General features: G+C 38.6%; 71 protein-coding genes, 1 rRNA gene, 1 pseudogene and 2 other annotated features (1 of these 75 running past the window's edge). Of the genes and pseudogenes, 1 reads left to right on the top strand and 72 read right to left on the bottom strand.

The window, feature by feature from the left end:
* Positions 1–66, bottom strand: partial view of a hypothetical protein gene (locus MLD65_RS13625; protein ID WP_243292419.1) — the beginning only. 468 nt of this gene lie to the left of the window's left edge; the window shows 66 of its 534 coding nt (coding positions 1–66); it begins with the start codon at positions 64–66; its stop codon lies beyond the left edge, outside the window.
* A gap of 18 nt (positions 67–84) precedes the next feature.
* Positions 85–768: a hypothetical protein gene (locus MLD65_RS13620; RefSeq protein ID WP_243292418.1), complete on the bottom strand. Its 684-nt coding sequence runs from the start codon at positions 766–768 to the stop codon at positions 85–87.
* Between the two features lie 554 nt (positions 769–1,322).
* Here MLD65_RS13620 and MLD65_RS18455 point away from each other — a divergent pair.
* Positions 1,323–1,500: pseudogene (locus MLD65_RS18455) on the top strand (tyrosine-type recombinase/integrase); the annotation flags it as partial.
* Positions 1,501–1,607: 107 nt separating this feature from the next.
* On the opposite strand, the gene rpsI reads toward MLD65_RS18455, so the two are convergent.
* From rpsI to rrf, 70 genes are all read right to left on the bottom strand, one after another.
* Positions 1,608–2,000, bottom strand: a complete 393-nt coding sequence (gene rpsI, locus MLD65_RS13610) for a 30S ribosomal protein S9 (RefSeq protein ID WP_243292417.1) — start codon at positions 1,998–2,000, stop codon at positions 1,608–1,610.
* Between the two features lie 21 nt (positions 2,001–2,021).
* Positions 2,022–2,459, bottom strand: coding sequence for a 50S ribosomal protein L13 (gene rplM / locus MLD65_RS13605; protein ID WP_243292416.1), 438 nt, complete (start codon positions 2,457–2,459; stop codon positions 2,022–2,024).
* Between the two features lie 151 nt (positions 2,460–2,610).
* Positions 2,611–3,351 (bottom strand): tRNA pseudouridine(38-40) synthase TruA, encoded by a 741-nt coding sequence (gene truA, locus MLD65_RS13600; protein WP_243292415.1) that lies wholly within the window; start codon positions 3,349–3,351, stop codon positions 2,611–2,613.
* Positions 3,352–3,362: 11 nt separating this feature from the next.
* A complete protein-coding gene (locus MLD65_RS13595) occupies positions 3,363–4,160 on the bottom strand; it encodes an energy-coupling factor transporter transmembrane component T family protein (RefSeq protein ID WP_243292414.1) in 798 nt (265 codons plus the stop codon).
* Entirely contained in the window at positions 4,157–5,026 is an 870-nt protein-coding gene (locus MLD65_RS13590; protein ID WP_243292413.1) for an energy-coupling factor ABC transporter ATP-binding protein, read from the bottom strand. Before MLD65_RS13590 ends, MLD65_RS13595 begins: the two co-directional genes overlap by 4 nt.
* A complete protein-coding gene (locus MLD65_RS13585) occupies positions 5,002–5,847 on the bottom strand; it encodes an energy-coupling factor ABC transporter ATP-binding protein (RefSeq protein WP_243292412.1) in 846 nt (281 codons plus the stop codon). The genes MLD65_RS13590 and MLD65_RS13585 overlap by 25 nt, the downstream gene beginning before the upstream one ends.
* Positions 5,848–5,943: 96 nt before the next feature.
* A complete protein-coding gene (gene rplQ / locus MLD65_RS13580) occupies positions 5,944–6,300 on the bottom strand; it encodes a 50S ribosomal protein L17 (RefSeq protein WP_243292411.1) in 357 nt (118 codons plus the stop codon).
* 70 nt (positions 6,301–6,370) lie between these two features.
* On the bottom strand, positions 6,371–7,315 hold the full coding sequence (locus tag MLD65_RS13575) for a DNA-directed RNA polymerase subunit alpha (RefSeq protein ID WP_243292410.1): 945 nt from the start codon (positions 7,313–7,315) through the stop codon (positions 6,371–6,373).
* Between the two features lie 186 nt (positions 7,316–7,501).
* Positions 7,502–7,891: a 30S ribosomal protein S11 gene (rpsK, locus tag MLD65_RS13570; protein WP_243292409.1), complete on the bottom strand. Its 390-nt coding sequence runs from the start codon at positions 7,889–7,891 to the stop codon at positions 7,502–7,504.
* Between the two features lie 21 nt (positions 7,892–7,912).
* On the bottom strand, positions 7,913–8,278 hold the full coding sequence (gene rpsM / locus MLD65_RS13565; RefSeq protein WP_243292408.1) for a 30S ribosomal protein S13: 366 nt from the start codon (positions 8,276–8,278) through the stop codon (positions 7,913–7,915).
* 24 nt (positions 8,279–8,302) lie between these two features.
* Entirely contained in the window at positions 8,303–8,416 is a 114-nt protein-coding gene (rpmJ, locus tag MLD65_RS13560; protein ID WP_003156543.1) for a 50S ribosomal protein L36, read from the bottom strand.
* A gap of 35 nt (positions 8,417–8,451) precedes the next feature.
* On the bottom strand, positions 8,452–8,670 hold the full coding sequence (gene infA, locus MLD65_RS13555) for a translation initiation factor IF-1 (protein WP_243292407.1): 219 nt from the start codon (positions 8,668–8,670) through the stop codon (positions 8,452–8,454).
* Entirely contained in the window at positions 8,648–8,983 is a 336-nt protein-coding gene (locus MLD65_RS13550) for a KOW domain-containing RNA-binding protein (RefSeq protein ID WP_243292406.1), read from the bottom strand. Before MLD65_RS13550 ends, infA begins: the two co-directional genes overlap by 23 nt.
* A gap of 16 nt (positions 8,984–8,999) precedes the next feature.
* Positions 9,000–9,746, bottom strand: a complete 747-nt coding sequence (gene map, locus MLD65_RS13545) for a type I methionyl aminopeptidase (protein WP_243292405.1) — start codon at positions 9,744–9,746, stop codon at positions 9,000–9,002.
* The gene (locus tag MLD65_RS13540) at positions 9,743–10,396 is read right to left on the bottom strand and encodes an adenylate kinase (RefSeq protein ID WP_243292404.1); all 654 of its coding nucleotides are present in this window, start codon (positions 10,394–10,396) and stop codon (positions 9,743–9,745) included. Before MLD65_RS13540 ends, map begins: the two co-directional genes overlap by 4 nt.
* A 62-nt stretch (positions 10,397–10,458) precedes the next feature.
* Complete coding sequence (gene secY, locus MLD65_RS13535; RefSeq protein ID WP_243292403.1) at positions 10,459–11,751, bottom strand: preprotein translocase subunit SecY; 1,293 nt, start codon at positions 11,749–11,751, stop codon at positions 10,459–10,461.
* Positions 11,751–12,191, bottom strand: coding sequence for a 50S ribosomal protein L15 (rplO, locus tag MLD65_RS13530; protein ID WP_243292402.1), 441 nt, complete (start codon positions 12,189–12,191; stop codon positions 11,751–11,753). Before rplO ends, secY begins: the two co-directional genes overlap by 1 nt.
* A 33-nt stretch (positions 12,192–12,224) precedes the next feature.
* On the bottom strand, positions 12,225–12,407 hold the full coding sequence (gene rpmD, locus MLD65_RS13525; RefSeq protein ID WP_243292401.1) for a 50S ribosomal protein L30: 183 nt from the start codon (positions 12,405–12,407) through the stop codon (positions 12,225–12,227).
* Positions 12,408–12,420: 13 nt separating this feature from the next.
* The gene (gene rpsE, locus MLD65_RS13520; RefSeq protein ID WP_243292400.1) at positions 12,421–12,921 is read right to left on the bottom strand and encodes a 30S ribosomal protein S5; all 501 of its coding nucleotides are present in this window, start codon (positions 12,919–12,921) and stop codon (positions 12,421–12,423) included.
* Between the two features lie 22 nt (positions 12,922–12,943).
* A complete protein-coding gene (rplR, locus tag MLD65_RS13515; RefSeq protein WP_243292399.1) occupies positions 12,944–13,306 on the bottom strand; it encodes a 50S ribosomal protein L18 in 363 nt (120 codons plus the stop codon).
* A gap of 33 nt (positions 13,307–13,339) precedes the next feature.
* Entirely contained in the window at positions 13,340–13,876 is a 537-nt protein-coding gene (rplF, locus tag MLD65_RS13510; RefSeq protein WP_243292398.1) for a 50S ribosomal protein L6, read from the bottom strand.
* Positions 13,877–13,905: 29 nt separating this feature from the next.
* Complete coding sequence (rpsH, locus tag MLD65_RS13505) at positions 13,906–14,304, bottom strand: 30S ribosomal protein S8 (RefSeq protein ID WP_243292397.1); 399 nt, start codon at positions 14,302–14,304, stop codon at positions 13,906–13,908.
* Between the two features lie 29 nt (positions 14,305–14,333).
* Positions 14,334–14,519, bottom strand: a complete 186-nt coding sequence (locus MLD65_RS13500) for a type Z 30S ribosomal protein S14 (protein ID WP_243292396.1) — start codon at positions 14,517–14,519, stop codon at positions 14,334–14,336.
* Between the two features lie 26 nt (positions 14,520–14,545).
* On the bottom strand, positions 14,546–15,085 hold the full coding sequence (gene rplE / locus MLD65_RS13495; RefSeq protein ID WP_243292395.1) for a 50S ribosomal protein L5: 540 nt from the start codon (positions 15,083–15,085) through the stop codon (positions 14,546–14,548).
* Positions 15,086–15,108: 23 nt separating this feature from the next.
* Entirely contained in the window at positions 15,109–15,420 is a 312-nt protein-coding gene (gene rplX, locus MLD65_RS13490; protein ID WP_243292394.1) for a 50S ribosomal protein L24, read from the bottom strand.
* Between the two features lie 35 nt (positions 15,421–15,455).
* Positions 15,456–15,824 (bottom strand): 50S ribosomal protein L14, encoded by a 369-nt coding sequence (gene rplN / locus MLD65_RS13485; protein WP_243292393.1) that lies wholly within the window; start codon positions 15,822–15,824, stop codon positions 15,456–15,458.
* Positions 15,825–15,865: 41 nt separating this feature from the next.
* Positions 15,866–16,129: a 30S ribosomal protein S17 gene (gene rpsQ, locus MLD65_RS13480; RefSeq protein WP_243292392.1), complete on the bottom strand. Its 264-nt coding sequence runs from the start codon at positions 16,127–16,129 to the stop codon at positions 15,866–15,868.
* A 22-nt stretch (positions 16,130–16,151) separates the two neighbouring features.
* Positions 16,152–16,352 (bottom strand): 50S ribosomal protein L29, encoded by a 201-nt coding sequence (rpmC, locus tag MLD65_RS13475; protein ID WP_243292391.1) that lies wholly within the window; start codon positions 16,350–16,352, stop codon positions 16,152–16,154.
* Positions 16,342–16,776, bottom strand: coding sequence for a 50S ribosomal protein L16 (gene rplP / locus MLD65_RS13470; RefSeq protein ID WP_243292390.1), 435 nt, complete (start codon positions 16,774–16,776; stop codon positions 16,342–16,344). Before rplP ends, rpmC begins: the two co-directional genes overlap by 11 nt.
* 2 nt (positions 16,777–16,778) lie before the next feature.
* Entirely contained in the window at positions 16,779–17,435 is a 657-nt protein-coding gene (gene rpsC / locus MLD65_RS13465) for a 30S ribosomal protein S3 (protein WP_243292389.1), read from the bottom strand.
* A 3-nt stretch (positions 17,436–17,438) separates the two neighbouring features.
* Positions 17,439–17,780: a 50S ribosomal protein L22 gene (gene rplV / locus MLD65_RS13460; RefSeq protein WP_243292388.1), complete on the bottom strand. Its 342-nt coding sequence runs from the start codon at positions 17,778–17,780 to the stop codon at positions 17,439–17,441.
* A gap of 17 nt (positions 17,781–17,797) precedes the next feature.
* The gene (gene rpsS, locus MLD65_RS13455; protein ID WP_243292387.1) at positions 17,798–18,076 is read right to left on the bottom strand and encodes a 30S ribosomal protein S19; all 279 of its coding nucleotides are present in this window, start codon (positions 18,074–18,076) and stop codon (positions 17,798–17,800) included.
* A gap of 57 nt (positions 18,077–18,133) precedes the next feature.
* Entirely contained in the window at positions 18,134–18,964 is an 831-nt protein-coding gene (rplB, locus tag MLD65_RS13450; RefSeq protein ID WP_243292386.1) for a 50S ribosomal protein L2, read from the bottom strand.
* Between the two features lie 28 nt (positions 18,965–18,992).
* Entirely contained in the window at positions 18,993–19,280 is a 288-nt protein-coding gene (gene rplW / locus MLD65_RS13445; protein WP_243292385.1) for a 50S ribosomal protein L23, read from the bottom strand.
* A complete protein-coding gene (rplD, locus tag MLD65_RS13440) occupies positions 19,280–19,903 on the bottom strand; it encodes a 50S ribosomal protein L4 (protein ID WP_243292384.1) in 624 nt (207 codons plus the stop codon). Before rplD ends, rplW begins: the two co-directional genes overlap by 1 nt.
* Positions 19,904–19,929: 26 nt before the next feature.
* Complete coding sequence (rplC, locus tag MLD65_RS13435; protein WP_243292383.1) at positions 19,930–20,559, bottom strand: 50S ribosomal protein L3; 630 nt, start codon at positions 20,557–20,559, stop codon at positions 19,930–19,932.
* A 38-nt stretch (positions 20,560–20,597) separates the two neighbouring features.
* The gene (rpsJ, locus tag MLD65_RS13430) at positions 20,598–20,906 is read right to left on the bottom strand and encodes a 30S ribosomal protein S10 (protein ID WP_053605171.1); all 309 of its coding nucleotides are present in this window, start codon (positions 20,904–20,906) and stop codon (positions 20,598–20,600) included.
* A gap of 446 nt (positions 20,907–21,352) precedes the next feature.
* Complete coding sequence (tuf, locus tag MLD65_RS13425) at positions 21,353–22,540, bottom strand: elongation factor Tu (protein ID WP_243292382.1); 1,188 nt, start codon at positions 22,538–22,540, stop codon at positions 21,353–21,355.
* Between the two features lie 115 nt (positions 22,541–22,655).
* Positions 22,656–24,734 (bottom strand): elongation factor G, encoded by a 2,079-nt coding sequence (fusA, locus tag MLD65_RS13420; RefSeq protein ID WP_243292381.1) that lies wholly within the window; start codon positions 24,732–24,734, stop codon positions 22,656–22,658.
* Positions 24,735–24,785: 51 nt separating this feature from the next.
* Entirely contained in the window at positions 24,786–25,256 is a 471-nt protein-coding gene (gene rpsG, locus MLD65_RS13415) for a 30S ribosomal protein S7 (RefSeq protein ID WP_243292380.1), read from the bottom strand.
* Between the two features lie 48 nt (positions 25,257–25,304).
* Positions 25,305–25,718, bottom strand: a complete 414-nt coding sequence (gene rpsL, locus MLD65_RS13410; RefSeq protein WP_243292379.1) for a 30S ribosomal protein S12 — start codon at positions 25,716–25,718, stop codon at positions 25,305–25,307.
* A 103-nt stretch (positions 25,719–25,821) separates the two neighbouring features.
* Positions 25,822–26,070, bottom strand: a complete 249-nt coding sequence (locus MLD65_RS13405; RefSeq protein WP_243292378.1) for a 50S ribosomal protein L7ae-like protein — start codon at positions 26,068–26,070, stop codon at positions 25,822–25,824.
* Positions 26,071–26,226: 156 nt separating this feature from the next.
* The gene (gene rpoC / locus MLD65_RS13400; protein WP_243292377.1) at positions 26,227–29,826 is read right to left on the bottom strand and encodes a DNA-directed RNA polymerase subunit beta'; all 3,600 of its coding nucleotides are present in this window, start codon (positions 29,824–29,826) and stop codon (positions 26,227–26,229) included.
* Positions 29,827–29,882: 56 nt separating this feature from the next.
* Positions 29,883–33,449, bottom strand: coding sequence for a DNA-directed RNA polymerase subunit beta (rpoB, locus tag MLD65_RS13395; protein WP_243292376.1), 3,567 nt, complete (start codon positions 33,447–33,449; stop codon positions 29,883–29,885).
* A gap of 318 nt (positions 33,450–33,767) precedes the next feature.
* On the bottom strand, positions 33,768–34,370 hold the full coding sequence (locus MLD65_RS13390) for a class I SAM-dependent methyltransferase (protein ID WP_243292375.1): 603 nt from the start codon (positions 34,368–34,370) through the stop codon (positions 33,768–33,770).
* 124 nt (positions 34,371–34,494) lie between these two features.
* The gene (gene rplL, locus MLD65_RS13385) at positions 34,495–34,860 is read right to left on the bottom strand and encodes a 50S ribosomal protein L7/L12 (RefSeq protein WP_243292374.1); all 366 of its coding nucleotides are present in this window, start codon (positions 34,858–34,860) and stop codon (positions 34,495–34,497) included.
* Positions 34,861–34,926: 66 nt separating this feature from the next.
* Positions 34,927–35,427, bottom strand: coding sequence for a 50S ribosomal protein L10 (gene rplJ / locus MLD65_RS13380; RefSeq protein ID WP_243292373.1), 501 nt, complete (start codon positions 35,425–35,427; stop codon positions 34,927–34,929).
* Positions 35,428–35,472: 45 nt separating this feature from the next.
* Positions 35,473–35,613, bottom strand: a sequence feature (ribosomal protein L10 leader region).
* A gap of 50 nt (positions 35,614–35,663) precedes the next feature.
* The gene (rplA, locus tag MLD65_RS13375) at positions 35,664–36,365 is read right to left on the bottom strand and encodes a 50S ribosomal protein L1 (RefSeq protein ID WP_243292372.1); all 702 of its coding nucleotides are present in this window, start codon (positions 36,363–36,365) and stop codon (positions 35,664–35,666) included.
* A 112-nt stretch (positions 36,366–36,477) separates the two neighbouring features.
* The gene (gene rplK, locus MLD65_RS13370) at positions 36,478–36,903 is read right to left on the bottom strand and encodes a 50S ribosomal protein L11 (protein WP_243292371.1); all 426 of its coding nucleotides are present in this window, start codon (positions 36,901–36,903) and stop codon (positions 36,478–36,480) included.
* 188 nt (positions 36,904–37,091) lie between these two features.
* Positions 37,092–37,625, bottom strand: a complete 534-nt coding sequence (gene nusG, locus MLD65_RS13365; RefSeq protein ID WP_243292370.1) for a transcription termination/antitermination protein NusG — start codon at positions 37,623–37,625, stop codon at positions 37,092–37,094.
* A 362-nt stretch (positions 37,626–37,987) separates the two neighbouring features.
* Positions 37,988–38,170, bottom strand: coding sequence for a preprotein translocase subunit SecE (secE, locus tag MLD65_RS13360; protein ID WP_243292369.1), 183 nt, complete (start codon positions 38,168–38,170; stop codon positions 37,988–37,990).
* 15 nt (positions 38,171–38,185) lie between these two features.
* Entirely contained in the window at positions 38,186–38,335 is a 150-nt protein-coding gene (gene rpmG / locus MLD65_RS13355) for a 50S ribosomal protein L33 (RefSeq protein ID WP_243292368.1), read from the bottom strand.
* A 65-nt stretch (positions 38,336–38,400) separates the two neighbouring features.
* Entirely contained in the window at positions 38,401–39,030 is a 630-nt protein-coding gene (sigH, locus tag MLD65_RS13350; RefSeq protein ID WP_243292367.1) for an RNA polymerase sporulation sigma factor SigH, read from the bottom strand.
* A gap of 274 nt (positions 39,031–39,304) precedes the next feature.
* The gene (locus MLD65_RS13345) at positions 39,305–39,814 is read right to left on the bottom strand and encodes an NYN domain-containing protein (RefSeq protein WP_243292366.1); all 510 of its coding nucleotides are present in this window, start codon (positions 39,812–39,814) and stop codon (positions 39,305–39,307) included.
* 5 nt (positions 39,815–39,819) lie between these two features.
* Positions 39,820–40,563: a 23S rRNA (guanosine(2251)-2'-O)-methyltransferase RlmB gene (rlmB, locus tag MLD65_RS13340; protein ID WP_243292365.1), complete on the bottom strand. Its 744-nt coding sequence runs from the start codon at positions 40,561–40,563 to the stop codon at positions 39,820–39,822.
* Positions 40,560–40,979 (bottom strand): Mini-ribonuclease 3, encoded by a 420-nt coding sequence (locus MLD65_RS13335; protein ID WP_243292364.1) that lies wholly within the window; start codon positions 40,977–40,979, stop codon positions 40,560–40,562. The genes rlmB and MLD65_RS13335 overlap by 4 nt, the downstream gene beginning before the upstream one ends.
* A 2-nt stretch (positions 40,980–40,981) precedes the next feature.
* Positions 40,982–42,379, bottom strand: coding sequence for a cysteine--tRNA ligase (cysS, locus tag MLD65_RS13330; protein WP_243292363.1), 1,398 nt, complete (start codon positions 42,377–42,379; stop codon positions 40,982–40,984).
* A complete protein-coding gene (gene cysE / locus MLD65_RS13325) occupies positions 42,376–43,026 on the bottom strand; it encodes a serine O-acetyltransferase (protein WP_243292362.1) in 651 nt (216 codons plus the stop codon). The genes cysS and cysE overlap by 4 nt, the downstream gene beginning before the upstream one ends.
* 160 nt (positions 43,027–43,186) lie before the next feature.
* Positions 43,187–43,422, bottom strand: a binding site (T-box leader).
* 44 nt (positions 43,423–43,466) lie between these two features.
* Entirely contained in the window at positions 43,467–44,927 is a 1,461-nt protein-coding gene (gltX, locus tag MLD65_RS13320; protein ID WP_243292429.1) for a glutamate--tRNA ligase, read from the bottom strand.
* A gap of 420 nt (positions 44,928–45,347) precedes the next feature.
* Positions 45,348–45,830 (bottom strand): 2-C-methyl-D-erythritol 2,4-cyclodiphosphate synthase, encoded by a 483-nt coding sequence (gene ispF / locus MLD65_RS13315; protein WP_243292361.1) that lies wholly within the window; start codon positions 45,828–45,830, stop codon positions 45,348–45,350.
* Positions 45,830–46,519, bottom strand: coding sequence for a 2-C-methyl-D-erythritol 4-phosphate cytidylyltransferase (ispD, locus tag MLD65_RS13310; RefSeq protein WP_243292360.1), 690 nt, complete (start codon positions 46,517–46,519; stop codon positions 45,830–45,832). Before ispD ends, ispF begins: the two co-directional genes overlap by 1 nt.
* A gap of 11 nt (positions 46,520–46,530) precedes the next feature.
* A complete protein-coding gene (locus MLD65_RS13305; protein WP_243292359.1) occupies positions 46,531–47,622 on the bottom strand; it encodes a PIN/TRAM domain-containing protein in 1,092 nt (363 codons plus the stop codon).
* Between the two features lie 216 nt (positions 47,623–47,838).
* Positions 47,839–48,921: a DNA integrity scanning diadenylate cyclase DisA gene (gene disA / locus MLD65_RS13300; protein WP_243292358.1), complete on the bottom strand. Its 1,083-nt coding sequence runs from the start codon at positions 48,919–48,921 to the stop codon at positions 47,839–47,841.
* A gap of 3 nt (positions 48,922–48,924) precedes the next feature.
* Entirely contained in the window at positions 48,925–50,301 is a 1,377-nt protein-coding gene (gene radA, locus MLD65_RS13295; RefSeq protein ID WP_243292357.1) for a DNA repair protein RadA, read from the bottom strand.
* A gap of 130 nt (positions 50,302–50,431) precedes the next feature.
* Complete coding sequence (gene clpC, locus MLD65_RS13290; protein ID WP_243292356.1) at positions 50,432–52,867, bottom strand: ATP-dependent protease ATP-binding subunit ClpC; 2,436 nt, start codon at positions 52,865–52,867, stop codon at positions 50,432–50,434.
* Positions 52,864–53,955 carry a protein-arginine kinase McsB gene (gene mcsB, locus MLD65_RS13285; RefSeq protein WP_243292355.1) on the bottom strand — a complete coding sequence of 364 codons (1,092 nt, stop codon included), beginning with the start codon at positions 53,953–53,955 and terminating at the stop codon, positions 52,864–52,866. The genes clpC and mcsB overlap by 4 nt, the downstream gene beginning before the upstream one ends.
* Positions 53,956–53,957: 2 nt before the next feature.
* Complete coding sequence (gene mcsA, locus MLD65_RS13280) at positions 53,958–54,500, bottom strand: protein-arginine kinase activator protein McsA (protein ID WP_243292428.1); 543 nt, start codon at positions 54,498–54,500, stop codon at positions 53,958–53,960.
* Between the two features lie 12 nt (positions 54,501–54,512).
* Positions 54,513–54,974 carry a CtsR family transcriptional regulator gene (locus MLD65_RS13275; protein WP_347709303.1) on the bottom strand — a complete coding sequence of 154 codons (462 nt, stop codon included), beginning with the start codon at positions 54,972–54,974 and terminating at the stop codon, positions 54,513–54,515.
* Between the two features lie 171 nt (positions 54,975–55,145).
* Positions 55,146–55,826 (bottom strand): MgtC/SapB family protein, encoded by a 681-nt coding sequence (locus MLD65_RS13270; protein WP_243292354.1) that lies wholly within the window; start codon positions 55,824–55,826, stop codon positions 55,146–55,148.
* A 946-nt stretch (positions 55,827–56,772) separates the two neighbouring features.
* Positions 56,773–56,887, bottom strand: a 5S ribosomal RNA gene (gene rrf / locus MLD65_RS13265).
* Positions 56,888–57,095 lie beyond the last annotated feature (208 nt).

The following is a 57,095-nucleotide window of genomic DNA, read 5'->3' as shown; positions in this document are numbered from 1 at the left end:
AGAATTTTGAATTAGATCATTTAAATCATATACTTTTTTTTTAAGGTAGAAATTTTTTATTTCCACTAAAAATCACCCCACTTTTTACTTGGGATAAAGTTGTTTTATGTGTCCTTTACTTATCCCTAACACATATTTAACCCCTTTTACTGTTCCTTGTACTTGAAAAGTTGAATTCGTACCTTTTGATTTTAAATTGTTTCTATTTTGTTTCGCAAAACTTAAAGCAATATTTTTCACATCATTTACAGATAAATTTGGATTATAAAAAGTTTGCTTCTTCTTAACTGTACCGTTCCAATATTTTGGATGATGTCTTTCTAGCATGTGTTTCATATCAGTTTTAGTTATCTTGAAAGTATGCCCATCAACCTTATATGTTGCAGTTTTGAATGATTTCAAGGCATTAGTAACTTTTGATTTCGGTGCCTTTTTAAAAATTTTAGAACCCCATTTTATTACGTGTTTACCTCCACTGATAACAACTCTTGCTACAAGACCCCAGGCAAATGGTCGAATAATTATGGACTCGGATTCAATCGAAGAATCATCACCAACATATTCATTATCATCTACAACGTTCTCCCATTCAACTTCCTGAAGGTTCTTAAATAATTCAGGATTTTCATCATATGTAATCGAATTATCTTCTTCAACCACATCTGCCCAGTTCTGTATTCCTTCTTTAGCTGATGAAATAGACGGAGATAAGAATGAGAGTAGTAAAACAAACGCTATAAAACCACTTAAAAAAGCAAATTTTTTCATAAAAGTCTTTCCCCCCAATAGTATAATTTATGAATTTGAAATATTCAAAAATTTAATTTTAGCCTGTATTTCGCAAACTGTAAATATATGCAAAGGGTAATTTATTACAGTAGATGTGATTTCGCACCCTAAGGTGGTATGAAAACATTATTTTTAGTTTAGGGGGAAGATTTTAATTAATTTTTGAACTTCAAATAGTCGCCGAAGAACCATTTTTTAACACCCTTACTCTTTCCTTCTTATTTTACAGATAAATGGATTCGTCCAATCCTAAGTATTTTAATACCTTTTGTTGTTCGGTGGTCAGAGGTCTCCCAAACTGACGTTGTTGTTCCCCGTTTGGAAGCTTCAATACAATGACTTGTATACATTTAAACATTTGACCTGTCGGTTTGATTAGTTTCCTTTTCGCAGCTGCTATTAAAGGATTCTGCTCTGTGAAAGGACAATGATCTTGTTTTCACAAGGGATGATGGTTTACCGCTTCGTCTAGCATATCCAAACTATAAACTAAAGTCATTTATCGAAAAATATTCTACACAAAATAACAAATACACGGATTACGTCATACACATGATTCATTACTTTTTGAGGCGAGTGCAAGTATAAAAGAAGTTCAGGAACAATTAGGACATTCCGGAATCTCATATTAAAATGACCATGAACATCTACACTCATGTTACCAACCATATAAAAGAGCAAACAGCACAAAAGTTCCAAAGGCAACTTTGAACTATGAGTTGTGGTTAGAAGTAGTCAAAAATTTTCTCGTGGCCACAGGCTCTTTTAAGGTATAAAAAAGACCCTTCCCACAAAAGTGAAAAGAGTCTTGAGATTGATTAACGTTTTGAGAACTGAGGTGCACGACGAGCGCCTTTAAGTCCGTACTTCTTACGCTCTTTCATACGAGCATCACGAGTTAATAGACCTGCGCGCTTTAATGTCGCACGGTATTCTGGATCAGCTTCAAGTAACGCACGAGCGATACCATGACGGATTGCACCAGCTTGACCAGTAAATCCACCGCCAGAAACGTTTACTAATACATCGTAGTTACCTGCAGTTTCCGTTAAAGTTAACGGTTGTTTAATATCATTAATTAATGCTTGAGTCGGGATATATTCTTGAATGTCGCGTTTGTTAATCACGATACGGCCTTCTCCAGGAACTAGACGAACACGTGCAACAGAACTTTTACGACGACCTGTACCGTAGTATTGAACCTGTGCCAAAGTCATAACCTCCTTAATATATTATCCGCGAAGTTCGTAAACTTCTGGTTTTTGTGCTTCATGTGGATGTTCGCTACCGCGATATACATGTAACTTTTTGAACATTTGACGTCCAAGTTTACCTTTTGGAAGCATGCCGCGAATAGCAAGCTCTAACATTTTTTCAGAGTAGTTTGTGCGCATTTCTAAAGCTGTTCTAGATTTTAAACCACCTGGATGTTGGCTGTGACGGTAGTAAATTTTATCAGCTAATTTGTTACCACTTAACTCAATTTTTTCAGCGTTGATAATGATAACATGATCACCAGTATCAACATGTGGTGTATAAATTGGTTTATGTTTACCACGTAAGATAGATGCAACTTCACTTGCTAAACGACCTAACGTCTTACCAGCAGCATCTACAACGTACCATTTACGTTCTACTTCGTTTGCTTTCGCCATAAACGTTGTACGCATTGTTTTCCCTCCTAAATAATAAAAGTCCAAAATCTTCATTAGTCTATTTCAAAACACGATTAATTCCGGGGCTAATCGTGGGGATGAAATACATACCATATGATATGATATAACGTTGAGAAGTCAATGTCAAGAAAATGTTACACCTGGTTTAGTTGTCATAATAAACACGCCACAGAAATAATCCTTTTCCAGGTGCGGTTTTCCCAGCTGCATTTCGACTTTTGGCTGCTATAATATTTTTTATGTCCATCGGTGAACGTTTACCTGAACCAACTTCTAATAGCGTTCCTACTAAAATTCGCACCATGTTATAAAGAAATCCACTACCGATAAATCGAAACACTATATCGTCATGTTCCTTAAAAATTTCGATATGATAAATGGTACGAACTTTATCTTCTACTTCCGTTTTTGTTGAGCAAAAGCTCGTAAAGTCATGTGTTCCAATCAAATATTTAGCCGCTTCCCTCATATCCTCAATACAGAGCTTATGGGCAACATGATACCGATAGTTTCGATTAAATACATTTGGATACGGGGCTGAATGAACGAAGTAACGGTATTCCTTCCTTGTAGCACTAAAACGAGCGTGAAAGGTATCCTCTACCTTCTCTGCATCACAGACAACAACATCATCTGGTAAAAGGCTGTTTAAAGCAATCGGCCATTTATCAATCGGAATATTCAATCCCGTATCAAAATGAATGACTTGGCCAACAGCATGCACAAAAGTATCTGTTCTTCCAGAGGCAAAAACTTTTACTTCCTTTTTTTTATGAAGCTTTTGTAGTGCCGTTTGTAGCTCCCCTTGTACCGTTCTTTCGTTCGGCTGCACTTGATAACCGTTGAACGATGATCCGTCATAAGAAACCGTACATTTAATTCTCATGTAAAAAACTCCTAAGAGCGTAGTAATAGTAATATGACAACGATAATGAGGAAAGTGAGCAGAATGAATGTATCTTTCAAATTCCACTGAAGCTGACGCAATTTTGTTCTTCCTTCACTACCTTTATACCCTCTTGCTTCCATTGCTGTCGCCAATTCTTCTGCTCGTTTAAAGGCGCTAATAAATAACGGGACTAAAAGTGGGATAATGGCTTCTATACGCTTTTTAATCGTCCCTGTTGAAAAGTCTGTTCCTCTTGCCATTTGAGCTTTCATAATTTTCTCCGTCTCTTCCATTAATGTTGGGATAAACCGTAATGAAATCGACATCATCAGTGCTAATTCGTGGACAGGCAGCTTCAACTTTTTAAATGGTGCAAGCAACGTTTCTAGTCCATCGGTTATTTCGATAGGTGTCGTCGTTAATGTGAGAATCGTTGTGACGAGTATTAAATAAATAAACCGTAATGTAATATAAACACCTTGTTGAATCCCTTCATCGTATACGCGAAAGAAGCCGATGCTGAATATAACGTTACCTTCTTTTGTAAACAATATGTGCAAAATAAAGGTAAACAAAATAATCCATAAAATCGGTTTTAACCCATTCAATAAAAAACGAACGGGAAGTCTCGTAAGCAAGACTACTAATAATGTGTAGGCTCCTAAAATAGAATAGGTCACTGCATTGTTCGCTATAAATACAACAATTACAAACGAAAATACGAATATTAATTTTGCTCTTGGATCCATCTTATGAATAACGGATACTCCAGGTACATACTTTCCAATAATCATACTGTTCATCATTGTTCGTCTTGACCTCGTAAAATGGAATAGAGTATTTGAGCTGTCTCATCAACTGTCATAGGCTTTCTGTCTATTTTACATCCAAGCTTTTCTTCCAGCTTCATTATAAATTTGACGGTCTCAGGCAAGTCGAGTTCATAAGAAGCTAGCAGCTCAGGTGATTGAAATAGTTCTTGTGGTGTACCTGTCACTGCCAATGTACCGTTATGCATAACCGCAATTTTATCGGCATATTTTGCAGCATCTTCCATACTGTGTGTCACTAATATGGTTGTTAATTGTTTTTCTTGATGGAGGCGATAAAACATCTCCATCATATCCTGTCTTCCTTTCGGATCTAATCCAGCTGTTGGCTCATCTAAAACTAATACTTCCGGCTCCATTGCTAGTACACCTGCAATGGCTACCCTTCTCATTTGTCCTCCACTTAACTCAAATGGAGAGCGTGTTAATACTTCTTGAGGAAGACCCACGAGTTGAATAGCGTCTTGAGCCTTTTTTTTTGCCTCTTCTAAAGATGCTCCAAAATTTAATGGTCCAAACGCAATATCTTTTTCTACCGTTTCTTCGAATAATTGATGCTCAGGAAACTGAAAGACAATCCCGACTTTTTTTCGAACAGATTTTAAATTTTTCTCTTTTTTTCCTGCCTCAATTTTTTTATCCCCTAGTTGAATGGAGCCTTTCGTCGGTAACAATAGTGCATTTAAATGCTGTAAAATTGTAGACTTTCCAGAACCAGTATGCCCAATAATCGCTAAATACGTACCTTCCTCTATTGTCATAGATATGTCGTACAAAGCTAACCGTTCAAAAGGTGTATTCGCTTGATAACGATGTTCTAAGTTTTGAATGTTAATGTGCATAGTTCATCCACCAAGCTTTCTTCTGTTAAATGATGTTGTTGTAAAGAAATTCCTAGTTGTTTCAATTTCTTACTAAGCTTGAAGGAAAACGGAAGGTCAAGTCCAATTTCATTGAGCTTTTCATCTAACTGGAATATCTCATGGGGCGTCCCTTCAGCATATTTGAAACCGTCATTCATAACAATAATCCGATCGGCCAGAGCCGCCTCCTCTAGATCATGCGTAATGGAAATAACAGTTATTTGCCCTTGTTTTTTTAACTCTCTTACTGTTTTCAATACATCATTTCGACCGATTGGGTCTAACATAGACGTTGCCTCATCTAAAATAATGATTTTGGGTTGAACAGCTAACACACTTGCAATCGCAACTCGTTGCTTTTGTCCACCGGATAGATGATGTGGTTCATAGTCTAAAAAGTTTGACATATTCACTTTCTCAATAGCCCATTTAATTCGTTTAAGCATCTCTTCCCGTGGCACCCCTAAGTTTTCCAATCCAAAAGCGACATCATCTCTCACCGTCGTCCCAACAAATTGATTATCTGGGTTTTGAAACACCATGCCAACGTGCTTTCTAATTTCCCAAACCGTATGTTCATTCAGAGGTGTCCCGAGTACATGAATGGTTCCCTCTTCAGGTAGTAATAGACCATTTAATAATCGTGCAAGTGTCGATTTTCCTGAGCCGTTGTGACCAACGATAGCGAGCCATTCACCCTTATGGGCACACATAGAAACTTGTTGAAGTGCAGCACGTTCTTTTTGATCACTCCGATATCGGAATGTTACATCTTTTACTTGAATAACTGGTTGCCCCATTGCCAACCTCCTCTCGACTCTGCTCATCTTGTCAAATAAAAAAGGGCAGTATCCAGTTACAATAACTGTCCCGCCCTTAGAAGTGAATATGTGAAATTAAACTAGTTCAATAATAACCATTGGCGCTCCATCGCCACGGCGAGGACCAAGCTTCATAATGCGTGTATAACCGCCTTGGCGTTCTTGGTAGCGAGGTGCGATATCAGCAAAAAGCTTTTGAACAGCATCTTGCCCTTCACTTGCTTCCTCGTTTCGAATGTATGCAGATGCTTGACGACGAGCATGCAAATCGCCACGTTTACCAAGTGTGATCATTTTTTCAACAACAGAACGCAATTCTTTCGCACGGCTTTCAGTTGTTTCAATGCGTTCGTTGATAATTAAATCAGTTGCTAAATCACGAAGTAATGCTTTGCGTTGAGCACTTGTACGTCCTAATTTTCTGTATGACATGTGATGTCCCCTCCTTTGTTGAATGATAATCTATCGAATAAACATACGAAAATACTAGTTAATCTCTTAACTAGTCATCTTTTCGCAACCCTAAACCTAAATCTTCAAGCTTAGCCTTAACTTCTTCTAAAGATTTACGGCCTAAATTACGAACCTTCATCATATCTTCCTCAGTCTTATTCGCTAACTCTTGAACTGTGTTAATACCAGCACGTTTCAAGCAATTATAAGAACGAACAGACAAGTCTAGCTCCTCAATCGTCATTTCAAGCACTTTCTCTTTTTGGTCTTCTTCTTTTTCAACCATAATTTCGACATTTTGTGCTTCATCTGTTAAGCTGACGAAAATATTAAGATGTTCAGTTAAAATTTTAGAGCCTAATGCAATTGCTTCTTTTGGACCGATACTGCCATCAGTCCAAACGTCAAACGTTAGCTTGTCAAAGTTAGTCACTTGACCTACACGCGTATTTTCAACTTGATAAAGAACGCGTGAAACCGGAGTGAAAATTGAATCGATTGGGATAACACCAATTGGTTGATCGTCACGTTTGTTCCCATCAGCTGGTGTATACCCACGTCCACGTTTCGCAGTCAATCTCATCCGAAGATGTGCATCTTTTGCAAGTGTTGCTATATGAAGGTCAGGATTTAGAATTTCGACATCACTATCGTGAGTAATATCAGCAGCGGTTACAGCTCCTTCACCCTGTACATCAATTTCTAGCGTCTTCTCTTCTTCAGAATAGATTTTCAGAGCAAGCTTTTTTAGGTTTAAAATAATCGTTGTAACATCTTCAACAACACCATCGATAGTTGAAAATTCATGTAAAACACCATCAATTTGAATAGATGTTACAGCGGCACCAGGGAGTGAGGATAGTAGGATACGACGTAAGGAGTTACCCAAAGTTGTACCATATCCACGCTCAAGTGGCTCGACGACGAATTTTCCATACTTAGCGTCATCGCTGATTTCAACCGTTTCGATTTTTGGTTTTTCAATTTCGATCATTCTCTATAAAACCCTCCTTCAAAACGTCGAAACCCCGGCTAGACTATAGCGAAAAAACGCGTCTAACCGAAATTCCCCAATCATAAGTTCCCGAATGTGCACAACAACAAATGATCATTCTGCCAGAATCTAGAAACCGTATCATAACCCAGTATTGACAAGGTTACAAAATATATACAGGTAAAATTATACGCGGCGACGTTTTGGCGGACGGCAACCGTTATGTGGTACTGGCGTTACGTCTTTAATAGCCGTAACTTCAAGACCTGCAGCTTGTAGCGCACGAATAGCAGCTTCACGACCTGCGCCAGGACCTTTAACAGTAACCTCTAAAGATTTTAACCCATGCTCCATAGATGCTTTCGCTGCAGTTTCAGCAGCCATTTGTGCTGCGAAAGGAGTAGATTTACGAGAACCTTTAAATCCTAACGCACCTGCACTTGACCAAGAAATTGCGTTGCCATGAACGTCAGTGATTGTAACGATAGTATTGTTAAATGTTGAGCGAATATGAGCGATACCAGACTCAATATTCTTTTTTACGCGACGTTTACGAGTGTTTGTTTTACGAGCCATTCGTTTGAAACCTCCCTTACATTATTTTTTCTTATTCGCAACAGTTTTACGAGGGCCTTTACGTGTACGTGCGTTGTTTTTCGTGTTTTGACCACGAACTGGTAAGCCGCGACGATGACGTAAGCCACGATAGCATCCAATTTCGATAAGACGTTTAATGTTAAGAGAAACTTCACGACGAAGATCTCCTTCAACTTTATACGTATCAACGATATCACGGATTTTCCCTAATTCTTCTTCAGTTAAATCACGTACGCGTGTATCTTCAGAAACTCCAGCCTCCGCTAAGATTTTTTCAGCAGTTGGACGTCCAATTCCAAAAATATATGTTAAAGATACGACAACACGTTTATCACGTGGAATATCTACACCAGCAATACGAGCCATGTTAAAAAAGCACCTCCTTCAAGATTAACCTTGTTTTTGCTTATGTTTTGGATTTTCACAAATAACCATTACTTTTCCTTTTCTGCGAATCACTTTACATTTTTCACAGATTGGTTTAACCGATGGTCTAACTTTCATATTTTTTCAACCTCCTTAAGTCAACGGAGTGCTAGTTATTTATACCGATACGTGATTCTACCTCTAGTTAAATCATATGGTGATAGTTCAACTGTAACTTTGTCACCAGGCAAAATGCGGATGAAATGCATGCGAATTTTACCAGAAACATGCGCAAGTACAGTATGACCGTTTTCTAATTCAACTTTAAACATTGCATTAGGCAACGTTTCAATTACCGTACCTTCAACTTCAATTACATCGTCTTTCGCCATCTACTTGTTCTCCCTTCTTCAAATCAGTAACTTGCTCATTGACAAACTTGGAGACAGCATAACGAAGCTTACCATTTGTCACACGACCAGTTTCCAATATACTGTTCTGAACTTCCGGAGATACGCAATCTAAAAATTCAAGATGATGCATATTTTTCTTTTTAGGAGAATGAAACTTTCGTTTATCCCCATCTGCTATTAACACGAATTTCTCATCGAGAATTTTAATAATAATCGCATATTGTCCTGCTTCTCTCCCTTGCTTGATCAGGACAAATTGACCTATTCGTGGACTCGATTCAGAATCGACCAACTATTATCACCTTCACTTAGGCTTTAGTTAAAATTTCATACCCAGCTTCAGTTATAGCAATCGTGTGCTCAAAGTGTGCACACATCTTGCCATCAACTGTTACAACAGTCCAGTTATCAGGCAATGTTTTGACATAACGGCTACCGGCATTGACCATTGGTTCAATTGCCAACACCATACCTGGTTTTAGTCTAGGACCCTTATTAGGTGGTCCATAATGTGGTATTTGCGGGTCTTCATGTAATTCTTGCCCTACACCATGACCTACATACTCACGAACAATCGAAAAATGGTGAGATTCAACATATGTTTGAATCGCATGGGAAATGTTCGAAAGTCTTTCACCTGGCTTAGCCTCATCAAGTCCTCTATATAACGACTCCTCTGTTACATCCAGCAGTTTTTGATTTTCTTCAGATATCGTTCCTACAGGATAAGTCCAAGCGGAGTCCCCGTGATATCCATTATATTTTGCACCAATGTCAATGCTGATGATATCCCCTTCCTTTAATACACGATCTCCGGGAATACCATGAACAAGTTCTTCATTGACTGAGGCACAAATACTCCCGCGAAAACCATTATACCCTTTAAATGAAGGAATTGCATCATTCTTTCGGATAAACTTTTCAGCAATTGCATCCAATTCTCTAGTTGTAATTCCTGGCTGAATGTACTTCTGAAGCTCCAGGTGTGTTAATGCTACAATGCGTCCAGCTTCACGCATGATCTCAATCTCACGTGGAGTTTTGCAAATGATCATTCACCTAAGCCTCCAAGCAATTCAGAAATGCAAACGAAAACTTTATCAATTGGTTGTTGTCCATCAATATTACGTAAGTAGCCTTTACTTTCATAGAAGTCTAATAAAGGTTTTGTTTGCTTTACATTTACTTCTAAGCGGTTAGCAACTGTTTCTTCATTATCATCTGCACGTTGGTATAACTCCCCGCCACATTTGTCACAAGTATCACTTTGACTCGGTGGATTAAATACAAGATGATATGTTGCGCCGCAGTTTTTACAAATGCGTCGTCCTGTAAGACGTTCCATTAAAATTTCTTGATTAACGTCAATATTAATTACGAAATCAATTTGTTTGTTAAGTTCTGTTAAAATTTCTTCTAATGCTTCTGCTTGAGCAACCGTTCGTGGAAAACCATCCAACAAAAAGCCTTTTTCACAATCATTCTTGCCTAAACGCTCACGAACAATACCGATTGTCACTTCATCTGGAACAAGTTCTCCTTGATCAATGAACGATTTAGCTTTTAAACCTAACTCGGTTCCTTCCTTCATAGCTGCTCGAAACATATCTCCTGTTGAGATATGAGGGATGTTATATTGTTCAACAATCTTTTCGGCTTGCGTACCTTTACCTGCACCAGGTAAACCCATTAACACTAAATTCATGTATTCTCCCCCTCAAACTCTTTTAGAGGGAATGGGACTTTACCGTTTGTCCCACATCCTCATTAGTTCATAAATCCTTTATAATGACGTTTCACAAGCTGACTTTCAAGCTGTTTCATTGTTTCAAGAGCGACACCAACAACAATTAACAAACTCGTTCCGCCTATTTGTACCGATTGCGGGAGGTCAGCAAACTTGATAAAGAACACAGGAAGTATTGAGACAACTGCTAGGAAAATGGAACCTACAAATGTCAATCGATACATTATTTTTGTAACGTACTCTTGCGTATTCTTTCCTGGTCTGATACCCGGTATATAGCCACCTTGCTTCTTCAAGTTTTCCGCCATTTGTTCAGGATTTACTTGAACAAATGTATAGAAATAAGTGAAGGCGATAATTAACGCTACATAGATGATCATACCGATAGGTTTCGTATAATCAAATGTGTTTTGTATCCAATTCGTCACATCATTTGGACCAAAGAACGATGCAATCGTAGTCGGGGTAATAATAAACGAAACCGCAAAAATAACAGGAATGACCCCTGCAGAGTTAACTTTAAGCGGTAAATGTGTTGAATGTCCTCCAACAGGATTGCGTCCCGCTAAACGCTTAGCGTATTGGATAGGGATTTTACGCAATGCTTGTTGAATAAAGATTACACCAACAACAATAGCAAGCACAACTAAAAGCAAAATCAGTACGGTAACAATTCGAATGAATAGCTGATCACCGACATCCGAGAATTGTTGTGCATAAACTTGATTAACGGTTGATGGGATTGCCGAAACAATACCTGCAAAAATCAAAATAGAAATCCCATTACCGACACCTTTAGTTGTTATTTGTTCTCCTAACCACATTAAAAAAGCTGTACCTGCTGTTAGTACTAAGGCAATTAATAAATATGTTCCTATACTTGGGTTTACAATTAACAAGCCACCGGAAAGATTATTAAAACCATATGACATTCCTAAAGCTTGAATAAAACCTAAAACAATTGTGGAATAACGTGTAAATTGTGCTAGTTTTCTACGGCCAACTTCTCCTTGCTTAGACCATTCAGTAAATTTAGGCACAACATCCATCTGCAACAATTGGATGATAATCGATGCAGTAATATACGGCATGATTCCCATTGCGAAAATAGAAAAGTTTTGTAGCGCACCGCCGCCGAAAACATTTAACACACCAAACACGTTAAGTTCATCCTGTGCCATTAACACATCTGTATTTACACTTGGCACAGGGATGAACGTTCCAATTCGGAACACAATCAACATTAAAAGGGTGAATATGATTTTATTTCTTATATCACCCACGCGCATAAAATTGGAGATTGTCTTAAACATTAAATCACCTCAGCAGTACCGCCAGCAGCTTCAATTGCTTCTTTAGCAGAAGTAGAGAATTTATTAGCTTTTACAGTTAATTTCTTCTCTAACTTACCGTCACCTAGAATTTTAATTCCAGCGTTTAGCTTACTAACAACGCCTGTTTCTAATAGAAGCTCTGGAGTTACCTCTGTTCCATCTTCAAAACGGTTAAGTTTTGCTAAATTCACTACTGAGTACTCTTTACGATTAATGTTCGTGAATCCACGTTTTGGTAAACGACGGAATAAAGGCGTTTGACCACCTTCAAAGCCTGGGCGCACTCCGCCACCAGAACGAGCGTTTTGACCTTTATGGCCTTTACCAGCTGTTTTACCGTTACCAGAACCAATTCCACGTCCAACTCGATTACGTTTTTTACGTGAGCCTTCTGCTGGTTGTAATTCATGAAGTTTCATACTCGGGACACCTCCTTAACCTTTAAATTACGATTATTGTTCTTCTACTTTCACTAAGTGAGCAACTTTATTGATCATACCGCGAATCGCAGAATTATCGTCATGAACAACAGTTTGATTTAATTTGCGTAAACCAAGAGTCTTAACTGTTACACGTTGGTCTTCAGGGCGACCAATTACGCTGCGAGTGAGGGTAATTGCTAATTTTTTCGCCATACTATTTCCCTCCTTATCCTAACAGTTCCTCTACTGTTTTTCCACGAAGCTTTGCAACATCTTCAGCTGTTTTAAGCTGCTTTAAGCCATCAATCGTAGCACGGATCATGTTAATAGGAGTGTTAGAACCTAATGATTTAGATAAAATATCTTGAACTCCTGCTAATTCTAATACCGCACGAACAGGACCTCCAGCAATAACTCCTGTACCTTCAGATGCAGGTTTAATTAAAATTTCTCCTGCACCGAAGCGACCGATCACTTCGTGTGGAAGTGTCGTACCAACCATTGGTACTTCGATTAAGTTTTTCTTAGCATCTTCAATCGCTTTGCGAATTGCATCAGGTACCTCTTGAGCTTTACCAGTACCAAAACCTACATGACCGTTTTTATCACCTACAACTACAAGAGCAGCAAAACGGAAACGACGACCACCTTTTACTACTTTTGCAACGCGGTTAACGGTAACAACACGTTCTTCAAGTTCAAGTTTGCTTGGATCAATGCGACGCATATTCTCTGTCCCTCCTTTATAATTAAAATTCAAGTCCAGCTTCACGAGCAGCGTCTGCTAGTGCTTTTACACGACCATGATATAAGTAACCACCGCGGTCAAATACAACGTTATTAACGCCTTTTTCTAACGCACGTTTTGCAACAAGCTCACCAACTTTTTGAGCTGCCTCTACATTTCCAGTAGATTCTAATCCGATTTCTTTATCTACTGTTGATGCACTCGCAATCGTTGCATGATTTACATCATCGATAAGCTGAGCATAGATGTGCTTATTAGAACGGTAAACATTTAAACGCGGACGAGTAGCAGTTCCAAAAACTTTTGAACGTACACGCGCATGACGTTTTTTACGAACCGCATTTTTGCTTGGTTTTGTAATCATCTACGTCACTCCTTTCTAAACGTCTAAGCGACATTACTTAGCAGTTTTACCTTCTTTACGACGTACATATTCTCCCTCATAACGAATACCTTTACCTTTATATGGCTCAGGTGGACGTACTGCGCGGATGTTAGCAGCAACTGCACCAACGCGCTCCTTGTTCGTACCTTTAACGACAATTTTTGTTTGAGAAGGAACTTCAATTTCAATACCTTCTTCTGGTTCAATTTCCACTGGGTGAGAGTAACCTACGCTCAATACAACCTTTTTACCAGATTTAGAAGCACGGTAACCGACACCGATAAGTTCTAATCCTCTTTCAAATCCTTTAGATACACCTTCAACCATGTTTCCTAAAAGACTGCGAGTTGTACCATGAAGAGCACGGTGCTCCTTATTATCAGTTGGACGATTAACTGTTAATACGTTTTCTTCAACTTTGATTTCCATATCAGGATGGAATGTACGAGTTAATTCACCTTTTGGTCCTTTAACAGTTACTGTATTTCCGTCGATTGTAACTGTTACACCAGCAGGAATTTCAAGTGGTTTCTTACCTACGCGAGACATAATCTACACCTCCATTCATTATCAATCTCTTACCAAACGTATGCTAATACTTCTCCACCAGTTTGTTTTGCACGAGCTTCTTTATCAGTAAGAACGCCTTGAGAAGTAGAAACGATCGCAATACCTAATCCGTTAAGTACACGAGGAACTTCGTCAGCTTTCGCGTAAACACGAAGACCAGGTTTACTAATACGTTTAAGACCAGTAATTACACGTTCATTGTTTGCACCGTATTTTAAGAAAATACGAAGGATACCTTGTTTATTGTCTTCAATAAATTCTACGTCACGAATAAAACCTTCACGCTTTAAAATTTCAGCAACTTCACGCTTGATTTTGGAAGCAGGAACTTCCAACTTTTCATGACGCACCATGTTCGCATTACGAATACGAGTAAGCATGTCTGCAATTGGATCTGTCATAACCATTAAAATAACCTCCTTCCCTAACTTGGGTTTTACCAACTAGCTTTTTTAACGCCTGGGATTTGTCCTTTATATGCAAGTTCACGGAAACAAATTCGGCAAAGTTTAAATTTGCGAATTACAGAATGTGGACGACCACAACGTTCACAACGAGTATACTCACGTACTTTATACTTTTGCTCACGCTTTTGTTTCACAACCATTGATTTTTTAGCCACGTTTTCGCCTCCCTCTTTAATAGCGATTATTTTTGGAATGGCATACCGAACTGAGTTAATAACTCACGTGCTTCTTCATCAGTGTTAGCAGTAGTTACAATAACAATGTCCATACCACGAACTTTGTTTACTTTATCATAATCAATTTCCGGGAAAATTAACTGCTCCTTAACGCCTAACGTATAGTTTCCACGTCCATCAAAAGATTTTTTAGAGATACCGCGGAAGTCACGTACACGTGGTAAAGAAACAGAAACTAACTTGTCAAGAAACTCATACATGCGTTCGCCGCGAAGAGTTACTTTACAGCCGATTGGCATACCTTCACGAAGGCGGAAGCCAGCGATAGACTTTTTCGCGCGAGTGACAACTGGTTTTTGACCCGAGATAAGTGTTAATTCCTCAACAGCGTTATCTAGAGCTTTAGAGTTTTGAACAGCGTCACCAACACCCATGTTAATGACAATTTTCTCGATTTTAGGAACTTGCATCACTGATTTATAGTTAAACTTACTCATAAGAGCAGGTGTAATTTCTTTATTGAACTTTTCTTTTAGGCGGTTCATATGGTAGACCTCCTTCCTAACTACTATTTATCTAAAGTTTCACCAGATTTTTTTGCAACACGTACCTTTTTGCCGTCTACTACTTTATAACCAACACGTGTAGGTTCACCTGTCTTTGGATCTAACGGCATAACATTAGATACATGGATAGGCGCCTCTTGGGTGATAATTCCCCCTTGAGGGTTTGCTTGAGAAGGTTTAGAGTGTTTTTTCACAAAATTTACACCTTCAACAAGTACACGGTCTTTTTTCGGATAAGCTTCAAGGATCACACCTTGTTTACCTTTATCCTTACCTGAGATAACCATTACCTTGTCACCTTTTTTTACATGCATGCTAATCGCACCTCCTTAGCAAGGCTTTTCAAATATTAAAGTACTTCTGGAGCTAGAGAAACAATTTTCATAAAGTTGTTATCACGTAATTCACGAGCTACCGGTCCAAAGATACGAGTACCGCGCGGGCTCTTATCTTCACGAATAATTACACAAGCATTTTCATCAAAGCGGATGTAAGAACCATCTGTACGGCGAACACCACGTTTAGTACGAACGATAACGGCTTTAACAACGTCACCTTTTTTAACAACGCCTCCTGGTGTTGCTTGTTTAACCGTACCTACAATGACATCACCAATATTAGCCGTTTTACGACCAGATCCGCCAAGAACTTTAATTGTTAATAGTTCACGAGCACCAGAGTTATCTGCAACTTTTAAACGAGATTCTTGTTGAATCATTCCTTAAGTACCTCCCTTCGGAATTGTTTATCCGAACTTTATTAAATAATGATAGCTTCTTCTACAATTTCCACTAAACGAAAACGTTTTGTAGCAGAAAGTGGACGAGTTTCCATGATACGTACGATATCGCCAACTTTTGCTTGGTTCATTTCGTCATGCGCTTTAAATTTCTTAGAGTACTTTACGCGCTTACCGTATAATGGATGCTTTTTATAGGTTTCAACAAGAACAGTGATCGTTTTATCCATTTTGTCAGAAACAACACGACCTGTGTAAACTTTACGGTTGTTACGTTCACTCATTCTGTAACCTCCTCTCTAATCATTAGTTTTGAGCAGCGATCTCTCTTTCACGAATAACAGTCTTCATGCGAGCAATAGCCTTACGCACTTCACGAATACGTGCAGTATTTTCTAGTTGACCTGTCGCTAATTGAAAGCGTAAGTTGAATAACTCTTCTTTTAAAGACTTAACTTTTTGTTCAATTTCGGCAGTGGTTAGATCACGGATTTCATTAGCTTTCATTTGATTCACCACCAATTTCTTCACGTTTTACAAACTTTGTTTTAATCGGTAATTTATGTGATGCAAGACGTAAAGCTTCACGTGCGATTTCTTCAGATACGCCTGCGATTTCAAACATAACCTTACCTGGTTTTACGTTTGCAACCCATCCTTCTGGAGCACCTTTACCGGAACCCATGCGCACTTCTAATGGTTTTGCAGTATATGGTTTGTCAGGGAAAATTTTGATCCATACTTTACCGCCACGTTTCATATAACGAGTCATTGCAATACGAGCAGACTCGATTTGACGGTTTGTAATCCTTGCAGGCTCAAGAGCCTGGATACCGTATTCACCAAAATGTACTTCAGTACCGCCTTTAGCACGCCCTTTAAGGCTCTCGCGATGTTGACGACGGTACTTAACGCGTTTCGGCATTAACATAATTATTTTCCTCCTTCCTCATTTTTCTTCTTTGTAGGAAGAACTTCACCACGATAGATCCATACTTTGATTCCTAATTTTCCGTAAGTAGTATCTGCTTCCGCAGTACCATAGTCGATATCTGCACGTAACGTGTGAAGAGGTACTGTACCTTCACTGTAATGTTCAGCACGAGCAATATCAGCTCCACCTAAACGCCCAGAAACCATTGTTTTAATACCTTTCGCACCTGCGCGCATAGCACGTTGAATCGCTTGCTTTTGTACACGACGGAAAGAAGCACGGTTTTCTAATTGACGAGCAATGTTTTCAGCAACTAATGTTGCATCTAAATCAGCTTTTTTAATTTCTAAAATATTAATGTGTACACGTTTGCCAGTTAATTGGTTTAATGACTTACGAAGTGCTTCAACTTCTGTACCACCTTTACCAATAACCATACCTGGCTTTGCAGTGTGGACCGTAATGTTAACACGATTAGCAGCACGCTCAATCTCCACTTTCGAAACAGATGCGTCGCTTAAACGTTTGCTAATATATTCACGAATTTTAAGGTCTTCATGAAGAAGATCGGCATAGTCTTTGTCAGCATACCATTTAGATTCCCAATCACGAATAACCCCGATTCGAAGACCGACTGGATTTACCTTTTGACCCACTGATTATCCCTCCTTTTTTTCTGATACAACGATTGTGATGTGGCTCGTACGTTTGTTGATTTGGCTGGCACGACCCATTGCACGTGGACGGAAACGTTTTAACGTTGGTCCTTCGTTTACATATGCTTCAGTAACAACTAAGTTGTTAGCGTCCATTTCATAGTTATGCTCTGCATTCGCTACAGCAGATTTTAATACTTTCTCAATAATTGGAGAAGCAGCTTTTGGAGTGTGACGAAGTACTGCTACCGCTTCACCTACTTGCTTTCCTCGAATCAAGTCAATGACTAAACGAGCTTTACGAGGAGCAATTCGTACTGTTCTAGCAACAGCTTTTGCTTGCATTTAAGTGCCTCCTCTCATTAACGTCTTGTTTTTTTGTCATCACTTGCGTGACCTTTGTAAGTACGTGTTGGTGCAAATTCACCTAATTTGTGACCAACCATATCTTCTGTGACATAAACAGGAACGTGTTTACGTCCATCATATACCGCAATTGTGTGACCAATAAAAGATGGGAAAATAGTTGAACGACGAGACCAAGTTTTTACAACTTGCTTGCTATCCGTTTCGTTTAGCTTCTCAATCTTTTTCATTAAATGCTCATCGCAGAATGGTCCTTTTTTTAAGCTGCGAGCCATAATGTTACCTCCCTTCGTGATTGCGCTACGGTTCTAATGAACCGTAGGACAACCCCGTTATTTTTTACGACGACGAACGATAAATTTATCGGATTTGTTTTTCTTCTTGCGAGTTTTGTAACCAAGAGTTGGTTTGCCCCATGGTGTCATTGGTGACTTACGTCCGATTGGCGCACGTCCTTCACCACCACCGTGTGGATGGTCGTTAGGGTTCATAACAGATCCACGAACTGTTGGGCGTTTACCTAACCAGCGAGAACGACCTGCTTTACCAATATTAATAAGCTCGTGTTGTTCGTTTCCAACTTGACCTACAGTTGCACGGCAAGATGCTAAGATCATACGAACTTCACCTGAAGTTAAACGTACTAATACGTATTTACCTTCTTTACCAAGAACTTGAGCAGATGTACCAGCAGAGCGGACCAATTGTCCCCCTTTACCAGGTTTAAGCTCAATGTTATGGATTACCGTACCTACCGGAATGTTTGCAAGTGGAAGAGCGTTCCCTACTTTAATGTCTGCTTCAGGACCAGACATAACTTCCATACCTACTTGTAAACCTTTAGGTGCGATGATGTAACGTTTTTCACCATCAACATAATTGATTAATGCAATGTTTGCAGAACGATTTGGATCGTACTCGATTGTAGCAACGCGTCCTGGTATACCGTCTTTATCGCGCTTAAAGTCAATAATGCGGTATTGACGCTTATGACCGCCGCCTTGGTGACGAACAGTTAATTTACCTTGGTTGTTGCGACCAGCTTTTTTGTTTAACGGCGCAAGCAATGACTTTTCTGGTTTGTCAGTAGTGATTTCTGCGAAATCAGATACTGTCATACCACGACGACCGTTAGAAGTTGGTTTGTACTTTTTAATCGCCATCTGAGTTTCCCTCCTTCTCTTTTAAAAATTAAGCTTCAAATAATTCAATTTCTTTACTATCAGCAGTTAACTTAACAACTGCTTTTTTACGACGATTTGTTAAACCGCTGAAGCGACCTACACGTTTAAATTTACCTTTGTAGTTCATAATGTTAACTTTTTCAACTTTAACACCGAAGATTTGCTCTACAGCATCTTTCACTTCAGTTTTGTTCGCTTTAACATCTACTTCAAACGTGTATTTTTTTTCAGCTACGATATCCATAGAACGTTCAGTGATTACGGGGCGCTTAATGATATCACGAGCATCTTTCATTATGCAAGCACCTCCTCTACTTTTTCCGTAGCAGCTTTTGTCATGATAAGCTTATCATGGTTAAGTACATCAAGTACATTGATTCCAGTTGCTGTTACAACTTCAACACCAGGGATGTTACGAGCAGATAAAGCAACTGTTTCATTATGATCAGCTGTTACAATAAGAGCTTTCTTTTCTACAGAAAGGCCCTTTAAAATGCTAACCATTTCTTTTGTTTTTGGAGCTTCTAAAGTTAAGTCCTCTAAAACGACAATGTTGTTTTCAAGTACTTTTGTAGATAAAGCAGATTTCACTGCTAAGCGGCGTACTTTTTTAGGTAATTTATAAGCGTAGCTGCGAGGTGTTGGACCAAATACTGTTCCGCCTCCACGCCATTGCGGTGAACGGATAGATCCTTGACGAGCACGGCCAGTACCTTTTTGACGCCAAGGTTTGCGACCTCCGCCACTTACTTCAGAACGATTTTTAACTTTGTGAGTTCCTTGACGTAAGGAAGCTCTTTGCATAACAACAGCTTCAAATAATACGTGCTTATTAGGTTCAATACCAAAAACAGAATCGTTTAATTCGATTTCTCCAACTGCAGATCCGTTTTGGTTATATAATGCAACTTTTGGCATTATGATTTCCTCCTTTCTTGCAAAAATTAGTTAGCTTTTACAGCTGCTTTCACTTCGATTAACGCTTTTTTAGGTCCAGGCACGTTACCTTTCACTAATAAAAGGTTGCGTTCTGCATCCACTTTAACAATTTCAAGGTTTTGAACTGTAATACGTTCTCCACCCATACGACCAGGTAATAGTTTACCTTTAAATACGCGGTTCGGATCTACAGGACCCATTGAACCTGGGCGACGATGATAACGAGAACCGTGAGACATCGGTCCACGAGATTGTCCGTGACGCTTAATAGCACCTTGGAAACCTTTACCTTTCGATACTCCCGTTACATCTACAATATCTCCAGTTGAGAAAATATCAACTTTGACTTCCTGACCAACTTCGTACTCTCCAACGTTCGCATCGCGAATTTCACGAATGAAGCGCTTAGGCGCAGTATTTGCTTTTGTTACATGACCTTTTTCCGGCTTGTTTGCTAATTTTTCACGCTTGTCTTCAAAACCAAGTTGAATAGCTTCATAACCGTCAGTTTCAGTTGTTTTAACTTGAAGAACAACGTTTGGAGTTGCTTCGATAACTGTTACAGGAATTAAATCACCGTTCTCAGCAAATACTTGCGTCATACCAATTTTTCTTCCTAAGATTCCTTTGGCCATGAGTCACACCTCCTAATAAATTAATCTTCTATTATAAATTAAAGTTTGATTTCGATATCTACACCAGACGGCAAGTCTAAACGCATTAACGCATCAACTGTTTGTGGAGTTGGGTTAACAATATCGATTAGACGTTTATGTGTGCGCATTTCGAATTGCTCACGAGAATCTTTGTATTTGTGCACCGCACGAAGAATTGTGTAAACAGACTTTTCTGTTGGTAATGGGATTGGACCAGATACATTAGCACCAGAACGTTTAGCTGTTTCTACAATTTTCTCAGCAGACTGATCAAGAATTCTGTGATCATAAGCCTTTAAACGAATACGAATTTTTTGTTTTGCCATTATTTTCCCTCCTTTTCGCCTACTTAATATAGACAGTTCTCCGTGAGAATTTCCCACACACTCGCCATGGCAAAGCGGCCGGGTGTGTCGGCAACCTCCCACTTCATCGCAGTCAAAGACCAACATTAAATATTATAGTAGATATTATCGCCTAATGCAAGAAAAATTTATTTTTTTCTTGTTCGGCACACTTTTTTTATTATACAACGCCTTCTTTTCCTTTTCAACCTATCTTCAAAAGCACTCATTTTTCTGAAAAGTTGTTTTAATTCCTTATATAGGATTAATAACCACGCCTTCTAATTAAAAACCTTTTTTCATTTTCCCAACCATTAAAAAAGCCGAATGGTAACCACCATTTTGTTGTGGCGAACAGATTGTTTTAGTATTCAATTTTTAAACATAAAAAAGGTGGATCTACTAGACCCACCTTTTTTTATTTAAAATTACTCAGTGATTGTAGATACAACACCGGCACCTACAGTACGTCCACCCTCACGGATAGAGAACTTCGTACCTTCTTCAATAGCGATTGGAGAAATAAGTTCTACAGTCATTTCAACGTTGTCTCCAGGCATAACCATTTCTACACCTTCTGGTAGTTGGATAATACCAGTTACGTCAGTTGTACGGAAGTAGAACTGTGGACGATAGTTAGAGAAGAATGGAGTATGACGTCCACCTTCATCTTTAGATAAAACGTAAACTTCCGCTTTAAAAGATTTGTGTGGTGTAATAGAACCTGGTTTAGCTAATACTTGTCCACGTTGGATTTCGTCACGAGCTACACCGCGAAGTAATGCACCGATGTTGTCTCCTGCTTCAGCGTAGTCAAGAAGCTTACGGAACATTTCAACACCCGTTACAGTTGTTTTCTTAGACTCTTCAGCAAGACCGATGATCTCTACTTCGTCACCAACTTTAACTTGTCCGCGCTCAACACGACCAGTAGCAACTGTACCACGACCAGTGATTGAGAAAACGTCCTCAACTGGCATCATGAATGGCTTATCAGTGTCACGCTCTGGAGTTGGGATGTACTCATCAACAGCGCTCATAAGTTCAAGAATTTTTTCTTCCCACTCAGCATCTCCTTCAAGAGCTTTAAGAGCAGAACCTTTAATTACTGGTACATCGTCACCAGGGAAGTCGTATTCAGAAAGTAAGTCACGTACTTCCATTTCTACTAATTCTAATAACTCTTCGTCATCTACCATGTCACATTTGTTTAAGAATACAACAAGGTAAGGTACACCTACCTGACGAGATAAAAGGATATGCTCACGAGTTTGTGGCATTGGACCGTCAGCAGCAGATACTACTAAGATACCGCCGTCCATTTGCGCAGCACCAGTGATCATGTTTTTAACGTAGTCAGCATGTCCTGGGCAGTCAACGTGTGCATAGTGACGATTTTCAGTTTCATACTCTACGTGTGCAGTTGAGATTGTGATACCACGCTCACGCTCTTCTGGAGCACCGTCGATTTGATCGTATGCACGAGCTTCAGCCTTACCAGATTTAGCAAGAACTGTTGTAATCGCAGCTGTTAAAGTTGTTTTACCATGGTCAACGTGACCGATTGTTCCAATATTCGCATGTGGTTTAGAACGGTCGAATTTTTCTTTAGCCATTCTGAAATCCTCCTTAAGAGTTTTTATTTAAGTATAGGTTATAGAAAGCGGAAGCTTTTGCTCCACTTTCTATGCTCACATAAGTAGTTATACTTGATTAAAGGTGTAAAATCAATTATTCACCTTTATTTTTTTTGATAATTTCATCAGCAATGTTTTTCGGTACTTCTTCATAGTGATCGAAATGCATTGTAAATGTTCCGCGTCCTTGAGTGTTTGAACGTAACGCAGTTGCGTAACCAAACATTTCAGAAAGTGGAACCATCGCTTTAACAACTTGTGCATTACCACGAGCTTCCATACCTTCTACACGGCCACGACGAGAAGTTACGTCACCCATAATGTCACCCATATACTCTTCAGGGATTACAACTTCAACCTTCATGATTGGCTCTAGTAATACAGGGTTACATTTCTTCACAGCATTTTTAAGTGCAAGAGATGCTGCAACTTTGAACGCCATTTCACTTGAGTCTACATCGTGGTAAGATCCGTCGAATAACTTCGCTTTCACGTCGATTAATGGGTATCCAGCAAGAACACCATTTTGCATAGCGTCTTCTAGACCAGATTGAACTGCTGGAATGTACTCACGTGGTACAACACCACCGACAATCGCGTTTTCGAATTCGAAACCTTTACCTTCTTCGTTTGGTGAGAACTCAATCCAAACATGTCCGAACTGACCGCGACCACCAGATTGACGTACGAATTTACCTTCAACCTGTGCAGATTGACGGAATGTTTCACGGTACGCAACCTGAGGAGCACCTACGTTAGCTTCTACTTTGAACTCACGCTTCATACGGTCAACGATGATATCTAAGTGTAACTCACCCATACCCGCGATGATTGTTTGTCCAGTTTCAGCATCCGTATGCGCACGGAAAGTTGGATCCTCTTCAGAAAGTTTTTGTAAAGCTGTAGACATTTTGTCTTGGTCAGCTTTTGACTTAGGCTCGATAGCAACCGAGATAACTGGCTCTGGGAACTCCATAGACTCTAAGATAACTTGGTTCTTTTCATCACATAGAGTATCACCAGTTGTTGTATCTTTTAAACCTACTGCAGCCGCAATATCACCAGAGTAAACTACTGGAATTTCCTCACGGTGGTTTGCGTGCATTTGTAAAATACGACCTACACGTTCGCGTTTACCTTTTGTAGAGTTCACAACATATGAACCAGAGTTTAATGTACCAGAGTAAACACGGAAGAATGTTAACTTACCAACATAAGGATCTGTCATAACTTTAAAAGCTAATGCAGAGAATGGCTCGTCATCGCTAGATTTACGAACGACTTCCTCGTCTGTATCAGGAATCGTACCTTTAATAGCTGGTACGTCGATAGGTGCTGGTAAGTAGTCTAGTACAGCATCAAGCATTAACTGAACACCTTTGTTCTTGAAGGCAGAACCACAAAGAACAGGGTAGAATTCAACGTTACAAGTACCTTTACGGATTGCAGCTTTAATTTCTTCTACAGTAAGCTCTTCACCTTCTAGGTACTTCATCATTAATTCTTCGTCAAGTTCAGCTACCGCTTCAATTAACGTAGAACGTAACTCTTCAGCTTGCTCTTTATATTCCTCTGGAACTTCACGAGCATCTGCACGAGTTCCTAGATCATCTTCGTAGAAATAAGCTTTCATTTCTACTAAATCGATAATTCCTTCGAATTGATCTTCAGCACCAATTGGTAACTGAATAGCATGAGCATTAGCCTGTAAACGCTCGTGAAGAGTTTTTACAGAGTATAAGAAGTCTGCCCCGATCTTATCCATTTTGTTAACGAATACTACACGAGGAACTCCATAAGTTGTAGCCTGGCGCCAAACTGTTTCAGTTTGAGGTTCTACACCAGACTGTGCGTCTAATACAGCTACTGCACCGTCTAAGACGCGAAGAGAGCGCTCAACCTCTACTGTGAAGTCTACGTGTCCAGGAGTATCAATAATGTTGATACGATAGCCCTTCCACTGAGCAGTTGTAGCAGCAGATGTAATTGTAATACCGCGCTCTTGTTCCTGCTCCATCCAGTCCATTTGGGATGCTCCTTCGTGAGTTTCCCCAATTTTATGAATGCGTCCTGTATAGAACAAGATACGCTCAGTTGTCGTAGTTTTACCAGCATCAATGTGAGCCATGATACCGATATTGCGAGTTTTTTCTAAGGAGAACTCTCTTGCCATTGGGTATTTCTCCTTCCTTATATGAATATTGGTTTATTTAAATCTAAGATATTACCAACGATAGTGAGCAAATGCTTTGTTCGCTTCAGCCATCTTGTGAGTGTCTTCACGCTTCTTAACAGATGCACCAGTATTGTTAGCTGCATCAATAATTTCGTTAGCTAAACGCTCTTCCATCGTTTTCTCTCCACGAAGACGAGCGTAGTTTACTAACCAGCGAAGACCTAGAGTTGTACGGCGTTCTGGACGCACTTCTACAGGTACTTGGTAGTTAGCACCACCAACACGGCGTGCACGCACCTCAAGAACTGGCATGATATTTTTAAGAGCTTGTTCAAACACTTCCATTGGATCATTACCAGTGCGATCCTTCACGATATCAAAAGCGTTATAAAGGATTTTTTGAGAAGTTTGTCTTTTACCGTCGATCATCATTTTATTGATTAAACGAGTAACTAATTTAGAGTTGTAAATCGGATCTGGTAATACATCACGTTTAGCAACAGAACCTTTACGTGGCATAGTATGTTCCTCCTTTCATACTGTAATTCTTCTATGCTGTAAATTAAATTATTTTTTCGGACGTTTTGTACCGTATTTAGAACGACCTTGTTTACGATTTTCAACACCAGCCGTATCTAAAGCTCCACGAACGATGTGGTAACGTACCCCTGGTAAGTCTTTTACACGTCCGCCACGAATTAACACAACACTATGCTCTTGTAAGTTGTGTCCGATACCTGGAATATAAGCAGTAACCTCAATTCCGTTTGTTAAACGAACACGAGCATATTTACGAAGCGCTGAGTTCGGCTTCTTTGGTGTCATTGTACCAACACGAGTACATACTCCACGCTTTTGTGGTGATGATGTGTTAGTGTGCTCTTTTTTGAAGCTATTGTATCCTTTGTTTAATGCTGGAGACTTAGATTTTTCGATTTTACTTACGCGTCCCTTGCGCACTAATTGATTAATTGTAGGCATGTTTATTTCCTCCCTTCGTGATGTTTTCAATACCACACATCCAGGTGGTTCATCTTTTGGCAAAAAACAAAGTTTTTGTAGAATGGTCTACAAAAACCATTGTTTACTTTATTATGGCTACAACTGCAGCTCCAACTTCAATTCCACAAGCTTTCCCAAGCTTTTTCATTGAATCAACTTTTGATAAAGGAACTTGCTTTTGTTCTGCTAACTGAATAACTTTCGTTGTGACAAATGAATCAGCATCTTCAGCAATCACAACTTCCTTTACCTGATCAGTTTTTAGAGCCTTTGCTGTTTGCTTTGTACCAACAATAATTCTTTCAGCCTGTGATACTTTTTCATAAGACATTTTATCATATCCTCCAAAGTAACAGGTGTAATCTTGAGCACCTTGATTATATTAACATTATATTAGGATGGATGTCAACTAAATGTTGAAATTTAATTTGAAACATATAGCAACATCCACCCTTTTATTAAATGTTTTTTCGAAATAAACTGTCCATTAATCGATTGTTACTGTTTCTTCGGAAATTTGAACCTTTGATACAGGGCTTGCTTTGCGGTACCGTTGCATACCTGTACCAGCTGGAACAAGTTTTCCAATGATGACATTCTCCTTTAAGCCGAGTAATTCATCACGCTTTCCTTTGATTGCAGCATCTGTAAGAACACGTGTTGTTTCTTGGAAGGATGCTGCTGATAAGAAGGACTCTGTTTCGAGTGATGCTTTTGTAATACCGAGAAGAACAGGTCTTCCTGTAGCAGGACGTTTTCCTTCAAGAAGTACTGATTTGTTCGCATCCGTAAATTGGTGGATGTCAAGAAGTGTCCCTGGTAAAACATCTGTATCACCCGGATCGATAACACGTACCTTCCGTAACATTTGACGAACCATTACTTCGATGTGCTTATCGCCAATTTCTACCCCTTGCATACGATATACTTTTTGAACTTCACGTAATAAATACTCTTGTACGGCAAGGATATCTTTTACTTTTAGAAGCTCTTTCGGATCAATTGAACCTTCTGTTATTTCCTGACCGCGCTCTACTTTATCACCTTTTGATACTTTTAAACGAGCGTTGTACGGTGCAGTGTAAGATCTTGTTTCAACTTCTCCTTGTACAACAATTTCTTGCTGTTTATCACGAACTTCATTAATTTCAGTAACATATCCATCTATTTCAGAGATTATGGCTTGACCTTTTGGATTACGCGCTTCAAATATCTCTTGTACACGCGGTAAACCTTGTGTAATATCATCGCCGGCAACTCCACCTGTATGGAATGTACGCATCGTTAACTGCGTTCCAGGTTCACCAATCGATTGGGCAGCAATAATTCCTACTGCTTCACCAACCTCCACTTCAGAGCCTGTAGCTAAATTGCGGCCGTAGCATTTTTTACAGACGCCGTGGCGCGTGTTACATGCAAACGCAGAGCGAATCCATACTTCTTCAATACCAGCTTCGATAATAGCAGTTGTAATGTCTTCTGTAATCAGTTCATTTTCATTCACTAATACTTCGCCAGTTTCAGGATGCTTTACAGTTCGACGAGCATAACGACCAATAATACGTTCATCAAGCTTCTCGATGATCTCTGTTCCTTCTTTAATCGCCTTTGCTAAAATACCGCGATCTGTTCCACAGTCTTCCTCACGAATAATGACATCTTGCGCTACGTCCACAAGTCGGCGCGTTAAGTAACCAGAATCAGCTGTCTTTAACGCTGTATCCGCAAGACCTTTACGAGCACCGTGTGTAGAAATAAAGTACTCTAATACCGTTAACCCCTCACGGAAACTTGATTTAATTGGTAACTCGATGATTCGACCAGCCGGGTTTGCCATTAATCCGCGCATTCCAGCTAGCTGTGTAAAGTTTGATGCGTTACCACGGGCTCCCGAGTCACTCATCATAAAGATTGGATTTGATCGATCTAAGGACTTCATGAGTTTGTTTTGGATTGTGTCCTTCGCAGCACTCCAAATGGAGATGACGCGATCATAACGCTCATCTTCTGTAATTAAACCACGTTTAAACTGTTTCATCACATTATCTACTTTTACTTGAGCTTCTTTTAGAATTTCTTCTTTTTCACCCAATACGATAATGTCAGATACACCGACAGTAATACCGGCTTTAGTAGAATATTTAAACCCTAAATCTTTTAATCGGTCTAACATTTTAGATGTTTCCGTAATGTGGAATTGCTTAAATACTTCCGCGATAATCTTTCCAAGAATACCTTTCTTAAAAGGCAGAACAATGTCTTGTTGCTTAATGTACTCAGCAACATTTACAGTTGGATCAACAAAATACTTTTCTGGCGTTTTCTCTTGAATATTTTCAGTAGTCGGCTCGTTAATATAAGGGAAAGACTTCGGTAGAATTTCATTAAAAATTAACTTACCAACTGTTGTAATTAAAAGCTTTCGATTTTGTTCTTCTGTAAATGTTTCATTGTTTAATGAAGCAGCATGTACCGCAACACGTGTGTGTAGATGTACATAACCATTTTGATAAGCAATTAATGCTTCGTCTGTATCTTTAAAGATGCTTCCTTCACCAATTGCATCTTTACGTTCTAACGTTAAGTAGTAGTTACCTAAAACCATGTCCTGAGATGGTGTAACAACCGGCTTACCATCTTTCGGGTTTAATATGTTTTGGGCAGCCAACATTAAAATACGTGCTTCTGCTTGCGCTTCTGCTGATAAAGGTACGTGAACGGCCATTTGGTCTCCGTCAAAGTCAGCGTTATATGCTGTACATACGAGTGGATGTAAGCGAATAGCTCGCCCTTCAACAAGCGTAGGTTCGAACGCTTGGATCCCAAGTCTGTGTAGTGTAGGAGCACGGTTTAATAATACAGGGTGCTCTTTAATAACCTCTTCTAACACATCCCATACTTCTGGATGAATCCGTTCAATTTTACGTTTTGCACTCTTTATGTTATGCGCTAACCCTTTCTCTACTAACTCCTTCATAACGAATGGCTTAAATAGCTCAAGAGCCATTTCTTTTGGAAGGCCACATTGATACATCTTAAGGTTTGGACCTACGACAATTACAGAGCGTCCAGAATAGTCGACACGTTTTCCAAGTAGGTTTTGACGGAAACGACCTTGCTTTCCTTTAAGCATATGTGAAAGTGATTTTAACGGTCGATTTCCAGGTCCTGTTACTGGACGACCACGGCGACCATTGTCAATTAATGCGTCGACAGCTTCTTGTAACATACGTTTTTCGTTTTGAACAATGATGCTAGGGGCACCTAAATCCAATAAACGTTTTAAACGGTTGTTACGGTTAATAACACGACGATATAAATCATTTAAGTCAGATGTAGCGAAACGGCCACCATCTAATTGAACCATCGGACGAAGCTCTGGAGGAATAACCGGCAGCACATCAAGGATCATCCAAGATGGCTCATTCCCAGAGTGTCGGAATGCTTCGATGACTTCTAAACGTTTAATCGCACGTGTACGACGTTGACCTTGGGATGACTTAAGTTCTTCTTTTAAATGATCTACTTCTTTATCAAGGTCAATGTCTTCTAATAATTTTTTAATCGCTTCTGCACCCATAGATGCTTGGAATGTATTCCCGTATTTTTCACGATACGTGCGGTACTCTTTTTCAGATAGAAGTTGTTTCTTCTCAAGCGGTGTATCGCCTGTATCAGTTACAACGTAAGATGCAAAATAAATAACTTCTTCTAGCGCACGAGGTGACATATCAAGAACAAGTCCCATGCGGCTCGGAATTCCTTTAAAGTACCAAATGTGTGAGACTGGGGCAGCAAGCTCGATGTGCCCCATTCGCTCACGACGAACTTTCGCACGCGTTACTTCAACACCACAGCGGTCACAAACGACCCCTTTGTAACGAACGCGCTTATATTTTCCACAATGACATTCCCAGTCTTTTGTTGGACCAAAAATTCGCTCACAGAAAAGCCCGTCTTTCTCTGGTTTTAATGTTCGATAGTTAATCGTTTCTGGCTTTTTCACTTCACCATATGACCAGGAACGGATTTTATCCGGTGAAGCAAGACCGATGTTCATATATTCAAAGTTATTTACATCTAGCAAGGGGCCTACCTCCCTTTTAATCTTCCGGTTTTAACCCTAATTGCCTTTATCATTACTTACTCTTTCGTAACGACGTCTTTTTCTTTTTCAGTCACTTCTTCTTCATTATTTAATGAAACATCTTCTGACTGATTTGTTTCTTCTTCATCTTCTAATTCTCTCATTTCAATTTCTTGTTCATCACTTGAAAGAATTTTGACATCCATACCTAAGCTTTGAAGCTCCTTAATTAATACTTTAAATGATTCAGGAACGCCTGGCTCAGGAACATTTTCACCTTTTACAATCGCCTCATATGTTTTCACACGACCGACAACGTCATCTGATTTAACAGTAAGAATTTCTTGTAACGTGTATGCAGCACCATATGCTTCAAGTGCCCATACCTCCATCTCACCAAAACGCTGTCCACCAAATTGTGCTTTACCTCCCAGAGGCTGTTGTGTAACAAGTGAGTAAGGTCCCGTTGAACGAGCATGTAATTTATCATCAACTATATGTGCAAGCTTGATCATGTACATGATACCAACAGATACGCGGTTATCAAACGGCTCTCCTGTTCGCCCATCATAAAGAATGGTTTTTGCATCACGAGCCATACCTGCTTCTTCAAGCGTTGCCCATACATCTTCCTCACGAGCACCATCAAATACAGGTGTTGCAACATGAATGCCAAGTTTACGAGCGGCCATTCCAAGATGCAACTCTAAAACCTGACCGATATTCATACGAGATGGAACTCCTAATGGGTTTAACATAATATCAACAGGTGTGCCATCTGGTAAATAAGGCATGTCTTCTTCTGGAAGGATACGCGAAATAACACCCTTATTACCGTGTCGACCGGCCATTTTATCCCCTTCAGAAATTTTACGTTTTTGAACGATATAAACACGCACTAACTGGTTTACACCTGGTGGTAATTCGTCACCGTCTTCACGGTTAAAGACTTTAACGTCTAATACAATACCCCCGCCACCATGCGGAACACGTAGTGAAGTATCACGTACTTCTCGAGCCTTTTCACCAAAAATTGCATGTAACAATCTTTCTTCAGCTGTTAACTCTGTCACGCCTTTTGGTGTTACTTTACCAACTAGTAAATCTCCGTCCTTAACTTCTGCACCGATACGAATAATTCCGCGTTCGTCTAAGTTGCGCAGGGCATCTTCACCGACGTTTGGAATATCACGTGTAATTTCTTCCGGACCAAGTTTCGTATCCCGAGACTCAGACTCATATTCTTCAATATGAATGGATGTATAGACATCATCTTTCACGAGACGCTCACTCATAATAATCGCGTCCTCGTAGTTATATCCATCCCATGTCATGAAAGCAACGAGTACATTTCTTCCAAGCGCTAGCTCGCCCTTCTCCATCGATGGTCCGTCTGCTAAAATCTCACCTTTAACTACCTCATCACCAACGGAAACAATTGGACGCTGATTATAACAAGTACCTTGGTTCGAACGAACAAATTTTAATAAATTATATTTATCAAGGTCACCTTTAATTTTTTGACCATCTACTTCTTCATATCTGCGAACGTAAATACGGTTCGCCTCGACACGCTCAACGATTCCAGGATGCTTACAAATAACCGCAGCTCCTGAATCTTTTCCAGACACATATTCCATACCAGTACCTACAATCGGTGCTTCCGGTTGCATTAATGGTACAGCTTGACGTTGCATGTTTGCTCCCATTAACGCGCGGTTTGAATCGTCGTTTTCCAAGAAAGGAATACATGCTGTCGCTGCAGATACAACTTGTTTTGGAGATACGTCCATGTAATCTACACTGTCGCGTTTAACGACTGTGTTTTCCCCACGGAAACGAGCGACGATGTTTTCATCTAAGAATGAACCATCTTCACCTAAGCGTGCATTTGCTTGTGCAACTACATAGTTATCTTCTTCATCAGCTGTTAAATAATCAATTTGACTCGTTACTTTTCCCGTTTCAGGATCAATGCGACGATAAGGAGTTTCAATAAATCCAAAACGGTTTACTTTCGCATAAGATGATAAGGAGTTAATTAACCCGATATTTGGACCCTCTGGTGTTTCAATTGGACACATACGACCGTAATGAGAATAGTGAACGTCACGCACTTCGAATCCTGCACGTTCACGCGTTAATCCACCAGGTCCTAATGCTGATAAACGACGTTTGTGCGTTAATTCAGCAAGAGGGTTTGTTTGATCCATAAACTGTGATAACTGTGAGCTACCGAAGAATTCTTTAATAGATGCAATTACAGGACGAATATTAATCAATTGCTGTGGAGTAATCGTGTTCGTGTCCTGAATAGACATTCTTTCACGAACCACACGCTCCATACGAGAAAGACCAATACGGAATTGGTTTTGTAATAGCTCACCTACAGAACGTAAACGTCTATTTCCAAGATGGTCAATATCGTCTGTATTTCCTACACCGTGTAATAAATTAAAGAAGTAACTAATAGATGCAATAATATCTGCAGGTGCAATATTTTTTACAGACTCATCAATGTTTGCATTACTAATAACATTGATAACTTGCTCGCCTTCTGAATCGTTTGGAGCATAAATTTTAATAGACTGAACAGTAATTTCTTCTTCTACTACACCGCCAACAGGGTTAATTTTTTTGAAACCAACTCCACTTTCAAGGTGGTGCATAATCCGATTTAACGTTTTTCTATCAATCGTTGTCCCTTTCTCAGCAACGATTTCCCCTGTTTCAGGATCAACAAGCGTTTCTGCTAATTGTTGATTGAATAGACGGTTTTTAATATGAAGCTTTTTATTAATTTTGTAACGACCTACACTCGCTAAATCATAACGTTTCGGATCAAAGAAGCGTGAAATTAGTAAGCTTTTCGCATTCTCTACTGTAGGCGGTTCGCCCGGACGTAAGCGTTCATAGATTTCAAGTAAAGCTTTTTCCGTGCTTTCTGTATTATCTTTATCTAGCGTGTTACGCAAGAACTCGTTTTCACCAAATAAATCGGTGATTTCTTGATCAGAGCCAAACCCAAGGGCACGTAAAAGAACCGTAACCGGTAATTTACGGGTGCGATCTATGCGAACATACACAACGTCCTTCGCATCCGTTTCATACTCTAACCAAGCGCCACGGTTTGGAATAACAGTTGCAGTAAATCCTAGTTTACCGTTTTTATCTACTTTATCACTGTAATATACACTTGGAGAACGTACTAACTGGGAGACGATAACGCGTTCAGCACCATTGATCACGAATGTACCCGTTTCCGTCATTAGAGGAAAGTCCCCCATGAATACATCTTGATCTTTTACTTCACCCGTTTCCTTATTAATTAGTCGTACCTTAACACGGAGTGGAGCGGAGTATGTAACATCGCGTTCCTTTGACTCTTCTACGGAATATTTCGGTTCACCTAAGCTATAATCAATAAACTCTAGCGAGAGGTTACCAGTGAAATCTTCGATAGGAGAAATGTCTTGAAACATTTCACGAAGCCCCTCATCAAGAAACCACTGATAAGAAGAGGTTTGAATTTCAATAAGATTTGGTAATTCTAAAACTTCGCTAATACGTGCATAACTTCTACGTTGGCGGTGTCGTCCATACTGAACTAGTTGACCTGTCAACTGATTCACCCCTCAAATCAAGCGTAATATATATCTTGTAATGAGCACAAAAATGGTAAAAACACTTTTATGCTACTACAAGTAAAAAGCAAAAATAAAGGGTTTTTCTTTTAACGAGTAGGATAAAATCCTATCACGCAAAATACTCTTTACAACTTTATGAGAACAAGAGTATTTCGAAAAAACCTCTCAAAACAAATAATTGATTTTATTATTTTTTCCTAAAATAGAAAAAATAAACATTTTTCTTAAACATAAAAATTCACCGGGAATTTACACATTGGCATTTTATAATGCTAACATAGTGAAAATTCAAAGTCAATCTTTTTTTGCTCTAATAATGTAGTACCCTTTTTTCTTTTCCATTACTTCTACTGATGTACAAAGTTCCTCTAACTTTTTAATGGCCGATGGCGCCCCTTGCTTCTTTTGAATAACAATCCACAACTCACCATTTTGTGCTAAACGATTTATACTTTCTTCAAAAATTGCATGCACAGTTCGTTTCCCCGCACGAATCGGAGGGTTTGTTAGGATCGCCGCATACGAATCTTTTTTCACTTGTTCAAATAGATTACTTTGAAAAACTGAAACATTTTGCACACCATTTACAGTCGCGTTATATCGAGCAAGTTCCACCGCCCGATTGTTCACATCGATCATATCTACATGACGATCAGGATCAGCACAAGCTATCGAAAGACCGATTGGACCATAACCACAACCGACATCAAGTATATCCCCTTCCACTTTGGGAAACAGAAACGTTTCGATTAATAGTCTTGAACCAAAATCCACTTCACCTTTTGAAAACACACCGGAATCAGAAGTGAACGTAAAAGTCATTCCTCTTAATTTGTAAGTAAAGTTGTGGGGATTACTAGCAACAGTTGGTTGTTCAGAAAAATAATGCTCACTCACAATATCGTCTCCCTTCATTAGGAAGTGTCGATCATTATCCTTGAAAATAAACGTACAAAATTTCGTTTTTAGAAGAGAAAAAGCCCGCTTAATTTTAGCGAGCTTTTCATTGTAAAGAACGTTATTACTTAACTTCTACAGAAGCGCCAACTTCTTCAAGCTTAGCTTTAAGTTCTTCTGCTTCCTCTTTAGAAACACCTTCTTTAAGAGGCTTTGGAGTGTTATCAACTAATTCTTTAGCTTCTTTTAAGCCAAGACCAGTGATTTCACGAACAACTTTAATAACTTTAATTTTTTGTCCGCCAGCACCTTCAAGGATAACATCAAATTCTGTTTTCTCAGCAGCAGCTTCGCCACCAGCAGCGCCACCCATTACTGCTACAGGTGCAGCAGCAGTTACGCCGAATTCCTCTTCGATAGCTTTAACTAAATCGTTAAGTTCAAGAACAGTCATTTCTTTAATAGCATCAATAATTTGCTCTTTAGTCATTTGTTTTTCCTCCTTATTTTTTGTTCTTATATTGTTAACAAACAAGTTTGAAATGTTCGGTTAAAATTAAGCACCTTGTTCTTCTTTTTGATCCGCAACAGCTTTTGCAGCAAGGGCAATATTGCGCATTGGAGCTTGAAGAACAGATAGTAACATAGAAAGAAGACCTTCTCGAGAAGGTAGATCCGCAATTGCCTTAACTTCTTCAGCAGTTGCAAAATTTCCTTCGATAACACCAGCTTTAATTTCTAGTGCTTCATGCTCTTTTGCAAAATCGTTTAAGATTTTCGCAGGTGCTACAACATCCTCTACACTAAACGCAATAGCGTTCGGGCCAGTAAGTGCATCATTAAGTTCTGTTAACTCAGCTTGCTCAGCTGCACGGCGAGTTAATGTGTTTTTGTACACTTTGAACTCAACGCCTGCTTCACGAAGCTTTTTACGTAGTTCCGTTACTTCAGCAACGTTAAGACCACGGTAGTCGACGATAACTGTAGAAACACTTTCACGGAATTTACCAGCAATTTCTTCAACAATCAGCTTTTTTTGTTCGATTGCGCTGCTCATTTGTTACACCTCCTGTAGTTTGAAAGTAGGGTACTTATACCGTCCGGTGCATATAAAAAACCTCCATGTGTAGACATGGAGGGATTATACAAATAAGCAAAGAACCGCTTAATCTATAAAATCACACCTCGGTAGGAAATTAAGCCAACCGGCACCTACTGTCTACGGTATAAATAAAATCTATTCAATTAAACAACATTTGTTATATTAACAAATCGCTTAAAGTTTGTCAATCATTATTTTGAAACAACAAATGATGATGCGTCAACTCTAACTCCAGGTCCCATTGTAGATGTAACTGCGACATTCTTCATATACGTACCTTTCGCAGCTGCAGGTTTCGCTTTTAATAATGTTTCATAGATTGTCGTGAAGTTTTCAACTAACTTCTCATCTTCAAAAGAAACTTTACCAATTGGTACATGGATGTTACCCGCTTTATCTACACGGTATTCGACTTTACCAGCTTTAATTTCGTTAACTGCTTTTTCAACTTCGAATGTTACCGTACCTGTTTTAGGGTTTGGCATTAATCCTTTAGGACCAAGCACACGACCCAACTTACCAACTTCTCCCATCATGTCAGGAGTTGCTACAACTACATCAAACTCAAACCAACCTTGTTGAATTTTGTTAATGTAATCAGAATCTCCAACATAGTCTGCACCAGCAGCTTCTGCTTCTTTCGCTTTCTCACCTTTTGCGAAAACTAATACACGTTGAGTTTTACCAGTTCCGTTCGGTAATACAACGGCACCACGGATTTGCTGGTCATTTTTACGAGGGTCAACCCCTAAACGGAATGCAACTTCAACTGTTGCATCAAATTTTGCAGTATTTGTCTTTTTTACTAATTCAATCGCTTCTTTAACATCATAAGCTTTAGAGCGATCTACAAGCTTTACAGCTTCAAGATATTTTTTTCCTTTTTTCGGCATTTCCTTTTTCCTCCTTATGTGGTTTTAGCGGAATAACCTCCCACGAATAAAGGTTGCGAACTTGATACAGACCAAACTCGCAACCCTAAAAAAAACGACATCACTAACGGGATTAGTCTTCTACGACAATACCCATGCTGCGCGCAGTACCTTCTACCATACGCATTGCTGCTTCAACGCTAGCTGCGTTTAAGTCAGGCATTTTTGTTTCAGCAATCTCACGTACTTTATCACGTTTGATTGTTGCAACTTTATTACGATTTGGTTCACCAGAACCTGACTCAATACCAACCGCTTTCTTTAATAGAACGGCAGCAGGTGGAGTTTTCGTAATAAATGTAAATGAACGGTCTTCGTAAACCGTAATTTCAACAGGAATAATTAAGCCAGCTTGGTCTGCTGTGCGAGCGTTGAACTCTTTACAGAATCCCATAATGTTAACACCAGCTTGACCTAATGCAGGTCCAACAGGCGGAGCTGGATTCGCTTTACCAGCAGGAATTTGTAATTTTACGATTTTCACTACTTTTTTAGCCACGAGACACACCTCCTTAAGTCCGTGATGTGGTAATAGGGCTCTAGCCCTCCCACTCATGTAACATTCATTTATGATATGAATGATCATAAAGTTAAATTTTTAAAAACGGTACGTCTCTACAGGAGAGACATACTGACTTATGACATATTATCACTTTTTCAATTTTATTTCAAGGCAGTTTTACAAAATTATAGTTTTGATACTTGTGAAAACTCTAGCTCAACCGGTGTTTCACGACCAAACATATTAACAAGAACTTTCACTTTACTTTTATCAATGTCTATTTCTTCAATTGTACCTGTGAAGTTCGCGAATGGACCATCGGTAACTTTGACTGTTTCGTTTAATTCAAAATCAAACTCCACACGGTTATCGTCCATACCCATACGCTTCAAGATAACATCTACTTCTTCAGGCAGTAAAGGTGTCGGTTTCGATCCAGAACCAGCAGAACCAACAAACCCCGTTACTCCCGGAGTATTCCGCACAACATACCAAGAGTCGTCTGTCATGACGATTTCAACTAGAACATAACCAGGGAATACTTTCTTTTTTGATACTTTTGTTTTACCATTTTTAATATCCGTTTCCTCTTCTTCAGGAACAATTACACGAAAAATTTTGTCTTGCATTCCCATTGACTCAACGCGCTTTTCTAAATTAGCTTTAACTTTATTTTCATATCCAGAGTAAGTGTGAACAACATACCAGTTCTTTTCCATATATAAGGACTCGGTCCTTCCCTCCCCAACGAATAATTAAACAATCTATTTTTCCTAAAAGTACATAGGGTAAAAATTTTCACAAGAACAAAAGCGCGAGAACTTCGCTAAAGCGGTGTACAAACTGTACCATTTCACTAGGAGATAGAGGAAACTCGAGCGACGTTTCAGTCGATGTTGAGTTATCGTACGGATGAAATGGGAAATTTGCTAGCCGCTAACGCCCGAAGCTAGACGCAACCAACTATGAACAGAGTTGTCCATATACTTAGGAACTTATAATTTCCTTAACAATTAAAAAACCCGTTAAACGGGTTCTTCCAAAGTTGAATATCTACCATTATAGCACGATTTGTAAATATTTATTCAAAAATAAAACGGATAAGTTCCGAAATTCCTAAATCAACAACCGCAAAAAAAACAGAAAGGAAGGTTACCGTTGAAATCACAATAATTGTATAACGTGTCAGTTCCTTACCTTTCGGCCAACTGACTTTTCTCATTTCTTTTGCAACATTACGAAAAAACTTTGTCAATCGCTGCATCGTGTACCTCCAAAGTCATTTTGTTTCAAGATGAGGGGTATGAGCGTTGCATGTTTTACAAAACTTTTTAATCTCTAGCCGTTCCGCAGCGTTATTTACACTCTTCATCGTTGAGTAGTTGCGGCTCCCACATTGTTTACAAGCTAACATTACTTTTTTTCGCATAATAACACCTACCGCTATTTTTCCTATTAAAATGTACCATAGCGATATTTTAGCTGTCAACGTCATTAAGTTGTTATTTCTCTCAATTCTAAATAGCGTTCCAACTTTCTCTTAACCCGCTGAAGCGCATTATCAATCGATTTGACATGTCTGTTTAACTCTTCAGAAATTTCTTGATAGGATCGTCCATCTAAGTATAAGACAAGTACTTTCCGTTCAAGATCTGAGAGTAGCTCTCCCATCTTTAATTCAATATCATCAAATTCTTCTTGATTAATAATCAATTCTTCAGGATCCATTACTTTTGCACCTGTAATAACATCCATTAACGTTCGATCTGATTCTTCATCGTAAATGGGTTTGTCCAATGAAACATAGGAGTTCAGAGGAATATGTTTTTGACGGGTTGCGGTTTTTATCGCAGTAATAATTTGGCGGGTAATACACAATTCTGCAAAAGCTTTAAAAGAAGTAAGCTTGTCCTCTTTAAAGTCTCGAATTGCTTTATATAAACCAATCATTCCTTCTTGAACAATATCTTCACGATCGGCACCAATTAAAAAATACGACCTTGCTTTTGCTCGCACAAAATTTTGATATTTTGTTATTAAAAAATCTAGTGCATCACTATCCCCCTGATGAACAAGCTCTACAATTTGCTCATCTTCAAAGCCTTTTAAAATCTTTTTTGCCATGTCCCCCTTGTTGCCTTTAACTCTCACACAGATCCCCCCGACCGGAATTAGGAAATTGTTAGAAATATTATACTTTAGAAATTCTACAAGCGTCAACCAAACATAAGTACTGAATCGCACCGATTTCATAAATATACTTCTTGCTAGCGAAAGAAAAATGTCATCTCCTGGACTTCTTATAAATAAACTTTACAAAACCTACAATCGGTATTGATCTAGTAGCTTTTATCAGCTAAAATCCAAAATGAATTGTAAAACATATCAATAATACCCCTTAGAGATTTCCCCTTCGCCACTTTTCAAATTGCTTCGCTACATCATCTGAAAGATTTATTTTTGAGTAAGGCCGTTCTTCTTTCACTTTTCTTACTTTTCTTTGAATTCGCTCTTCAATCGCTTCCATCTCAACGAGTAGCTCACGAGCAGATTTTCGCAGTGCACCTTGCGAAAAAACGGTCCACTGCTCAGTATAGTCAGAAGTAGCTACGTAAACTTTTGTTTTTACTGATAACAATTTCTTCACTAATTTTTCAATCCGCTCATCAGCCGTTTCATTTTCTCGTGTAAATATAACCTCAACACGAGCATGCTTATATTTACGTTCGTTTCCTTTTACTAAATGAGCGTCAAAAACGACCATGACTTGAAAACCCGTATAAGCCTGATACTCAGACATTTTTTCAATTAATAAATCACGAGCATGCTCTAAGTTATCATTTTTTAAAGCTTGCAGTTCTGGCCATGCTCCAATTATGTTATACCCGTCAACGAGAAGAATGTTCATCGCTACTACTCTCCTAGCGGATGGCGCTTTCGATATACTTCATACAATAACAAGCCTGCAGCTACAGATGCATTTAGGGATGTAACTTTCCCTACCATCGGTAGCTTCACTAAGAAGTCACACTTCTCTTTTACAAGTCTTCCCATACCTTTCCCTTCACTACCAATGACAAGTGCAATGGGCATATTTCCATCCAAAGTGCGGTAATCGTCTTTACCTTTTGCGTCTGTACCAACTACCCACAGTCCACGTTCCTTTAATTCTTCTAACGTACGTGCTAAATTCGTTACGCGAGCAACTGGTATATATTCAATCGCCCCAGTAGAAGCCTTTGCTACCGCTTGTGTTAAGCCAACAGACCGACGTTTAGGAATAATGATTCCATGAGCTCCAACACAATCAGCCGTTCTCATAATCGACCCTAAATTATGAGGATCTTCAATTTCGTCTAAAACGATAAAAAATGGCGGTTCTTTTCTTTCTTCTGCCCGTTTAAACAAATCGTCAAAGTCACTATATTGATAAGCGGCTACTTGTGCTGCTACACCTTGATGGTTACCAGTAAACATTTGATCTAACTTTTTCTTTGGGACAAATTGTAGCGATACACCTTTTTCTTTTGCAAGTGAAATAATTTGTTGAGCTTGTCCTTTCGTTGAGTGCTCCGCCATCCACAATTTGTGAATATCACGCTTCGAACGCAAAGCCTCTAAAACTGGATTTCTTCCAACAATATATTCTTCACTCATGTATCGTTCCTCCTTTCCTTATCTCTATCTAAAATCTCCCCTATTATTTCATTTATCCGGTTTATATCCCCCTGTAAATAAAGATAACCTAATAGCGCTTCAAACGCAGTACTATGACGATACGTTTGAACATCCGTATTTTTCGGAACGGTCCCAGACTTTGCATTTCGTCCTCTTTTTATAACGGCTATTTCTTCTTCAGAAAAAAAGTTTCTCTCCATTAGTGTCTCTAATTGAGCAGCTTGAGATTTAGCCGACACAAACGATTTTGACAGTTGATGCAATTTATTTGGCTTAACATTTCCCATTGAAAGGAGATGATGCCGTATATAAACCTCGTATACGGCATCGCCCATATAAGCAAGCGCTAAACCATTAAGCTGTTTAGCATCTTTTAACTGTTCTAATTCGAACATATTCATCCCCTTTTCCATCTTGTTCCTTGCGGTGTATCTTCTAAAATGATATTCATGTCTTTAAGCTGATCGCGAATTTGATCTGCTAACATAAAGTTCCGTTCTTTTCGAGCTTGGATACGTTGTTGAATTAATTCTTCAATTTCTTCGTCTAATAACTCTGTTTGTGCAAAAGTTACACCTAAAACGTTCCCTAATTCGTTAAACAGTGTTGTAAATGCTTTTATAACGTTTTCTGAAGTATGTTTTTCTTCTAAATAGTAATTCGCTTGTTTTGCTAAATCAAAGAGTACAGAAATACCGTTCGCTGTATTAAAGTCATCATCCATTTCTTGTATAAACTTATTGCGGTACGCATTAATTTTTTCAAGCCATTCTTCATCGTTATTCGTTAAATTCGTACTACTATTTAATCGATGCTGTAAATTCGAATAGGAAGTACGTAATCGGTCAAAGGCATTTTTTGAACTTTCAAGTAGCTCTTCCGAATAATTAATAGGATGACGATAGTGAACAGAAAGCATAAAAAATCTTAATACTTGTGGGTCATGTTTTTTGACAATTTCATGCACAAGCACGAAGTTCCCTAATGATTTGGACATTTTCTCATTGTCGATATTAATATATCCATTATGCATCCAGTATTTTGCAAACGGCTTCCCTGTGAGTGCTTCAGATTGCGCAATTTCATTTTCATGATGTGGAAATGTTAAGTCTTGCCCGCCTGCATGAATATCAATTGTATCCCCTAAATATTTTCGCGCCATCGCCGAGCATTCAATATGCCATCCTGGACGTCCTTTTCCCCAAGGACTTTCCCAATAAAGCTCACCTTCTTTTGCCGCTTTCCAAAGTGCAAAATCTAGGGGATCTTGTTTCTTCTCACCTATTTGAATTCTTGCACCTGCACGTAACTCATCAATCGATTGATGCGAAAGCTTCCCGTATCCATCGAATGACCTCGTTTTGTAATAAACATCACCGTCAGATTCATATGCGTATCCTTTATCAATTAGCGATGCGATAAATTCAATAATGATATCCATATTCTCTGTTACACGCGGATGGATATCAGCCTTGTGGCAACCAAGCGCTGTTGTATCTTCAAAATATGCTTTAATAAAACGGTCGGCAATCGTCGGGACGTCTTCACCTAGTTCATTCGCCGCTTTAATTAACTTATCATCGACATCTGTAAAGTTTGATACGTACTGAACGTCATAACCACGATATTGTAAATAGCGACGAACTGTATCATATACAATTGCAGGACGTGCATTTCCAATATGAATATAGTTATAAACCGTCGGGCCACAAACGTACATTTTGACTTTATTTTCTTCAAGCGGTATAAACGGTTCTTTTTCTCGCGATAACGTATTATAAATTTGAATGCTCATCGCACGCTCTCCTTCTCTTTCATTTTTGCTAACTCTAACTTTAGCTTCTCCAATTCCTCTTCTAACTCTTTAAATCGGTCTGCTACCGGATCTGGTAAGTCACAATGATCTAAATCTTTCTGGACTTTCATGCCATTACGGACTACCACTCTTCCTGGAATCCCAACAACTGTTGAATGATTCGGAACATCATGTAACACGACAGATCCTGCGCCAATCTTTGAATTTTCCCCTATGGTAATGGAACCGAGCACTTTTGCTCCTGTAGCGATCAACGCATTGTCTTTAATTGTCGGGTGACGCTTTCCTTTTTCCTTCCCTGTTCCTCCTAAAGTGACTCCCTGGTACACGGTAACATTATCACCAATTTCACACGTCTCACCGATGACAACGCCCATTCCATGGTCGATAAAAAATCGTCTCCCTATTTTGGCACCTGGATGTATCTCAACACCGGTAAAGAAACGGCTTATTTGCGATATCATGCGAGCTAGAAAGAATAACTTTCGTTTATACAATGCATGCGCAATTCGATGCGACCAGACTGCATGAAGTCCAGAATACGTTAAAATAACTTCTAAGTAAGAGCGAGCAGCAGGGTCTTGATCGAATATAACCTCCACATCCTCTTTTAACAGTTTAAACATTTACTCTCTCCCTCCTAATACACATGATAAAATCCCTACTGAAATCAAGTATCAACTTACGAAAATATGCAAATCCTCATAACACTGAAAAAGTGGTGATCCGATACTCTTCCTGATTCGCTCTTTTATATTTTTCTATACAAAAAAAGCACCTCTGACATACAGAGGCGCTTTGGGCGCGGTTCCACTCTGTTTAAGAAGCGATCCAAGATTACTCGCTTCTTCAACTTTACCTCATGTAACGGTGAGTCCCGCTTTTGTCTACTAAAAACTTATTTCATTCGACAAAAGACTCGAAGGGGCATTTCAGAAATATTCGAGCTTAAACCTCTTCCAGCCAAGGAGGTTTTCTCTGAAAAGCCAAATATCCTTACTTCTCCTTCTCAACGTTTTTTCGTTTCTTTATTTAATACATACTATATTACATTTTCATGAAAAAGTTAACTTGAAAGACTTTCTAATCTTGAAATAATTTTTTCTTTCCCTAAAAGTTCTATGGCAACTGGAAGTTCTGGTCCATGTGTTTGTCCTGTCGTTGCTACTCGAATTGGCATAAAGAGTTTTTTACCTTTTTGTCCTGTTGCTTTTTGCACAGCTTTAATCGATTTTTTAATATTATCTGCTGTAAACTCTTCTAACGCTTCAACTTCCTCTTTAAAAGCTTTTAATACTTCAGGAACATGTTCTTCAGCTAATACCGCTTTTGCTTCTTCATCATACTCGATTTCCTCATTAAAGAACATCTCTGTTAATTCCACAATTTCCGCCCCGAAGCTTAGCTGCTCTTGATATAAAGAGATAAGGCGAACAGCCCACTCCTTTTCACCTTCTGTCATTTGTTCTGAAACTCTTCCTTCACGAATAAGGTGTGGAAGGGCAAGGTCAACGACTTTATCTAAGTCTAGGTTTTTCAAATATTGATTATTCATCCATTTTAATTTTTGTGTATCGAACACAGCAGGTGACTTTGATAGACGTTCAGCATCAAAGATTTCAATAAATTCTTCTTTATTAAAAATTTCTTCTTCTCCAACTGGAGACCAGCCTAATAGAGCAATAAAATTAAATAGCGCCTCTGGTAAATACCCTAAATCAGCATATTGTTCAATAAATTGAATAATGCTTTCATCACGCTTACTTAACTTCTTTCGGTTTTCGTTTACAATTAATGTCATATGACCAAAAACAGGAATGTCCCATCCGAACGCTTCAAAAATCATCATTTGTTTCGGCGTGTTTGAAATATGGTCTTCTCCACGAAGGATGTGAGTCATTTTCATTAAATGGTCATCAATTGCGACAGCAAAATTATAAGTAGGGGTTCCATCTTTTTTCACGATGACAAAATCGCCAATTCCATCTGATTCAAAGGAAATATCACCTTTTACGATGTCCACCCATTTATATTCTTTCCCTTTTGGTACGCGGAAGCGAATGCTCGGTTGTCTTCCTTCTCTTTCAAATGCCTCGCGCTGTTCATCCGTTAAATGGGCACATTTCCCAGAGTATCGGGGCATCTCACTACGTGCAATTTGTTCTTCACGCTCTTTCTCAAGCTCTTCTTCTGTACAATAACACTTGTAAGCTAATCCTCTTTCAAGCAACTCATCATAATACTTTTTATATATTTCATTCCGTTCAGATTGGCGATAAGGACCGTATTCACCGCCTACATCAATACTTTCATCCCAATCAATCCCAAGCCATTTTAAATATTTTAACTGACTTTGTTCTCCCCCTTCAATGTTACGCTTTTTATCTGTATCTTCAATCCGAATAATAAACTTTCCATTTTGACTACGTGCAAATAAATAGTTAAATAATGCTGTCCGCGCATTTCCAATATGTAAATGTCCTGTTGGACTCGGGGCGTATCGTACTCTTACTTCACTGTTTGCCATGACCATTGGCACCTCCAAAGTTTTATTGTATGAAACATTCCATAGGAACAAAAGCGCAGGGCGTTCGCTACAGCGGCGTACAAACTATACCATTTCAGGGGGGATAAAGGAAACTCGGGCGACGGTTCAGTCGATGTTGACTGATGTTACGGATGAAATGGGAAGTTTGCTAGCCGCTAACGCCCAGAGCTAGACGCAACCAAATATGAACAAAATTGTTCATAGGTTGGAAATTTATAAATTCCTATACAAATAAAAAATAAATCTACAGATTTTTCACATTCGTAACTATCACATGATAGAAAGGTTCAAATTTCGATTAATGCACGATAAATTCAAAAGTTATTTTATCACCAAATACCGCTTCAATAAAGTGAAACTTCTTTCAGCGGGCGTCTCACTTCAGGAGAGCTTGAAAGATTAAGCATTCTTTTTCATAAGAAGCACAACGGCTTGCGCAGCAATTCCTTCACCACGCCCCGTAAACCCTAATTTTTCAGTTGTTGTAGCCTTTACATTCACACATTCTTCATCTGCTTCCAAAAGCTCCGCAATTCGTTTTCGTATTTGTGGTATATGTGGGGCCATTTTCGGCTTTTGGGCTATAATCGTACAATCGATATTCCCTAACATATAACCTTTTTCTTTTACAATTTCCCATACATGCATTAATAATTTGGCTGAATCTGCATCTTTAAAAGCCGGATCAGTATCTGGGAAGTGCTTTCCAATATCTCCTTCACCAACCGCTCCTAAGCAAGCATCTGCAATAGTATGTAGAAGAACATCAGCATCAGAGTGTCCTAGCAACCCTTTTTCGTAAGGGATTTCAATCCCCCCGATTATTAATGGTCTATCTTCTGCTAACTGATGAACATCAAATCCTTGTCCAATCCGAAACATTATACATCCTCTCTTTCCCTTTTCAAAATAGCTTCGGCAAAAAGCAAGTCTTCTGGTGTTGTAATTTTAATATTAAAATAATCTCCTTGTACAACGGATATTTTATGTCCTATTTGTTCGACTAAACTTGCATCATCCGTACCTAAAAAGTTGTTTTGCTTAGCTTTTTTATGCGCTTCCAATACAACAGAAAGACGAAAAGCTTGTGGGGTTTGTACAGCCCACAAGCTAGAACGATCAATTGTATCGATCACGCTGAAATCGACTACTTTTTTCACCGTATCTTTAACTGGTACTGCTAATACAGCAGCCCCATCGCGAGCAGCTATCTCCACGAGCTTTTGAATACATTCTTTTCGTATAAACGGCCTTGCCCCATCATGGATAAGAACAACACCATCATTTTTCACCTCAAGCAATCCATTAAAAACACTATATTGTCTCTCTACTCCACCTTTAACTAGTTTTCGCACCTTTTTAATGCCGTATTCAGATAGTAGAGCTGTAAAGTCGCCTCTCTCTTTTTCATTAATGACGAGAACAATTCCGTTACAATTAGGGTCTCGTTCAAACACTTTTAACGTATGAATGATAATTGGCTCAGATTCCAATTCAATAAACTGCTTATTCCTTCCTGCATTCATTCTTTTTCCTTGCCCGGCAGCAGGAATGACGACCTGATACTTCATTTTCTTTCCCCTTATAACGCTTTTTCTAATAATTTCGGCTTAGCAAAAATCATACGACCCGCTGATGTTTGTAAAACACTTGTCACTAATACATCAATATGTTTACCTATATAATCGCGACCATCCTCAACAACAATCATCGTACCGTCATCTAGATAAGCAACACCTTGATTATGTTCCTTTCCATCTTTAATGACTTGTACGTTTAATTCTTCACCTGGTAATACAATTGGCTTTACAGCATTGGCCAAATCATTAATATTTAATACTTGAACTCCTTGCAGCTCACAAACTTTATTTAAATTAAAATCATTTGTTACCACAATACCAGAAATCAATTTAGCCAGCTTCACCAATTTACTATCAACCTCTTGAATATCCTCAAAATCACCTTCATAAATTTCAACATTGATGGCGAGTTCCTTTTGAATACGATTCAAAATATCTAAACCACGCCTTCCGCGATTACGTTTAAGAACATCAGATGAGTCGGCAATATGTTGCAATTCTTCCAAAACAAATTGCGGGATAATAATGGTTCCATCTAAAAATCCCGTTTGGCAGATGTCGGCAATCCTACCATCTATAATAACACTTGTGTCTAAAATTTTTAGGCTTTTCTTGTCTTCCACTTCTTCTTCAATTGGATTTTTGCGTTTGCTCATTCTACTTGGAATCGAGAAAAAATTAATTAACTCATCCCGTTTTTTATTTCCGATTTGAAAGCCTAAGTAGCCTAAGAGGATCGTTAGGAAAATCGGTACAATATTATTGATAATAGGATAAGGAAGTGCGTTTAACGAAATGCCAATAAGATAGGCAATAATAAGACCAAATATTAATCCTAGACTACCGAATAATAAATCTGTTACAGGGGCTTTCACAAGCTTTTCTTCCATAATTTTTATCCAATTGACGACAGAATCTACTAACCAGAAGGTAGCGAAGTAAAAAATAATCGCTCCTAATAAAGCTAGTACATATGGTGTCATAATAAAAGGTATGTGTTGTAAATTTAAAAGAAATAATAATTGCGGTATAAAAAATACACCTAAAGTTCCACCGACAAATAAGAAGAACACTTGAACGATACGTTTTAACATACCTTCACCTCCCTTTCATTCATTATAAACACTTTATATCAATTCAAACGTAGATCGAAACATTTTTTCAGAAAATGTAAACATCCTGCAAAGTAGTTGTAATGCAACTTTTGTTCGACTCTTATCGATATAGCTGTATAAAAAGAGAAGTTTAGGCAATCTGTTATATGCCGCTACTTCTAGTTATATCAGTTAAATATTAAAAACAGCAAACATTTAAGATAAATGACGATTTACGCAAAATTGTTCTTGAAGACGTTTTAACCCTTCTTTAATTTTATTTGCCCGCACTTCACCTATTCCATCCACGTCATCTAGTTGTTCTACGGATGCGGATGAAATAAGTTTCAAATTTTTAAAAGAAAGCACTAAGTTTTCAATAACAAGGGGTGGTAACTTAGGTATTTTATGAAGGAGCCTGAACCCTCTTGGTGTCATTTGTGTATCTAAGCTATTCGAATAATTAAATCCAAGCAATTTTAACAATACAATGTCATCTAAAAGTTCTCGGTTTGATAACGATTGTAATTGTTTCACAATGGAAGAAGGGTTTTGCACATATTCTTTACAATAATCTTTTATCAATAGAGCCGCTTCATCCTCAATATTCGATAATAACTCTGCCATCTGAAGCCTTATTAGCTGACCTTCCGCACCTAGTTCATTTACATATGTGTTAATTTCACTTTTGATTCGAAGGACCATTTCAATTCGGTGTAATACTTGAATCACGTCATCCATTGTGACGATATCCTCAAGCTCTAACGCATTTAATTGTTGAATGGATTGATCAAGAACAGAATTGTATTTTTCTAATGTCTGAATGGCCTGATTTGCTTTCGTTAAAATAACACCGATATCACGAAGAGCATAGTGAAAATCTCCGTAATATAAAGTTATGACATTTCTCCTTTGGGATATCGCAATAACTAAACAGCCTGATTGCCGTGCCACTCGTTCTGCCGTGCGATGACGCATACCAGTCTCAGATGAAGGAGTTTTTGGATCAGGCATTAGTTGAGCATTGGCGTATAAAATTTTACTACCCGTGTCACTTAATATAATAGCACCATCCATTTTTGCTAATTCATATAAATGGGCTGCAGAAAATGGGGTATTAATATAAAAGCCTCCATCGACCATTTGTTTTACTTTTTCATTGAAACCAACGACAATGAGCCCCCCTGTTTTTGCTCGTAAAACATTTTCAATTCCTTCCCGAATAGGGGTTCCGGGTGCTACGAATCGTAATATCTCTGGTAATGTAAGCTTATACATCTTTTTATCTTTTTCATTCATTTTTTATCCCCCTAATGCAACTTGAAGTGCCTCATACACATTCTCGACACCGACAATTTCCACTCCTTTCGGCACTTGCCACCCTTCGATATTTGCTTTAGGAAGAATCACCCTTTGAAAACCTAATTTTGCCGCTTCTTGCACACGTTGTTCAATGCGAGAAACTCTTCTTACTTCTCCTGTCAACCCGACTTCACCAATGAATACATCCGTTGCTTTCGTTGATTGGTCTTTAAAACTGGATGCAATACTGAGCGCAACGGCTAAATCAATCGCAGGTTCATCCAATTTTACACCACCAGCCACTTTTATATACGCATCTTGATTTTGTAATAGAAGACCTATTCTCTTTTCTAAAACCGCCATTAATAAAGAAATACGATTATGGTCAATACCTGTTGCCATACGTCTAGGATTACCAAAACTGGTAGGAGCTATTAGCGCTTGTATTTCGACAAGTACAGGCCTTGTACCTTCCATTGAAGCAACAACGGTTGAACCCGATGCACCTTTTGATCGTTCCTCCAAAAAGATTTCAGAAGGATTTAACACTTCAGATAACCCAGCTTCTTTCATTTCAAAAATACCGATTTCATTTGTTGAACCAAAACGGTTTTTGACTGCTCGTAATATTCGGTACGTATGATGACGTTCCCCTTCAAAATACAGTACAGTATCAACCATATGCTCTAACAATCTCGGTCCTGCAATAGACCCTTCCTTCGTTACATGGCCGACAATAAAAATTGCAATGCCTTTTGTTTTAGCGATACGCATTAACTCAGCCGTACACTCACGCACTTGAGAAACACTCCCTGGTGCGGATGTAATGTCACTATGATAAACGGTTTGGATTGAGTCAATAACGACAAAAGCAGGTTTTGTTTCATCAATAGCCTTTGAAATATATTCCAAATCTGTTTCCGCTAAAACATAGAGCTTATCAGCTTTTATTCCTAAACGATCGGCACGAATTTTCGTTTGTTTAACTGATTCTTCACCTGATATATATAACACATCGTGACTAAAGCTTGCCAACTGGGAAGATACTTGTAGTAGCAACGTCGACTTTCCAATCCCCGGATCACCGCCAATTAGCACAAGTGACCCTTTGACAATCCCGCCTCCTAAAACCCGATTTAACTCTTTCAAAGACGTTTTAATTCTTGGTTCTTGCACTGTTTCAATCGAATTAATAGAGGTTGGCTTACTGACAGCTGTAGGCTCCGAATGTGCAAACGCAACTCGACGTCCAGTAGATTTTTTTACAACTTCTTCTGACATCGTATTCCATGCTCCACAACCAGGACATTTCCCCATCCATTTCGGCGATTCATAACCACATGATTGACAGATAAATTTAGACTTTTGCTTTGCCATTAAAAGTGTCCCCTCTACATTATTAAAATACCGCTTAAAATGCTTTTTTATGAATAATAATTATAAGTTATTGCTATTATTTGTTGAAAAAGAGGCATACGTTTTGTATGTATGCCCCTCTCATCGGTTGTTATTTAACTTTTTCAGCAGGGCGAACAATAAACTCTCCTGCATCAACATCAAGTATAACTTTTCGACCTTTTTCAATCGTTCCTCTTAGCAACTCTTCGGATAGGCGGTCTTCAATATTTTTCTGAATGGCGCGGCGTAACGGTCTTGCCCCGTATTCCGGATCAAATCCTTCTTGTGCTAATTTATCTTTTGCAGCTTCTGTTAATTCAAGCTCGATATCTTGTTCTTTTAATCGTTTTGTTAGTTCGTCCGTCATTAACATGGCAATCTCTTTTAAATGTTGTTGTTCAAGGGAGTGGAAGACAATAATTTCATCAATTCGGTTTAAAAATTCTGGACGAAAGGCTTTCTTTAATTCTGTCATAACTTTCCCTTTCATGTCCTTATAATCTTTACCCTCATCCTGAACATTAAATCCAACGTATTTGTTACGTTTTAACTCGCTCGCACCGACGTTGGATGTCATGATTAATACTGTATTTCGAAAGTCAACAGTACGTCCCTTTGAGTCCGTTAAGCGACCATCCTCTAATACTTGAAGTAAAATATTGAACACATCTGGATGGGCTTTTTCAATTTCATCTAAAAGGACAACTGAATACGGTTTCCGACGAACCTTTTCAGTTAACTGGCCTCCCTCTTCATATCCTACATAACCTGGAGGAGATCCAACGAGTCTTGACGTTGAGTGTTTTTCCATGTACTCAGACATATCAATACGAATCATAGCATCTTCATCACCGAACATAGCCTCTGCTAAAGCACGTGCAAGCTCTGTCTTCCCAACACCTGTTGGACCTAAAAAGATAAATGAGCCAATTGGGCGCTTCGGATCTTTCAGCCCCGCTCTTGCACGGCGGACTGCTTTTGCCACTGCAACAACAGCCTCATCTTGACCAATCACACGATCATGTAAAATCGTTTCAAGATTTAACAGCTTTTCCGTCTCCGTTTGAGCAAGCTTGCTTACTGGAACTCCCGTCCAATTGGAAACAACTAGTGCTATATCTTCCACAGTCACTTCCGAGTTTTCTTGGCCCTGCTTTTCTTTCCATACCTTTTTCGTCTCTTCAAGCTGTTCACGTAAACGTTGTTCTGAGTCTCTTAATGAAGCAGCTTTTTCGAATTCTTGACTTTGCACGGCTGCATCCTTTTCTTTTCGTACTTCTTCTAACTGATTCTCTAACTCTTTTAAATTCGGCGGTGTTGTAAAGGAACGAAGACGCACTTTTGAACCTGCTTCGTCAATTAAATCAATCGCTTTATCCGGCAGGAAGCGATCGGAAATATAGCGGTCAGATAATTTCACCGCTGCTTCAATTGCGTCATCGGAAATAGAAACACGGTGATGTGCTTCGTATCGATCACGTAACCCCTTCAAGATTTGAATACTCTCATCTGCCGTTGGCTCATCGACTTGAATAGGTTGGAAACGACGTTCGAGCGCTGCATCCTTCTCAATATATTTGCGGTATTCATCTAATGTTGTCGCACCGATACATTGTAATTCCCCACGTGCTAAAGCTGGTTTTAAAATATTCGATGCATCAATCGCACCTTCTGCACCACCTGCTCCAATTAATGTATGCAATTCATCAATGAACAAGATAATATTTCCGGCTTGTCGAATCTCATCCATGACCTTTTTCAAACGATCTTCAAACTCTCCACGATATTTCGTCCCAGCTACAACCGTTCCCATATCTAATGTCATAACACGTTTATCTCGTAATATTTCTGGAACTTCGTTATTAACTATTTGTTGAGCTAGTCCTTCTGCGATAGCAGTTTTTCCAACACCAGGTTCCCCGATTAAAACAGGGTTATTCTTTGTTCTCCGACTTAACACTTCAATAACACGCTGGATTTCTTTGCTACGTCCAATAACCGGATCTAGACCACCTTCACGAGCAACTGACGTTAAATCACGAGCTAAGCTATCAAGCGTTGGTGTATTCGCATTATTCATAGAGCTGCCTTGATGACCGGAAGAAGACTCATTACTTCCTAACAATTGAAGAACTTGTTGACGTGCTTTATTTAAACTTACACCAAGGTTATTTAATACACGAGCAGCCACACCTTCACCTTCACGAATAAGACCTAATAAAATATGTTCCGTTCCAACATAGGAGTGACCAAGTTTTCTCGCTTCGTCCATCGATAATTCAATGACTTTTTTTGCACGAGGCGTGTAGTGAATCGTTTGTGATATTTCTTGACCTCTTCCAATCAAACTTTCGACTTCTGTTTGTATTTTATCCGGGCTCAAGCCTAGAGCTTGTAAAGCTTTTGCAGCGATACCTTCCCCTTCACGAACGAGCCCAAGTAAAATATGTTCCGTTCCAATATTATTATGACCTAAACGAACTGCTTCCTCCTGTGCAAGTGCTAACACTTTCTGAGCGCGTTCTGTAAATCTTCCAAACATCATTTTTCTTCATCCTCCCATCTTTTATTTTTCTCTAATTGGAGTCGTTCACGTATGACTGTCGCTCGGCGGACATCACGTTCTTCTGGACGAAGTGCACCACCTGAATACTGTTGTAAAAACCCTGGTTGTATGAGAATCATTAACTCATTTAAAATGTTTCGAGATAAATGCTCTATAATACCTAAATCAATGCCTAATCGTACATCTGATAAACATTGAATGGCTTCCTTCGAATGAATAATACGACTATGAGATAGCGTTCCAAGTGAGCGGTACACTCGATCTTCAAGTTGAATTTGATTCGTTTTATATATCGCCTCCCGAGCTGCCCTTTCCTGGGTAATTAATTGATAGACGACACTAATTAAATCTTCGACAATATCCTCTTCAGATTTACCTAATGTCATTTGATTAGAAATTTGAAATATATTACCTAATGCTTCGCTACCTTCCCCGTAAATTCCTCTAACAACTAAACCTAATTGATTAATCGCTGGAATAATTCGATTAATTTGTTGAGTTAATACAAGGGCAGGCAAGTGCATCATAACAGAAGCTCTTAAGCCTGTTCCGACATTTGTTGGACAGCTTGTTAAATACCCTAATTGCTCATCATAGGCGTAATCTATTTCATTCTCAATCAAATCATCTAGACCATTCGCAACATTTAATGCTTCTTTTAATTGGAAACCCGGCAGCAAGCATTGGATTCGAATATGGTCTTCTTCGTTAATCATAATGCTAACATTCTCTTTTTGGGATAGTAGAACTCCACCATATATCGAATCTTCGACTAATGAAGGACTGATAAGATGCTTTTCAACAAGCACTCTTTTTTCAATTGGCTGTAGTTCATGCATCTTTAACAATGCAAGTTCACCAATCCCGTTTAGGCTTTTATTTGAAAATGTTTCTTCAAACATGCCGATGATATTAATTGCTTCTTCATTTGAGAATATCGTTGGGTATCGATATTGCTCTAAATTTCTTGCTAAGCGAATACGACTACTTAACACGATATCTGAATCTGGGCCTTCCTGATTCATCCAAGCGCTCATACTTGAGTTAATGAAATTTTTCAATTCCACCTTTACATTCCCTCCTCACTTGGACCATCTAACTTCGCTTCTAAATAACGAATTTCATCACGAATTTCAGCTGCTTTTTCAAACTCTTCTAACGAGATTAATTCACTTAATTGTTCTTTTAACTGAGCAACTTTTTTTCGTAGGTGTGCTGTTCCACCAATTCGTTTTGGCACTTTCCCAGCATGAACAGTATTACCACTATGAACACGTCTAAGTAATGGATTTAGTTGTTGCTTAAACGTTTTATAGCAATTTGAACAACCGAAGCGACCAATTTTCGTAAATTGAGAATAAGTCATTTTACATTGATGACATTGAAGCACATTGTGATTCTGAAAAAGCGTTTGACTTTTATTAGCCAATGGCGAATCGATATTTAATAACCCAGAAAGCAAATTATTAACGGAGAAACCAGAATTAGAAAACATCATGTCTCCTTTCTCTTTCGCACAATGTTCACAAACATGTACTTCTGTCTTTTCACCATTCACTACTTTTGTGAAATGAAACGTCGCCGGTCTTTCATTACATTCCTGACAAATCATCATTTCACCACCCTATTTATATTTCAACGAGGTTAACATCGCATGAATCATTCTTGCTCTTAGCTCATCCCTCTCTGGAATATCTATATAAATAACAGAGCGATCAATAACACTTAACATGATTTTGGCTTCTCTTTCAGAAATTACCTCTTCTTCTACAAGCCGAATAATAATATCTTCTGCAGCAGCTTGAGATAGCCGATTTCCAACTAAAGATAAAATTTGATTGATGAGCTGAGTTTGATCATTTGCTTTAACTTTAATGATTCGGATATATCCTCCGCCACCTCTTTTACTCTCTACAATATATCCCCGTTCTACTGTAAAACGTGTATTAATGACATAATTTATTTGAGAAGGAACACATTGAAATTTATCAGCAATTTCACTCCGTTTAATTTCAACAACCTCTTTTTCACTCATATCAAGCACTTTCTTTAAATATTGCTCAATAATATCCGATATATTTCTCACTCAGCCCTCCTCCTCGCATTGACTTTGACTATATTTGACCTTATTTTAACTATAATTGCATATTAAAATTTTTTCAACATATTTGCTTTTTCTATTTAGCACAACTCAAGAAATCATCTATTTCAACAAACTCTCCAAACGCCTCACTCATAATATTTCCATTATCACTGTTTAAAAAACCTTTTCTACACCATTTACTTTCGTTATTTGGTCAATTAATGATAATACTTCACTTTTTTCCTTTAAGGTAACTTTTATCACATAATGAAGCATTACCTCTTCATTATTTTTATTTCGCTTTCTGTTCGTTAAATTAATTCTATCAACTGTTACCTTCATCGATTCAAGTTTATACACAAATTTATTTAGTTCACCCTCATGTAATACGGCTTTGATCAATCGTTCATTTGATTTTTTTAAAATAATGGACTCCATTTTATTTAGAAAAATTAGGCTAAGTAAGACTATAATGGTAACAAAAACAGCTAAAACATACATACCAGAACCTATAACGAGACCTAATCCAGCAACGACCCATATCGATGCAGCAGTTGTTAAACCTCTAACAGTGGCCCCTTTTACTAAAATAGTCCCAGCCCCAAGAAATCCTATCCCGCTAATGACATAAGACGGTATCCTTGCAGGATCATACTGAATTTGATTACTGCTTTCTATATATTCATTAAAACCATATAAAGATAAGAGCATCATTAAACATGACCCTACTCCAACTAATAAATGAGTACGAAATCCAGCAGGATGTCGTTTTGCTTCACGTTCAAGACCAATAAACCCACTTAAAAGAGCTGCCACTACAAGCCTTAACAGCATGATTTCCCATTCATGAAACATACGATTCACCTCTTCTTCATTTAATAATAGTAGGACAAAGAATGTCATAACGAACAAAATTACTAACGCCTTGCACACCTGCGATAAACAAGAATTTTTGACCTAGGGGAGACGTAAACCAACTATTAACAAAGTTATTCACACAATGTAAATTGAGTTTCGTATTAACTGGACAAAAATGATTATGTAATAAGAATGTTAGTAAATACATTCATTTTCACTACCTTATTGATAGCCATCATTAAAGCTACGTTGGAGTTATTGGAAAAGCAATAAATTATGAGAGTTATTATATAAAGGCTCTTTTAAAGAAGTTTATGCTAAAAATTCATCGTTTATTTCAGAGTGCTTTAGTGGGAGGCTATAAATTATGAAGGGGAAAAATTCATATTCTTTACTCAAAATAAAAAATAGGAATTATAAAACCTAATAAATACGAGGAGACACAAATACAAATGATAACTGACATATCTTTTCATAACATTAAACAAAATTATTTGGACATTATGATTAAAAACGGTTCATCACCGTAACTTGGGGGTGACATAAAATCCATAACTTTGTTGTCCATTGCAAACAGCTATTTTATATTCACAATTGAAAAAAAATAGGGAAATTGAGATAAGTACATATCCTATAGAAATTATCAACCCCACCTTTTGGTGATGAGCCATAAAAACGGCTTTTTCACTGTTTTTGTGTAGGTTAAGTATAGTTTGGAGGACGTTTTTGCGCGAACATTGAGGATAATTGCACCACTTTCCGTAACAATTGCACGAATCCCAAGCTTAATTGCACGAACTTCAAAATTATTGCACCACTTATCATGTATTTGCACATTTAATGGTGTAATTGAACTTCATATCCATTAATTGCACCAGATTTTCTTTTATTGCACCGATGTTTAAAAACACAAAAAAAGAACAGCTTTTGCTGTTCTTCGTTTGCCTGGCAGCGTCCTACTCTCACAGGGATTACTCCCAACTACCATTGGCGCTGAAGAGCTTAACTTCCGTGTTCGGCATGGGAACGGGTGTGACCTCTTCGCTATCGCCACCAGACCTATGTTTTACGGCTTTCGATGAGCGGCGCATTTCGTTGTCACCTTCAGTCGTCGGCATCCTCACGTACGGATGTACGCTCCGGTACCTCCTCCTTCGGTTCCTAGAACTGCTTGCTCCTCAAAACCCTTTTCGCTTGTATGAAAGTCTTAAAAGAGAACATTATTCTCTCAAAACTAGATAACACGTTTCACTGAAATCTATTCAT

The organism is Bacillus sp. FJAT-47783 (assembly GCF_022808615.1).
Classification (GTDB): Bacteria; Bacillota; Bacilli; order Bacillales; family Aeribacillaceae; genus Bacillus_BZ.
This window is presented reverse-complemented; position numbering and strand designations above follow the sequence as displayed.

Bases quoted from the DNA above. Each gene is read 5' to 3' on its own strand.
- MLD65_RS13620 (WP_243292418.1), bottom strand. From the start codon at position 768: ATGAAAAAATTTGCTTTTTTAAGTGGTTTTATAGCGTTTGTTTTACTA.
- rplM (WP_243292416.1), bottom strand. From the start codon at position 2,459: ATGCGTACAACGTTTATGGCGAAAGCAAACGAAGTAGAACGTAAATGG.
- truA (WP_243292415.1), bottom strand. From the start codon at position 3,351: ATGAGAATTAAATGTACGGTTTCTTATGACGGATCATCGTTCAACGGT.
- MLD65_RS13595 (WP_243292414.1), bottom strand. From the start codon at position 4,160: ATGATGAACAGTATGATTATTGGAAAGTATGTACCTGGAGTATCCGTT.
- MLD65_RS13590 (WP_243292413.1), bottom strand. From the start codon at position 5,026: ATGCACATTAACATTCAAAACTTAGAACATCGTTATCAAGCGAATACA.
- MLD65_RS13585 (WP_243292412.1), bottom strand. From the start codon at position 5,847: ATGGGGCAACCAGTTATTCAAGTAAAAGATGTAACATTCCGATATCGG.
- rplQ (WP_243292411.1), bottom strand. From the start codon at position 6,300: ATGTCATACAGAAAATTAGGACGTACAAGTGCTCAACGCAAAGCATTA.
- MLD65_RS13575 (WP_243292410.1), bottom strand. From the start codon at position 7,315: ATGATCGAAATTGAAAAACCAAAAATCGAAACGGTTGAAATCAGCGAT.
- rpsK (WP_243292409.1), bottom strand. From the start codon at position 7,891: ATGGCTCGTAAAACAAACACTCGTAAACGTCGCGTAAAAAAGAATATT.
- rpsM (WP_243292408.1), bottom strand. From the start codon at position 8,278: ATGGCTCGTATTGCTGGTGTAGATATTCCACGTGATAAACGTGTTGTC.
- rpmJ (WP_003156543.1), bottom strand. From the start codon at position 8,416: ATGAAAGTTAGACCATCGGTTAAACCAATCTGTGAAAAATGTAAAGTG.
- infA (WP_243292407.1), bottom strand. From the start codon at position 8,670: ATGGCGAAAGACGATGTAATTGAAGTTGAAGGTACGGTAATTGAAACG.
- map (WP_243292405.1), bottom strand. From the start codon at position 9,746: ATGATCATTTGCAAAACTCCACGTGAGATTGAGATCATGCGTGAAGCT.
- MLD65_RS13540 (WP_243292404.1), bottom strand. From the start codon at position 10,396: ATGAATTTAGTGTTAATGGGTTTACCTGGTGCAGGTAAAGGTACGCAA.
- secY (WP_243292403.1), bottom strand. From the start codon at position 11,751: ATGTTTAAGACAATCTCCAATTTTATGCGCGTGGGTGATATAAGAAAT.
- rplO (WP_243292402.1), bottom strand. From the start codon at position 12,191: ATGAAACTTCATGAATTACAACCAGCAGAAGGCTCACGTAAAAAACGT.
- rpmD (WP_243292401.1), bottom strand. From the start codon at position 12,407: ATGGCGAAAAAATTAGCAATTACCCTCACTCGCAGCGTAATTGGTCGC.
- rpsE (WP_243292400.1), bottom strand. From the start codon at position 12,921: ATGCGTCGCATTGATCCAAGCAAACTTGAACTTGAAGAACGTGTTGTT.
- rplR (WP_243292399.1), bottom strand. From the start codon at position 13,306: ATGATTACAAAACCAAGCAAAAATGCGGTTCGTAAAAAACGTCATGCG.
- rplF (WP_243292398.1), bottom strand. From the start codon at position 13,876: ATGTCTCGCGTAGGTAAGAAACCACTTGAAATTCCTGCTGGTGTAACA.
- rpsH (WP_243292397.1), bottom strand. From the start codon at position 14,304: ATGGTTATGACAGATCCAATTGCAGACATGCTTACTCGTATTCGTAAT.
- rplE (WP_243292395.1), bottom strand. From the start codon at position 15,085: ATGAACCGCCTAAAAGAAAAGTTCAATAAAGAAATTACACCTGCTCTT.
- rplX (WP_243292394.1), bottom strand. From the start codon at position 15,420: ATGCATGTAAAAAAAGGTGACAAGGTAATGGTTATCTCAGGTAAGGAT.
- rplN (WP_243292393.1), bottom strand. From the start codon at position 15,824: ATGATTCAACAAGAATCTCGTTTAAAAGTTGCAGATAACTCTGGTGCT.
- rpsQ (WP_243292392.1), bottom strand. From the start codon at position 16,129: ATGAGTGAACGTAACAACCGTAAAGTTTACACAGGTCGTGTTGTTTCT.
- rpmC (WP_243292391.1), bottom strand. From the start codon at position 16,352: ATGAAAGCTAATGAAATCCGTGATCTAACCACTGCCGAAATTGAACAA.
- rplP (WP_243292390.1), bottom strand. From the start codon at position 16,776: ATGTTAATGCCGAAACGCGTTAAGTACCGTCGTCAACATCGCGAGAGC.
- rplV (WP_243292388.1), bottom strand. From the start codon at position 17,780: ATGCAAGCAAAAGCTGTTGCTAGAACAGTACGAATTGCTCCTCGTAAA.
- rpsS (WP_243292387.1), bottom strand. From the start codon at position 18,076: ATGGCTCGCAGCTTAAAAAAAGGACCATTCTGCGATGAGCATTTAATG.
- rplB (WP_243292386.1), bottom strand. From the start codon at position 18,964: ATGGCGATTAAAAAGTACAAACCAACTTCTAACGGTCGTCGTGGTATG.
- rplW (WP_243292385.1), bottom strand. From the start codon at position 19,280: ATGAAAGATGCTCGTGATATCATTAAGCGCCCCGTAATCACTGAACGT.
- rplD (WP_243292384.1), bottom strand. From the start codon at position 19,903: ATGCCAAAAGTTGCATTATATAACCAAAACGGATCTGCAGTTGGAGAA.
- rplC (WP_243292383.1), bottom strand. From the start codon at position 20,559: ATGGCCAAAGGAATCTTAGGAAGAAAAATTGGTATGACGCAAGTATTT.
- rpsJ (WP_053605171.1), bottom strand. From the start codon at position 20,906: ATGGCAAAACAAAAAATTCGTATTCGTTTAAAGGCTTATGATCACAGA.
- tuf (WP_243292382.1), bottom strand. From the start codon at position 22,540: ATGGCTAAAGAAAAATTCGACCGTTCTAAACCACATGCGAATATTGGA.
- fusA (WP_243292381.1), bottom strand. From the start codon at position 24,734: ATGGCAAGAGAGTTCTCCTTAGAAAAAACTCGCAATATCGGTATCATG.
- rpsG (WP_243292380.1), bottom strand. From the start codon at position 25,256: ATGCCACGTAAAGGTTCTGTTGCTAAACGTGATGTATTACCAGATCCG.
- rpsL (WP_243292379.1), bottom strand. From the start codon at position 25,718: ATGCCTACAATTAATCAATTAGTGCGCAAGGGACGCGTAAGTAAAATC.
- MLD65_RS13405 (WP_243292378.1), bottom strand. From the start codon at position 26,070: ATGTCTTATGAAAAAGTATCACAGGCTGAAAGAATTATTGTTGGTACA.
- rplL (WP_243292374.1), bottom strand. From the start codon at position 34,860: ATGACTAAAGAGCAAATTATTGATGCTATTAAAGAAATGACTGTTCTT.
- rplJ (WP_243292373.1), bottom strand. From the start codon at position 35,427: ATGAGCAGCGCAATCGAACAAAAAAAGCTGATTGTTGAAGAAATTGCT.
- rplA (WP_243292372.1), bottom strand. From the start codon at position 36,365: ATGCCGAAAAAAGGAAAAAAATATCTTGAAGCTGTAAAGCTTGTAGAT.
- nusG (WP_243292370.1), bottom strand. From the start codon at position 37,625: ATGGAAAAGAACTGGTATGTTGTTCACACTTACTCTGGATATGAAAAT.
- secE (WP_243292369.1), bottom strand. From the start codon at position 38,170: ATGCAGCGATTGACAAAGTTTTTTCGTAATGTTGCAAAAGAAATGAGA.
- rpmG (WP_243292368.1), bottom strand. From the start codon at position 38,335: ATGCGAAAAAAAGTAATGTTAGCTTGTAAACAATGTGGGAGCCGCAAC.
- sigH (WP_243292367.1), bottom strand. From the start codon at position 39,030: ATGGCAAAAAAGATTTTAAAAGGCTTTGAAGATGAGCAAATTGTAGAG.
- MLD65_RS13345 (WP_243292366.1), bottom strand. From the start codon at position 39,814: ATGAACATTCTTCTCGTTGACGGGTATAACATAATTGGAGCATGGCCA.
- rlmB (WP_243292365.1), bottom strand. From the start codon at position 40,563: ATGAGTGAAGAATATATTGTTGGAAGAAATCCAGTTTTAGAGGCTTTG.
- MLD65_RS13335 (WP_243292364.1), bottom strand. From the start codon at position 40,979: ATGTTCGAATTAGAACAGTTAAAAGATGCTAAACAGCTTAATGGTTTA.
- cysS (WP_243292363.1), bottom strand. From the start codon at position 42,379: ATGAGCATTCAAATTTATAATACGTTATCGCGAGAAAAAGAACCGTTT.
- cysE (WP_243292362.1), bottom strand. From the start codon at position 43,026: ATGTTTAAACTGTTAAAAGAGGATGTGGAGGTTATATTCGATCAAGAC.
- gltX (WP_243292429.1), bottom strand. From the start codon at position 44,927: ATGGCAAACAGTGAAGTAAGAGTACGATACGCCCCGAGTCCAACAGGA.
- ispF (WP_243292361.1), bottom strand. From the start codon at position 45,830: ATGTTTCGGATTGGACAAGGATTTGATGTTCATCAGTTAGCAGAAGAT.
- ispD (WP_243292360.1), bottom strand. From the start codon at position 46,519: ATGAAGTATCAGGTCGTCATTCCTGCTGCCGGGCAAGGAAAAAGAATG.
- MLD65_RS13305 (WP_243292359.1), bottom strand. From the start codon at position 47,622: ATGTTAAAACGTATCGTTCAAGTGTTCTTCTTATTTGTCGGTGGAACT.
- disA (WP_243292358.1), bottom strand. From the start codon at position 48,921: ATGAATGAAAAAGATAAAAAGATGTATAAGCTTACATTACCAGAGATA.
- radA (WP_243292357.1), bottom strand. From the start codon at position 50,301: ATGGCAAAGCAAAAGTCTAAATTTATCTGTCAATCATGTGGTTATGAA.
- clpC (WP_243292356.1), bottom strand. From the start codon at position 52,867: ATGATGTTTGGAAGATTTACAGAACGCGCTCAGAAAGTGTTAGCACTT.
- mcsA (WP_243292428.1), bottom strand. From the start codon at position 54,500: ATGATTTGTCAGGAATGTAATGAAAGACCGGCGACGTTTCATTTCACA.
- MLD65_RS13270 (WP_243292354.1), bottom strand. From the start codon at position 55,826: ATGTTTCATGAATGGGAAATCATGCTGTTAAGGCTTGTAGTGGCAGCT.